The organism is Microbacterium sp. 10L49, from assembly GCF_056395125.1.
The window spans coordinates 630,484-685,104 of the sequence record NZ_JBFTIW010000002.1 but is presented as its reverse complement, the minus strand read 5'-3'; the positions used below and the strand labels follow the sequence as shown (position 1 = coordinate 685,104).

Here is a 54,621-nt window from a genome sequence, read left to right as displayed (position 1 = left end):
CGCGGGCGATGGATCCGGATACGACGCCGATCCGGATCCGGCATCCGCGGTTTCCGGCAGGTCTGCGCGGCGGTGCCCTGCCTCGGAGATAGCCTCGAATCACCGTATCCGTATGGAGGAGCTCATATGAGTGACCACGAGGTTTCGAAGCCGGCGCAGGCGCACGACGTCGACGACGCCGTGGCCGCCGCGCCCGAGGCGGACGCCCAGGGTGCCGACACCGCGGCTGTCCCCGCTGAGGGCGCCGACGTGCAGCCGGCCCCGGCCGAGGCTGCCGATGCGCATGTCCCGGCCACTGCAGCCGAGCGCACCGGCGAGGATGTCGCCGATGCCGTGCAGCCCGACCATGCCGCCGTCGCACAGAGCGCGAACGAGAGCCTCGCCGAGGCCGAGCGCGCCGCCGACGGGGCGACTGCCGCGGATGCGCGTGCCGCGGACCAGCGTGCCGCGGACGCCGATCTCGCCGCTTTCGAGGCGGCCGAGGCCGCTTACCCGGGCACGTTCGGCGGCACCTTCACTCCGCCGTCGCCCGCCGAGACCCCCGCCGTCATCGCTGCGGCGGCCGCCACGGAGACCTCGATGTTCGAGAGCCCGACCACGCGCGTCGACACCGCCGCCGAGGCGCCCACGCAGGTGCTCGCGCCGGCCGTCATCACCCCGGGGGTGACCGAGGTGCCGCCACCCATCTTCGTGCAGGCTCCCGAGCCTCCGCGCGAGCGCGGCAACCGCGGTGCGATCTTCGGCATCGGCCTGCTGGCGGCCATCGCCTTCGCGATCCTCTACCTCGGCACCGCCCTGGGCATCGCCGCGTTCGACGGCAAGGTCACCACCGACAGCATCGGCACCTACCTGCTCGACCAGCTCCGCAGCCCTGGGCTGTGGATCCCGGTCGTCGTGTTCGCGATCGGATTCTGGCTGCTCGGCGGCATCATCAACCGCGGGCGCTGGGGCTACTGGGTCGTCTTCGGGATCATCGTCGGCGGCTTCGCGTACGGCGGCCACCTGCTCGGCGCGATCGGATCCGTCGAGTTCTGGAAGCTCGGTGCGACCCAGCTGGCAGAGAACGTGAACGGTCAGCTGCTCGCCCCGCTCGCGATCGCCGCGTTCATCTTCGGCCGCGAGCTCACCATCTGGTTCGGCGCCTGGGCCGCCCGCGCCGGCGCCCGCCGCACCGCGCAGAACGACGAGGCGCAGCGCGAGTACGAGCGCGTCCTCGAAGCCGGACCCCAGCTGCCGTAGCGGCGCCGGCCTGCACCGCAGGAGAGCATCACGAACGATTTCCCGCCGAACCCCCGCGAGCCACTGCCCGCGGGGGTTCGTCCTGTCCTCGCCTGGGTGATCGGGGTCGTCTCGTTCTTCGCGCTGGCCATCATGGGGCTCGGAATGCTCAGCCTGCTCACAGAACACGACCTCATCGCGGTGCCCCGGCTCGGCCAGTTGCCCGGCATCGTCGGCATGGTGCTGGCCGTGGTGGTGTTCGCGCTGTCGCTCCGGGGCGTGCTCGCGAACCCGCATCCGTCGTTCGTCGCGACGGTCTTCCTCGCGCTCGGCGCGGCGCTCGTGCACCTGGGCGGCGTGTGGGGGGCCGCGGTGGCGGAGGGCGCGGGCGCGGTCGACGCCACGGCCGCCGCCGGGCAGCTCGTGCTGGGCGGGGCGAGCGCCGTCATCGTGATCGCCGCACTGATCGCGGCGTGGGTGGCGATCGCACTGCGTCGCACGGAGGCCCGGCCTCCCCGCTGGCCGTGGGAGAAGGACGACGACGAGCAGCCCTGACGCGATCGTCCTGCCCCGCGCGGCGGCTGACGTCGCATGCCGAGATCAGGTGAGTCGCCCGAGAACAGGGCGGATCCGATCGGGATCCTCCTGTTCTCGGTCCATCGACTGATCTCGGCCGGCACCGCGGCACTCGATCTCGCGCGCCGCGACCTCCCGGGCGTGTCCGCCCCGTACGCTGGAGGCGTGGAGCGCTCGCTGGAGACGCAGGTCGACCTGGCTGTGGAGGCCTGGCTGCGCTGGGTGCCGCGCTGGGAACCCGCCACCCACCGCGGGCGGGTGGCGCCGTGCCGCCGCTGCCTGGGCTCTCCCGTGCTCTCCGCCGCGGGCATCGGCGGGAACGTGCCGCACGGCGTGCAGCACGGACTGTCCACCCGCATCAAGACCATCGTCGACCACGCCGTCGCCGAGTACACCGCGCGGAACCTGCCGATGCTGCAGGGCGAGCTCGACCAGCAGGCCGCCCGCAATCGCGCCCGCGCCTACCGCCCGACGGAGGGCCTCGAGCCCGAGTACGAGGGCATGCCGCTGGATCCGGATCCGGTTCCCGGCGCCCCGTTCCTGTTCACGCTCGCCGGGATGGCCGACGATGATGCGGGGGAGCTGCCTCCCCTGCCGCCGCTCAGCGACGATGCGAAGGCCGCGCTGCGCCACGAGGTCGCCCTCGCCGACGACTACGCGAACGTCGTGGGCCGCGAGATCTGCGGGCTGCTGCTCCGGCACCGCCTGCGAGTGCAGGCCGCGATCAGCGAATACGTCGAGCCGCAGATCGAGGCGATGCTCGCCGAGCTGACCGAGGCGCTGGACTCGCCCTTCGACCCCGACACGCTCTGACGCGGGGACCGCGGATCGGCGCCCGGCGCGCCGTTCGTGCGCATTTGACCGGGCGTGTTACGGCGCATTACCATAGAGCGGGTATGCGTGTGTCTTGACGCGCGCGTACCGGGCACCGGCATTCGCCGGTTCCGCCCCCACGGCATACCCACCATTCAAACGCACGTCGTTCTCGGCGTGCGGGCGGGTCTGATGTGAACCCATCACGCTGTCACCGTGCAGCACAACAAGGAGAAGCAGTGCCAACTATTCAGCAGTTGGTTCGCAAGGGTCGTTCGCCGAAGGTCACCAAGACCAAGGCTCCCGCTCTGAAGTCGAACCCGCAGCAGGCCGGCGTGTGCACCCGCGTGTACACCACCACCCCGAAGAAGCCGAACTCGGCGATGCGCAAGGTCGCTCGTGTGAAGCTCCGCAACGGTACCGAGGTCACGGCCTACATCCCCGGTGAGGGCCACAACCTGCAGGAGCACTCGCTGGTGCTCGTGCGCGGTGGTCGTGTCAAGGACCTCCCCGGTGTCCGCTACAAGATCGTCCGTGGCGCCCTGGACACCCAGGCCGTCAAGAACCGTAAGCAGGCTCGTTCCCGCTACGGCGCGAAGAAGGGTTGAGTTAGATGCCTCGTAAGGGCCCCGCCCCCAAGCGCCCCGTTGTCAACGACCCGGTCTACGGTGCTCCGATCGTCACCTCGCTGGTGAACAAGATCCTGGTCGACGGCAAGAAGTCCCTCGCCGAGTCGATCGTCTACGGCGCCCTCTCGGGTGTCGAGGCGAAGAACGGTCAGGACGCTGTCGCCACCCTGAAGAAGGCGCTCGACAACGTGCGCCCGACCCTCGAGGTCCGCAGCCGCCGCGTCGGTGGCTCGACCTACCAGGTCCCGGTCGAGGTGAAGCCGCACCGCGCGAACACCCTCGCCCTCCGCTGGCTCGTCAGCTACGCCAAGAGCCGCCGTGAGAAGACCATGACCGAGCGTCTCCAGAACGAGATCCTGGACGCCTCGAACGGCCTGGGTGCCGCGGTCAAGCGCCGCGAGGACACTCACAAGATGGCCGAGTCGAACCGCGCGTTCGCGCACTACCGCTGGTAATCACCAGTCGGGCCGGGATCGGATACGGCTGCCTCGCTTGTCGAGACATCGGATCCGGTCCCGGCACCCCACACTTTTCCTTCGTCGCGTGACGACAGCAAGAAGATAAGGACACACCCCCGTGGCACAAGAAGTGCTCACCGACCTGAGCAAGGTCCGCAACATCGGCATCATGGCGCACATCGATGCCGGTAAGACCACGACGACCGAGCGCATCCTGTTCTACACGGGTGTGAACCACAAGATCGGCGAGACCCACGACGGCGCCTCGACGACCGACTGGATGGAGCAGGAGAAGGAGCGCGGCATCACGATCACGTCTGCCGCCGTGACCTGCTACTGGAACAAGAACCAGATCAACATCATCGACACCCCCGGTCACGTGGACTTCACGGTCGAGGTGGAGCGCTCGCTCCGCGTCCTCGACGGTGCGGTCGCCGTGTTCGACGGCAAGGAGGGCGTCGAGCCCCAGTCCGAGACCGTGTGGCGTCAGGCTGACAAGTACAACGTCCCCCGCATCTGCTTCGTCAACAAGATGGACAAGCTGGGCGCGGACTTCTACTACACCGTCGACACCATCGTGAACCGCCTCGGCGCCAAGCCGCTCGTCATGCAGCTGCCGATCGGCTCCGAGAGCAGCTTCGTCGGCGTCGTCGACCTCATCGAGATGCGCGCGCTCGTCTGGGCCGGTGACTCCAAGGGTGACGTGACCATGGGTGCGTCCTACGAGGTGCAGGAGATCCCCGCCGACCTCAAGGACAAGGCCGAGGAGTACCGCCAGGTGCTGCTCGAGACCGTCGCCGAGAGCGACGACGTCCTGCTCGAGAAGTTCTTCGGCGGCGAGGAGCTCACCGTCGCCGAGATCAAGGGCGCGATCCGCAAGATGACGGTCGCGTCCGAGATCTACCCGGTCCTGTGCGGCTCGGCGTTCAAGAACCGCGGCGTCCAGCCGATGCTCGACGCCGTCATCGACTACCTCCCGAACCCGCTCGACGTGGGCTCGATCGAGGCGCACGACCCCAAGGACTACGACACGATCATCGAGCGTCACCCCGACGCGAAGGACCCGTTCGCGGCCCTTGCGTTCAAGGTCGCCGTGCACCCGTTCTTCGGTCGCCTCACCTACGTGCGCGTCTACTCGGGCGAGCTCGAGTCCGGTGCCCAGGTCATCAACTCGACCAAGGGCAAGAAGGAGCGCATCGGGAAGATCTTCCAGATGCACGCCAACAAGGAGATCCCGGTTCCCGCGGTCACCGCCGGCAACATCTACGCCGTCATCGGTCTGAAGGACACCACCACCGGTGACACCCTGACCGACCCGGCGTCGCCCGTCGTTCTCGAGTCGATGACGTTCCCGGAGCCGGTCATCGAGGTCGCGATCGAGCCGAAGACCAAGGCCGACCAGGAGAAGCTGGGTGTCGCCATCCAGAAGCTCGCCGAAGAGGACCCGACCTTCCGCACGGAGCTCAATCCCGAGACCGGTCAAACGACCATCAAGGGCATGGGCGAGCTGCACCTGGACATCCTCGTGGACCGCATGAAGCGCGAGTTCAACGTCGAGGCCAACGTCGGCAAGCCGCAGGTGGCGTACCGCGAGACGATCAAGAAGGCCGTCGAGAAGTACGACTACACGCACAAGAAGCAGACGGGTGGATCGGGTCAGTTCGCGAAGATCCAGTTCACGATCGAGCCGCTCGACCTCGACTCGGAGAAGTCGTACGAGTTCGTCAACAGCGTGACCGGTGGGCGCATCCCGCGCGAGTACATCGAGCCGACCAACCAGGGCTTCCAGGACGCGATGGCGGCCGGCGCGCTGGCGGGCTTCCCGATGGTGGGCGTCAAGGCGACCCTGCTCGACGGCGCCTCGCACGACGTCGACTCCTCGGAGATGGCGTTCAAGATCGCGGGCTCGATGGGCTTCAAGGAGGCCATCAAGCGCGCGAACCCGGTGCTGCTCGAGCCGCTCATGGCCGTCGAGGTGCGTACGCCCGAGGAGTACATGGGCGACGTCATCGGCGACCTGAACTCGCGTCGTGGTCAGATCCAGTCGATGGAGGACGCCCAGGGCGTCAAGGTCGTGCGCGCGTCGGTCCCGCTGTCCGAGATGTTCGGCTACATCGGCGACCTGCGCTCGAAGACGTCCGGCCGTGCCGTCTACTCGATGGAGTTCGACAGCTACGCTGAGGTCCCGCGCGCCGTCGCCGACGAGATCGTCCAGAAGACCAAGGGCGAGTAAGCCCTAGGAGCCTGTGAGGCTCGGTCCCTGAGCCTGTCGAAGGGCCGGGCCTCACAGGCACTCAGACAACTTCACATCGTCTCTCTACTAAACTGAGAATCAAACCCGTAGGAAAGCGGTCACAATCCAGTGCCCGGTGCCCCTACATGACGTCCTGAGGAGGACCCAGTGGCTAAGGCCAAGTTCGAGCGGACCAAGCCGCACGTGAACATCGGAACGATCGGTCACGTCGACCACGGCAAGACCACGCTCACCGCTGCGATCTCGAAGGTGCTCGCCGACAAGTTCCCGTCGGCCACCAACGTTCAGCGCGACTTCGCGTCGATCGACTCCGCGCCCGAGGAGCGTCAGCGCGGTATCACGATCAACATCTCGCACGTCGAGTACGAGACCCCGAAGCGTCACTACGCTCACGTCGACGCCCCCGGTCACGCCGACTACATCAAGAACATGATCACCGGTGCGGCTCAGATGGACGGCGCGATCCTCGTGGTCGCCGCCACCGACGGCCCGATGGCGCAGACCCGTGAGCACGTGCTGCTCGCCAAGCAGGTCGGCGTGCCGTACCTGCTCGTCGCGCTGAACAAGGCCGACATGGTCGACGACGAGGAGATCCTGGAGCTCGTCGAGCTCGAGGTCTCCGAGCTGCTCGCCAGCCAGGGCTTCGCCGAGGACGCGCCCGTCGTGCGCGTCTCGGGCCTGAAGGCGCTCGAGGGTGACGAGAAGTGGACCCAGTCCATCCTCGACCTCATGGAGGCCGTCGACAACTCGATCCCCGACCCGGTGCGCGACAAGGACAAGCCGTTCCTGATGCCGATCGAGGACGTCTTCACGATCACCGGTCGTGGCACGGTCGTCACGGGCCGCGCCGAGCGTGGCACCCTCGCGATCAACTCCGAGGTCGAGATCGTCGGCATCCGCCCGACGCAGAAGACCACGGTCACGGGTATCGAGATGTTCCACAAGCAGCTCGACGAGGCATGGGCCGGCGAGAACTGTGGTCTTCTTCTTCGTGGCACCAAGCGCGAGGACGTCGAGCGCGGCCAGGTCGTGGTGAAGCCGGGTTCCATCACCCCGCACACCAACTTCGAGGGCACCGCGTACATCCTGTCCAAGGACGAGGGTGGCCGCCACAACCCCTTCTACACGAACTACCGCCCGCAGTTCTACTTCCGTACCACCGACGTCACCGGCGTCATCTCGCTGCCCGAGGGCACCGAGATGGTCATGCCCGGTGACACCACCGACATGTCGGTCGAGCTGATCCAGCCGATCGCCATGGAGGAGGGCCTCGGCTTCGCGATCCGTGAGGGTGGCCGCACCGTCGGCGCCGGCACGGTCACGAAGATCGTCAAGTAAGCATCTGCTTCCGCGCAAAGGGGTCGAGCCTTCGGGCTCGGCCCCTTTGTCGTTCCCGCGGTGCTTCGGCTTCGGGCCGGGTCTTGTCGAAGGGCAGGTCCGCCGTGCAGAATGGCGAGGTGCGAGCCGACAGCCGGCTCGATCAAGGGAGGGGAACCCCATGGGTCTCGGAGACGCCATCAACGACGCGGTGAACAAGGGCAAGGAGTTCTTCGAGGAGAACAAGGACAAGGTCGAGGAGCTGCTGCACAGCGAGCAGGCCGAGGGCGTCAGCGACACCGTGCTGGGTGGCGCTGCGGACCTCGCCAAGAAGGTCGCCCCCGGGGCTGCCGAGCAGATCGACGGCGTCCGCGACAACCTCGACAAGCAGGTCGGCAACGAGTGATCTCGAACTGAGAACTTCCAGAGGGCGGAGCGCTGCGGCGCTCCGCCCTCTGTGGTGCGTGGCGTTCCTCCCTCGCGACGAGCATTCTGCTGCGGCATCCACGCGGGCCCAGGCGAGTGGCGTCAACGCCCATGCGGTCGCGCACCCGCCTGCCGCAGCGCGGCGCGGACGCGACGAGCGGGTTCGCCGCTCTGACGGAGGTGCTTCGCGGTGATCTGCACCACACGCCATCCCGCTTCGGTGTACGCCTGGTACTTCTCGATGTCCTTCCTCCAACGCAAGCGATCGGTGCGGTGGTAGTCGCCTTCGTACTCGACGGCCACCTGGTAGTCCGGGTACGCGATCTCGCTGCAGCCGAGGAACGCGCCTCCCGCGTAGACGTCGAAGTCGAGCACCGGGGTGGGCAGCGCGACCCCTGTCGTCAGAGCGAGTCGCAGTTCGGTCTCCTTCGGGGAGGCGGATCCGATGCGGATCAAAGTACGCGCCTCGCGAAGCCGGATGATCCCGGGACGACGTCCTGCCCGGATGACCGCGTCGAGCTCCTCGAACGTGGCCAAAGGCGGGCGCAGCACCCAACCGAACGGTCCTGGGATGCGGGGGATCCGCACGATCGCATCCCCGACGGCGACGAGCTCGTCGAGGCTGAGGCGGCCGGCAAGCGATGCCCAGGTCGCTGCGGGCGTGGCCACCGGCACCCCATCGACCAGCGTCACGGCCTCGAGTTCCGGTGCGGACTGGTGACCGCGTATACGAGGGCCCCGGGGCGCTCGCCCCGGTGCCGGCATTGCGGCCTCCACCTGTACCCGATCCACCTCGGGTTGCCGAGGATTGCCATTCCTTGGGAAAGCTCGTCGCGGCAGCGGGATCCCGTGCCGCACGGCCGCGGTGGAGTGGCTGAGATGCGCGCCCGCCGGCATGGCCTGGGCGTAGGCATCCGACAGAAGTCTCACGGCATCGGACAACGCATCGGAGAGCGGATCCAGATCCTTGTCCTCGCCGAGTTCGCTTACGCTCGCAACCGTCATGCGGACCCCGTGGAACGGCGCACGCAGATCCGAACTCCGCAGGCGTGAAGGCGTGAGGCCCGCGGCAAGTCCTTGCGCCCGGGTGAACGTGTCGCCAAGAGCAGGGGGAAGGGGAGTCGGCTGTCGCATGCGGACAACGATGTCGCCCGGCTTCGCCGCATGGGGCGCACATCGCGGAAGTCGTGGACAACGGCTTCCCGGGCCCGGTTGTGCAGGGCGTTCCCTCCTCGTTCAGTGGTCGCAAACTGCGGTCAAATAGCGTGGATCCCCGCAATCTGCGACCGGTGAGCGGCACATGGCGCGGAGGCCGGAGCCGCCCCAGGCGAAGCCTCGTTCAGTGGTCGCGTAATGCGCCCATACGGCGCGGATGACCGCAATCTGCGACCAGTGAGCGACTCGGGGAGGCGGGGGCCGGAATCGCCCCCGGAGCGGAGGTCGTGCGGTGGTCGGGTATTGCGGTCATGCGGCGTGGATGACCGCAATCTGTGACGAGTGAGCGTACGGCGCGCGACCAGTAAGCGCCTGCCACCCATCCCCGTCCACGCGAGACACGCCGGACACGCCGTCGCGACACGCCCGAGTTTGCGACACGCCCGGGCTGCACGTAGACTATTGAGGTTCCACATTCCGGTGCGCGTCCCGATGCGCGCTGGATCACTGCCAGGGCAGTGCACAGACGGCGCCCTTCCACGGAGAGATCCATGGAAGCGGGTGCAGGGATCTGGGCCGCGGGCAGCAGAACAGACAACCGACACCTCCTCACCGAGGCCCTGCCATGTGCGGGGGTCGGCTTCCGCGGGTCGTGAGGCCCCGGGCTGACAGCAGAACAGTGGTGCGCCCCTTCAAGAGGTCCGATCCGCAAGGGTCAGGGCCAGGAGGAGGAGTGCGAAGGCGCAGAACGCGCCGTCGCGCGTCCAATGCCCCCGGATCATCCGATCCGGGCCGGTACGACGCTTAATGAGAGAGAGCAGACAATGGCGGGACAGAAGATCCGCATTCGCCTGAAGTCGTATGACCACGAGGTCATCGACACGTCGGCCCGCAAGATCGTCGACACCGTGACCCGTGCGGGCGCGACCGTCGTCGGCCCGGTGCCGCTTCCGACCGAGAAGAACGTCGTGTGCGTCATCCGGTCGCCCCACAAGTACAAGGACAGCCGCGAGCACTTCGAGATGCGCACCCACAAGCGTCTGATCGACATCGTCGACCCGACGCCGAAGGCCGTTGACTCGCTCATGCGTCTCGACCTTCCTGCTGACGTCAACATCGAGATCAAGCTGTAAGGGGATCACGATGGTCGACATCAACGCAAAGATTTCCAAGGGCCTGCTCGGCACCAAGCTCGGAATGACCCAGGTCTGGAACGAGAACGGCAAGCTGATCCCGGTCACCGTGATCGAGCTGGCCCCGAACGTGGTCACCCAGATCCGGACCCCCGAGAAGGACGGCTACAACGCCGTTCAGATCGCGGCCGGTCAGATCGACCCGCGCAAGGTCAACAAGCCGCTCACCGCCCACTTCGAGGCCGCCGGGGTCACCCCGCGCCGTCACGTCACCGAGATCCGCACCGCGGACGCCGGCGACTACAGCCTGGGCCAGGAGCTCACGGTTGACGGCACCTTCGAGGCCGGCCAGCTGGTCGACGTCGTCGGCACCAGCAAGGGCAAGGGCTTCGCCGGTGTCATGAAGCGCCACAACTTCAAGGGTGTTTCCGCCTCGCACGGTTCGCACCGCAACCACCGCAAGCCCGGTTCCATCGGTGCTTCCTCGACCCCGAGCCGTGTCTTCAAGGGCATGCGCATGGCCGGTCGTATGGGTGGCGAGCGCGTGACCGTCCTCAACCTCACGGTGCACGCCGTCGACGCCGAGAAGGGTCTGCTGCTCGTCAAGGGCGCCGTCCCCGGCGCGCGCGGCCGCATCGTCTACGTCCGCAACGCAGTGAAGGGTGCCTGAGTCCCATGGCTGACACCACTCTGACGCTCGACGTGTTCGCAGGCGGCAAGAAGACCGGTACGGTCGACGCCCCCGCCGCGATCTTCGACGCCAAGACCAACGTTCCGCTCATCCACCAGGTCGTCGTCGCGCAGCTCGCCGCGGCACGCCAGGGCACCCACTCGACCAAGCGTCGTGGTGAGGTCTCCGGTGCCGGTCGCAAGCCCTTCAAGCAGAAGGGCACGGGTAACGCCCGTCAGGGCTCCATCCGTGCGCCGCACATGACCGGTGGTGGCATCGTCCACGGCCCGAAGCCGCGCGACTACTCGCAGCGCACCCCCAAGAAGATGATCGCCGCCGCCCTGCTGGGTGCGCTGAGCGACCGCTTCCGCGGTGAGCGCCTGCACGTCGTCGAGTCCTTCGGCATCGAGGGCAAGCCGTCCACCAAGACGGCCGCCGCCTTCCTGAAGGCGCTCCCGGGCAAGAACCTCCTCGTGGTCATCGACCGCGAGGACGACCTCACCGCCCTGAGCGTCCGCAACCTGGCCTCTGTGCACGTGCTGTACTTCGACCAGCTGAACGCCTACGACGTGGTCAACTCCGACGACATCGTCTTCACCAAGGCGGCCTTCGACGCGTTCGTCGCGCTGAAGTCCGGCGCAACCGAGGAGGTCTCCGCATGAGCGACAACATCCTCGCCGCGGCTGCCAACAAGGACCCGCGCGACATCATCCTGAAGCCGGTCGTCTCCGAGAAGAGCTACGGCCTGATCGACGAGGGCAAGTACACCTTCCTGGTGGACCCCCGCGCCTCCAAGACCGAGATCAAGCTCGCCATCGAGAAGATCTTCGACGTCAAGGTCGCCAGCGTCAACACGATCAACCGCGTCGGCAAGGCTCGCCGCACCCGCTTCGGCACGGGCAAGCGCAAGGACACCAAGCGCGCCATCGTCGCCCTGAAGTCGGGCACCATTGACATCTTCACGGCAGTGAACTGACCGGGGGATAAGGACAGAACATGGCTATTCGCAAGTACAAGCCCACGACCCCGGGTCGCCGCGGCTCGTCGGTGGCCGACTTCGCCGAGATCACCCGATCGACGCCCGAGAAGTCGCTGCTGCGCCCGCTGAGCAAGACCGGTGGCCGCAACAACCAGGGCCGCATCACGACCCGTCACATCGGTGGTGGCCACAAGCGCCAGTACCGCGTCATCGACTTCCGTCGCAATGACAAGGACGGCATCGACGCCAAGGTCGCTCACATCGAGTACGACCCCAACCGCACCGCGCGCATCGCGCTGCTGCACTACTTCGACGGCGAGAAGCGCTACATCATCGCGCCGAACAAGCTGAAGCAGGGCGACATCGTCGAGTCGGGTGCCGGCGCTGACATCAAGCCGGGCAACAACCTTCCGCTGAAGAACATCCCGACGGGTACCGTCATCCACGCCATCGAGCTCCGCCCCGGCGGCGGCGCGAAGATGGCCCGCTCCGCCGGCGCCTCCGTGCGTCTGGTCGCGAAGGATGGCCCCTACGCCCAGCTGCGTCTGCCCTCCGGCGAGATCCGCAACGTCGACGCGCGCTGCCGTGCGACGATCGGCGAGGTCGGCAACGCCGAGCAGTCGAACATCAACTGGGGCAAGGCCGGCCGCAAGCGCTGGTTGGGCGTTCGCCCGACCGTCCGTGGTGTCGCCATGAACCCGGTCGACCACCCGCACGGTGGTGGAGAGGGCAAGACGTCCGGTGGACGTCACCCCGTCTCCCCGTGGGGCCAGGCTGAGGGACGCACCCGTCACGCCAACAAGGAAAGCGACAAGTACATCGTGCGTCGTCGCAACGCCGGCAAGAAGCGCAAGTAGGAGTAAGAGAAGATGCCTCGCAGTCTTAAGAAGGGCCCCTTCGTCGACGAGCACCTGCTTCGCAAGGTGGTCGTGCAGAACGAAGCCGGCAGCAAGAACGTCATCAAGACCTGGTCCCGCCGGTCGATGATCATCCCCGCCATGCTGGGACACACCATCGCCGTGCACGACGGACGCAAGCACATCCCCGTGTTCGTGTCCGAGAGCATGGTCGGTCACAAGCTGGGCGAGTTCGCGCCCACCCGCACCTTCCGCGGCCACGTGAAGGACGACAAGAAGGGGCGGCGCCGCTAATGGTCGAATCCATCGCACGCGTGAAGCACATCCGCGTGACCCCGCAGAAGGCTCGTCGTGTCGTCGCCCTGATCAAGGGCAAGCAGGCGCAGGAAGCCCTCGCCATCCTGAAGTTCGCGCAGCAGAGCGCCTCCGAGCCGATCTACAAGCTCGTGCACTCCGCGATCGCCAACGCCCAGGTGAAGGCCGATCGTGACGGCGAGTTCCTCGATGAGCAGGATCTCTACATCAAGAACGCCTTCGTGGACGAGGGGACGACGCTGAAGCGTTTCCAGCCCCGCGCCCAGGGCCGCGCGTTCCAGATCAAGAAGCGCACGAGCCACATCACGGTCGTGCTGGCCACCCCTGAGGTCGCCAAGAACGAGAAGGCGAGCAAGTAATGGGACAGAAGGTAAACCCGTACGGCTTCCGCCTCGGCATCACCACGGACCACGTGTCCCGGTGGTTCTCTGACTCGACCAAGCCGGGTCAGCGTTACGCCGACTACGTTGCCGAGGACATCAAGATCCGCCGGCTCCTGCAGACGCAGCTCGACCGCGCCGGCGTGAGCAACATCGAGATCGAGCGCACCCGCGACCGCGTGCGTGTGGACATCCACACCGCTCGTCCGGGCATCGTCATCGGCCGCCGCGGCGCCGAGGCGGAGCGCATCCGTGGCGACCTCGAGAAGCTCACGGGCAAGCAGATCCAGCTGAACATCCTCGAGGTGAAGAACCCCGAGGCCGACGCTCAGCTCGTCGCGCAGGGCATCGCCGAGCAGCTCTCTGCTCGTGTCGCCTTCCGTCGCGCCATGCGCAAGGGCCTCCAGGGCGCCCAGCGCGCTGGTGCCAAGGGCATCCGGATCCAGGTCTCGGGCCGCCTCGGCGGCGCGGAGATGAGCCGGTCGGAGTTCTACCGCGAGGGTCGTGTGCCGCTGCACACGCTGCGTGCGAACATCGACTACGGCTTCTACGAGGCCAAGACCACCTTCGGCCGCATCGGCGTGAAGGTCTGGATCTACAAGGGCGATCTCACCAACAAGGAGCTTGCTCGCGAGCAGGCCAACGCACCGAAGTCCCGTCGTGACGACCGTGGTGGCGACCGCCGCCGTGGCCCGCGCAACGAGGCTCCCGTCGCAGAAGGAGCGTCTGCCTGATGCTTATCCCTCGTAAGGTCAAGTACCGCAAGCAGCATCACCCCAAGCGTGATGGTGCGGCGACCGGCGGCACGAAGGTCTCCTTCGGCGAGTTCGGTATCCAGGCACTCACCCCCGCTTACGTGACCAACCGTCAGATCGAGTCCGCTCGTATCGCGATGACCCGTCACATCAAGCGTGGTGGAAAGGTGTGGATCAACATCTACCCCGACCGTCCGCTCACGAAGAAGCCTGCCGAGACCCGCATGGGTTCCGGTAAGGGTTCCCCCGAGTGGTGGGTCGCCAACGTCAAGCCGGGTCGCGTCCTCTTCGAGGTCGCGGGCGTCAGCGAGGAACTTGCTCGCGAGGCCCTGACCCGTGCCATTCACAAGCTGCCGCTCAAGGCACGCATCATCAAGCGCGAGGAGGGCGACGCGTAATGGCGATCGGCACCAAGGAGCTCGGTGTGACCGAGCTCGACACGTTCGAAGACCAGCGCCTCGTCGAGGAGCTGCGCAAGGCCAAGGAGGAGCTGTTCAACCTCCGTTTCCAGTCGGCCACCGGCCAGCTGGAGAGCCACGGCCGCATCCGCGCCGTCAAGCGCGACATCGCGCGCCTGTACACCGTGATCCGCGAGCGCGAGCTGGGCATCCGTGCGACGCCCGCTCCGGTCGAGGCTCCGGCCAAGAAGGCGTCCAAGGCAAAGGCGAAGAAGGCCGACGAGGCTGACGCGCCGAAGGAGGAGGCCGAGTAATGGCTGAGAAGAAGGCTGCTGCCGCTGAGGCAGAGGTCGTCTCGCACGATGTGCGCGACGCCGATGCTCGTGGCTACCGCAAGTCGCGCCGCGGCTACGTCGTCAGCGACAAGATGGACAAGACCATCGTCGTCGAGGTCGAGGACCGCGTGAAGCACCCGCTGTACGGCAAGGTCATCCGCCGTACGACGAAGGTCAAGGCGCACGACGAGAACAACACCGCCGGCATCGGCGACCTCGTTCTCATCAACGAGACCCGCCCGCTGAGCGCCACGAAGCGCTGGCGTCTGGTGGAGATCCTGGAGAAGGCAAAGTGATCCAGACCGAGTCCCGACTCAAGGTCGCCGACAACACCGGCGCCAAGGAGCTGCTCACCATCCGCGTGCTCGGCGGTTCCAGCCGTCGTTACGCCGGCCTGGGCGACATCATCGTCGCGACGGTCAAGGACGCGATCCCCGGTGGGAACGTGAAGAAGGGTGATGTGGTCAAGGCCGTCATCGTCCGCACCAAGAAGCAGACCCGTCGTCCCGACGGCTCGTACATCAAGTTCGACGAGAACGCCGCCGTGATCCTGAAGAACGACGGGGAGCCCCGCGGCACCCGTATCTTCGGCCCGGTCGGTCGTGAGCTTCGTGACAAGAAGTTCATGAAGATCGTCTCGCTCGCCCCGGAGGTGCTGTAACTCATGGCGAACATCAAGAAGGGTGACCTGGTTCAGGTCATCTCCGGCCGCAAGCAGGAAAAGGGCGGCGACCGCGGCAAGCAGGGCAAGGTCCTCGAGGTCCTCGTCGAGCAGAACCGCGTGATCGTGGAGGGCGTGAACTACGCCACCAAGCACACCCGCGTCGGACAGACGCAGCGCGGCACGAAGACGGGCGGCATCGAGACCATCGAGGCCCCCATTCACATCTCGAACGTCGCCCTGGTCGACCCCGAGACGAAGAAGCCGACCAAGGTCGGTCACCGCGTCGAGGAGCAGGTCAAGGACGGCGTGAAGCGCACGGTCCGCGTGCGCTACGCGAAGAAGAGCGGTAAGGACCTCTGATGGCGGCTGCTGACGCCGCGGGCGCTGTCAAGGTGCAGCCCCGCCTGAAGGCGAAGTACAACAACGAGATCAAGAAGGCTCTGCAGGACGAGTTCGGCTACGAGAACGTCATGCAGATCCCCGGCCTGGTCAAGGTCGTCGTCAACACCGGTGTCGGTGAGGCGGCTCGTGACTCCAAGGTGATCGATGGTGCGGTCGACGACCTCACCAAGATCACCGGCCAGAAGCCGATCGTCACGAAGGCCCGCAAGTCCATCGCGCAGTTCAAGCTGCGCGAGGGTCAGCCCATCGGCGCGCACGTCACCCTCCGCGGTGACCGCGCCTGGGAGTTCGTGGACCGCCTCGTGAACCTCGCACTGCCCCGTATCCGCGACTTCCGCGGTCTCTCGGACAAGCAGTTCGACGGCAACGGCAACTACACCTTCGGTCTCACGGAGCAGAGCGTGTTCCACGAGATCGATCAGGACCGCATCGATCGCGTCCGCGGTTTCGACATCACTGTCGTCACCACGGCGAAGAACGACGACGAGGGCCGGGCGCTGCTGCGTCTCCTCGGCTTCCCGTTCAAGTCGAACGACGCGCAGGCGTAAGACCATGTCTTGAAGACCGGATCCCGGGGGCTTCCTCGGGATCCGGTCTTCGGGCGTGTTGCACGTGACGTACAATTGAAAATTGCGTGCTCATCGCAGGCCGTCTGCCGTGTAACGGCAGCCGGAACCTCATGAACGAAAGAAGACAACTATGACGATGACAGACCCGGTCGCAGATCTGCTGACCCGTCTGCGCAACGCGAACTCGGCGCATCACGACTCCGTGACCCTGCCGTCGAGCAAGCTGAAGACCCACATCGCTGAGATCCTCCAGCAGGAGGGCTACATCTCGGGTTGGGAGATCTCCGACGCCCGCGTCGGTAAGAACCTCACCATCTCGCTGAAGTACGGCCCGAACCGCGAGCGGTCGATCGCCGGCATCAAGCGCGTCTCCAAGCCCGGCCTCCGCGTGTACGCGAAGTCGACGGAGCTGCCCAAGGTGCTCGGTGGCCTCGGCGTCGCGATCCTGTCCACCTCCTCGGGGCTCCTCACGGACCGCCAGGCTGAGCAGAAGGGCGTGGGCGGAGAAGTTCTCGCCTACGTGTGGTGATCTGAAATGTCGCGTATTGGACGACTTCCCATCGAGATCCCCGCGGGCGTGACCGTTTCGGTCGACGGCCGTGCGGTGTCGGTGAAGGGCCCGAAGGGCGAGCTCTCGCTCACCGTGGCCTCCCCCATCGAGGTGTCGGTCGAGGAGAACCAGGTTCTCGTCACCCGTCCGGACGACGAGCGCGCCTCGCGTTCGCTGCACGGTCTGACCCGCACGCTCATCAGCAACGACATCATCGGCGTGACCCAGGGCTACTCCAAGGGCCTTGAGGTCGTCGGCACCGGTTACCGCGTGCAGCAGAAGGGCAACTCGGTCGAGTTCGCCCTCGGCTTCTCGCACCCGGTTCTGATCGACCCGCCCGCCGGCATCACCCTGACGGTGGAGGGCAACAACAAGCTCACCGTCAGCGGCATCAGCAAGCAGGCCGTCGGCGAGGCGGCTGCGAACATCCGCAAGATCCGCAAGCCCGAGCCGTACAAGGGCAAGGGTGTGCGCTACGCCGGCGAGGTCGTGCGTCGCAAGGCCGGAAAGAGTGGTAAGTAACCATGGCTATCAAGACGAAGTCCGACGCCCGCTCGCGTCGTCACGCCCGCCTTCGCAAGAAGATCCAGGGCACCGAGGCGCGTCCGCGCCTGGTCGTCACCCGTTCGGCCCGCCACGTCTTCGTGCAGCTGGTCGACGACAGCAAGGGCCACACCGTGGCCAGTGCCTCCACCCTCGAGACCGACCTGCGCGGCTTCGACGGTGACAAGACCGCCAAGGCCCGCAAGGTCGGCGAGCTCGTCGCCGAGCGCGCGAAGGCCGCCGGTGTCTCGGAGGCCGTGTTCGACCGCGGTGGCAACCGGTACGCCGGTCGTGTCGCGGCCATCGCCGACGGCGCCCGCGAAGGGGGTCTGGCACTGTGAGTGACAACAAGGAGAACGAAGTGACCGAGACGGCTACGGCTCCCGCCGAGACGGCGGCCGGCACCGAGGCTCCGCAGCGCGATGAGCGCCGCGGCGGCCGTGGTGGCCGCGACCGCGGTCAGGGCGGTCGCGACCGCAACTCGCGCGACCGCGGGGACAACCAGTTCCTCGAGCGCGTCGTGACCATCAACCGCGTGTCGAAGGTCGTCAAGGGCGGCCGTCGCTTCAGCTTCACCGCGCTCGTCGTGGTGGGTGACGGCAACGGTCTCGTGGGTGTCGGCTACGGCAAGGCCCGCGAGGTTCCCCTCGCCATCTCGAAGGGTGTCGAGGAGGCCAAGCGCAACTTCTTCCGCGTGCCGCGCTCCGCATCGACCATCCCGCACCCGGTGCAGGGCGAGGCCGCGGCCGGCGTCGTGCTGCTCCGCCCGGCTGCCGCCGGTACCGGTGTTATCGCCGGTGGTCCGGTCCGCGCCGTGCTCGAGTGCGCCGGTATCCACGACGTGCTGTCGAAGTCGCTCGGTTCGTCGAACACGATCAACATCGTGCACGCGACGGTGGCCGCCCTGAAGCAGCTCGAGGAGCCCCGTGCGGTCGCCGCGCGTCGTGGCCTCGAGTTCGACCAGGTCGCCCCGGCGCGTCTCGTCCGCGCAGAGGCTGAGGCCATCGCTGCGCAGAAGGCAGGTGCCTGATGGCTGCGCGCCTCAAGGTCACGCAGGTCAAGTCCAAGGTGAGTGAGAAGCAGAACCAGCGCGACACGCTGCGTTCGCTCGGCCTCAAGCGGATCGGCGACTCGGTCGTCCGTCCCGACGATGCCCAGACCCGCGGCTACGTCCGCACGGTCGCTCACCTCGTCAAGGTTGAGGAGATCGACTAATGGCTGAGAAGAAGGAAGCGGCCACCAAGACCGCCGCCAAGAAGCCGGCCGCCAAGAAGGCCGAGGAGACCACGGTCTCCCGTCCCGGCGTCCTGAAGGTGCACCACCTGCGTCCGGTCCCCGGCGCCAACACCGCGAAGACCCGTGTCGGTCGCGGTGAGGGCTCCAAGGGCAAGACCGCCGGTCGCGGCACCAAGGGCACCAAGGCCCGCAACACCGTTCGCGTCGGTTTCGAGGGTGGGCAGATGCCGCTGCACATGCGCACCCCGAAGCTGCGCGGGTTCAAGAACCCGTTCCGCGTGGAGTACCAGGTCGTGAACCTGGAGAAGCTCGCCGAGCTCTACCCGAAGGGCGGAGACGTCACCGTCGCCGACCTCGTGGCCAAGGGCGCGGTTCGCAAGAACGAGAAGGTCAAGGTCCTGGGCAACGGCGACATCGCCGTGGCTCTGACCGTGTCGGTCGACAAGGTCTCCAGCTCCGCAGAGCAGAAGATCGTCGCCGCCGGCGGATCCGTCAAGTAACACTCGTCGAGAGGGGCCGGAGATTTCTCCGGCCCCTCTTGCGTTACCCTGGGTAATCGACTGTCCCTCATCGGGCGTCATTCCCTTTGCAGGAAGGCAAGCTTTTGTTCAGCGCCATCGCGCGGATCTTCCGCACGCCTGATCTTCGACGCAAGATCGGCTTCACGATCGCGATCATCGCGATCTACCGCCTCGGATCCACCGTGCCCGCTCCGTTCGTGAGCTTCCCGAACGTCTCCGAGTGCCTCGCTCAGAACAGCGGCACCGAGGGCCTGCTCGGGCTCGTCAACCTCTTCTCCGGCGGCGCGCTGCTGAAGCTGTCGATCTTCGCACTCGGCGTGATGCCCTACATCACGGCCTCGATCATCACCCAGCTGCTGCGCGTCGTCATCCCGCACTTCGAAGCGCTGCACAAGGAGGGCCAGGCCGGTCAGGCCAAGCTCACCCAGTACACGCGATACGTCACCATCGCTCTGGCGCTGCTGCAGTCCACGACTCTCGTCACCGTCGCGCGCACCGGCCAGTTGTTCGGCCAGACCGGCGTCGCCGCGTGCAACCAGCTGCTCACCAACGACGTGTGGTGGGCGCAGCTGCTGCTCATCATCACGCTGACGGCCGGCACCGGCCTCATCATGTGGTTCGCCGAGCTCGTCACCGAGAAGGGCATCGGCAACGGCATGTCGCTGCTGATCTTCACCTCGATCGCCGCGACCTTCCCCGGCGCCATGTGGGCCATCATGCAGACGAAGGGCTTCGAGGTCTTCCTGCTCGTGCTGCTCGTCGGCATCGTCGTGATGACTCTGGTCGTCTTCATCGAGCAGTCGCAGCGACGCATCCCGGTGCAGTACGCCAAGCGCATGGTCGGTCGTCGCACCTACGGCGGCACCAACACCTACATCCCGATCAAGGTGAACATGGCGGGCGTGATCCCGGTCATCTTCGCCTCGTCGCTGCTGTACATCCCGATGCTGGTCGCGCAGTTCAACATCCCGCAGGACGGCAAGACGCCGCCGGCGTGGGCGACCTGGATCATGACGTACTTCGTCAAGGGTGACCACCCGATCTACATGATCACGTACTTCCTGCTGATCATCGGTTTCACGTACTTCTACGTCGCGATCACGTTCAACCCGACCGAGGTCGCGGACAACATGAAGAAGTACGGTGGCTTCATCCCCGGCATCCGGGCGGGTCGCCCCACGGCCGAGTACCTCGACTACGTCCTCACCCGCATCACGCTGCCCGGATCCCTCTACCTCGGCATCATCGCGCTGATCCCGCTGATCGCGCTGGCCACGGTCGGCGCGAACCAGAACTTCCCGTTCGGCGGCGCGTCGATCCTGATCATCGTCGGCGTCGGCCTGGAGACGGTGAAGCAGATCGACGCACAGCTGCAGCAGCGCCACTACGAAGGGCTTCTCCGATGACGGCATCCGCAACCTCCACCGCACGCCTGCTGATCGTGGGCCCGCAGGGCTCCGGCAAGGGCACGCAGGGAGTGCGGATCGCCGAGGCCTACGGTGTTCCGGTGGTCTCCACCGGCGACATCTTCCGCGCCAACATCAAGGACGGCACCCCGCTCGGCAAGCAGGTCACCGCGATCCTCGACGCGGGGGACCTCGTCTCGGATGAGTTGACGGGTGCGCTCGTGCGGGACCGCCTGTCCCAGCCCGATGCCGAGGCCGGCTTCCTCCTCGACGGCTACCCCCGCAACGCCGCGCAGGTCGAAGACCTCGACGCGTTCCTGGCCGAGTCGGACGCCGCACTCGACGCAGTGATCCTGCTCGACGTGCCGCGCGAGGAGAGCATCGCCCGGATCACCGTGCGCGCGGTGGAGCAGGGCCGCGGGGACGACACCCCCGAGGCCATCGCGAAGCGTCTGGACATCTACGAGGCGCAGACCGCCCCGATCCTCGGCGTGTACGGCGCGCGTGGCATCGTGGACAGGATCGACGGCGTCGGCAGCCTGGACGAGATCACCGAGCGCGTCTTCGCGGCGCTGAACGCCCGCGGGCTCGTGCGCACGGCTGCGGTCTGACGTGGCGTTCCGCCGCTCCATCTACAAGAGCCGCGCCCAGCTCGAGGCGATGGTCGAGCCCGGTCTGATCACCGGTGCGGCGCTCACCGCGGTGCGCGCCGCCGTGCGCCCCGGCATCACGACGGGCGAGCTCGACGCGATCGCGGAGCGCGTGATCCTGGATCGCGGCGCCGAGTCGAACTTCAAGCTCGTGCGCGGCTACCGGCACACCACCTGCATCTCGGTCAATGACCAGGTCGTGCACGGGATCCCCGGATCTCGCGTGCTGCAGCCCGGCGACATCGTCTCGATCGACTGCGGCGCCCAGTTCCGCGGCTGGAACGGCGACAGCGCGATCACGGTCGTCGTGCCGGATCCGTCGGCGTCGTTCGGCGCACGGCAGACGCTTTCGGACGTGACCGAGGGATCCATGTGGGCCGGCATCGCCGCGATGGCGTCGGCGAGGCACCTGGGGGACATCTCCGCGGCCATCGAGGACCACATCCTCGCCGCGGGTCCCTCGGCGGTCTCGGGGAAGCCCTACGGCATCCTGCGCGAGTACGTCGGACACGGCATCGGCCGCAAGATGCACGAGGCGCCGAGTCTGTTCAACTACCGGACCCCGGACCGCGGCGCCGAGGTGCGCCCCGGCCTCGTGCTCGCGATCGAGCCCATGGTCACCGCGGGTTCCGAGCAGACCTACGTCGAGGACGACGACTGGACCGTCACCACGACCGACGGATCCGACGGCTCGCACTGGGAGCACAGCGTCGCTCTGCATGACGACGGCATCTGGGTGCTGACCGCCGCCGACGGGGGAGCGGCAGGCCTCGCCGCCTTCGGGATCACCCCCGCGCCGATCGCGTAGCACCGAGCGTCGACCTGCCCCGCGCGCCCCGCGGAGTGCTCCCACGGACCTCAAAGGCTTCGCACGGCACAATGGGAAGACATAGCTGAGCGGATCCGCCGGGCGGGTCTGGACAAGGAGACACAGACATGGCCACTGCCAAGGGCAGGACCAACGGGTTCGCCATCGGAATCACCGCGGCGGTCGTCGCCGTGCTCATCGCACTTGTCGGCGTCGTCGTGTACCTGAACAACAAGGCCACGGACCCGGGTGCCGCGCCGAAGAGCGCGATCGTCAACTCCGACACCGGCGCCGTCACCACCGGCAAGGGCAAGGACAAGGTCGCGCTGTACGTCGACTTCCAGTGCCCCATCTGCAAGCAGTTCGAGACCCAGTACGGGTCGCAGCTGCAGGCGCTCGCGAAGGAGGACAAGATCACGCTCGAGTACCACCCGATCGCGATCCTGGACCGCTTCTCGCAGGGCACCAACTACTCCTCGCGTGCGGCTTCCGCAGCGTACGCCGTCGCGCAGGAGAACCCGGACAAGTTCCTGGACTACCTGAACATCCTGTTCGAGAACCAGCCGACCGAGAACACCCCCGGCCTCACCGATCAGCAGCTGATCGACTACGCGAAGCAGGTCGGCGCCGACAAGGCCGAGGCGGTCATCAAGGCGAACACGTTCTTCAAGTTCCCGACGGCGCAGGCCACCGCGCACAAGATCCAGGGGACGCCGACGATCGAGATCAACGGCGAGCGTCTCGACACGAGCAAGCAGGCCGACGTCGCCAAGCTGCAGAAGATCGTCGACCAGAAGTAACAGCTCCGCATTTTGCGGATCCGCGGATCCGGACTACCATAGATCTTTGGTGCTTTGCGCCTTGGTCCGGCGTGTCCGGATCCGCACGGTTCCACCACCACCCACCCACCGCAGATCGACCGGTCTGCAGAAGCGTCAGCGAGGCTATGGCTAAGAAAGACGGTGTCATCGAGATCGAGGGCGTGATTTCCGAGGCTCTCCCCAACGCGATGTTCCGCGTTGAGCTGAGCAACGGACACAAGGTCCTCGCCACGATCTCCGGCAAGATGCGGCAGAACTACATCCGCATCATCCCCGAGGACCGCGTCGTCGTGGAGCTCTCTCCCTACGACCTCACGCGCGGCCGCATCGTCTACCGCTACCGCTAGACCGGTCGAGAAGTAACACCCCAGGCGCTCGCGCCTGCCCGGTGAAGACAGCGATAAGGAAACAACATGAAGGTCAACCCCAGCGTCAAGCCCATCTGCGACCACTGCAAGGTGATCCGTCGTCACGGCCGCGTCATGGTGATCTGCAAGAGCAACCCGCGCCACAAGCAGCGCCAGGGCTGATCGCCGGGCTCCGTCCCGTCGCTCTCGCAATCCACAACTCAATATCTGAAACAGGCAGGATCAGACGCTTCGACAGGCTCAGCGACCGGGGAACCGGCCGGCGGCCGCGAGAAGCTGACACCTCGGGCGGAGGCCCGGGCACCGATCCTGCTCCACACCTCCACAACACTCCAGGAGTTACCGCATGGCACGTCTTGCCGGCGTCGACATCCCGCGCGACAAGCGCGTGGTGATCGCCCTCACGTACATCTACGGCATCGGCCGTACCCGCTCGGTCGAGATCCTCAAGGCCACCGAGATCGACGAGTCGATCCGCGTCAAGGACCTCTCCGACGACCAGCTCGTCGCCCTCCGCGACCACATCGAAGGCACCTACAAGGTGGAGGGTGACCTCCGCCGTGAGGTCGCCGCCGACATCCGCCGCAAGGTCGAGATCGGCTCCTACGAGGGCATCCGTCACCGTCGCGGCCTGCCGGTCCGCGGTCAGCGCACCAAGACCAACGCGCGTACCCGCAAGGGCCCCAAGCGCACCGTCGCCGGCAAGAAGAAGGCCCGCTAAGCGGCCAGGGAATAGGAGAACACTTTCATGGCTGCACCCAAGGCCGCCGCGCGCAAGCCGCGCCGCAAGGAAAAGAAGAACATCGCGCTGGGCCAGGCCCACATCAAGTCGACGTTCAACAACACCATCGTCTCGATCACCGACCCGTCCGGCGCCGTCATCGCCTGGGCTTCGTCCGGTGGCGTGGGCTTCAAGGGCTCCCGCAAGTCCACCCCGTACGCCGCCGGCATGGCCGCGGAGTCGGCCGCCCGTCAGGCTGCCGAGCACGGTGTGAAGAAGGTCGACGTCCTCGTCAAGGGTCCGGGCTCCGGCCGCGAGACCGCGATCCGCTCGCTGCAGGCCGCAGGCCTCGAGGTGGGTTCGATCCAGGATGTGACGCCTCAGGCGCACAACGGCTGCCGTCCGCCGAAGCGCCGTCGCGTCTGACGCGTTCTGAGGATCCTCGGATCTCGATCCTGTCGAGACCGGGGATCCTCACCCGCGTTTCCTCCACAACTCAAGACCTCACCCACACGTGTCATATAGCGGGCACGTGATCGAAAGGAACACACAGTGCTCATCGCACAGCGTCCCACTCTCACCGAGGAAAAGATCTCCGAGAACCGCAGCCGGTTCGTCATCGAGCCGCTTGAGCCCGGCTTCGGTTACACGATCGGCAACGCGCTGCGTCGCAGCCTGCTCTCCTCGATCCCCGGCGCGGCCGTCACGAGCGTCCGCATCGACGGCGTCCTCCACGAGTTCAGCACCATCCCCGGTGTGAAGGAGGATGTCACCGAGATCATCCTCAACATCAAGCAGCTGGTCGTCTCCTCGGAGCGCGACGAGCCCATCACCGCCTACCTGCGCAAGACGGGTGCCGGCGAGGTCACCGCGGCGGACATCTCGGCTCCGGCCGGTGTCGAGGTGCACAACCCCGAGCTGGTCATCGCGACCCTCAACGACACCGCCAAGTTCGAGCTCGAGCTCACCATCGAGCGCGGCCGTGGCTATGTCTCCGCGGCGCAGAACCGCAGCGAGTACGCCGAGGCGGGCCAGATCCCGATCGACTCGATCTACTCGCCCGTGCTCAAGGTCAGCTACCGCGTCGACGCCACCCGCGCCGGCGAGCGCACCGACTTCGACAAGCTCGTGCTGGACGTCGAGACCAAGAACTCGATCATCCCGCGCGACTCCGTGGCCTCGGCCGGCCGCACGCTGACCGAGCTGTTCGGCCTCGCCCGCGAGCTGAACGTCGAGGCCGAGGGCATCGAGATCGGCCCCGCGCCGGTCGAGGCCGTGCTCTCGAACGAGCTGTCGATGCCGATCGAGGATCTCGATCTGTCGGTCCGCTCGTACAACTGCCTCAAGCGTGAAGGCATCAACACGGTGTCCGAGCTCGTCGCCCTCTCGGAGACGCAGCTCATGAACATCCGCAATTTCGGACAGAAGTCGGTGGACGAGGTGCGCGACAAGCTCGTCTCGCTCGGCCTGTCGCTGAAGGATTCGGTGCCCGGTTTCGACGGCGCCCACTTCTACGGCGGCTCCGAAGACGAGTCCTTCTGACCTACCCGTTCTGTCATCTGGCAGTGGCCAGCTGACTCGAACCTTTCCGATCCAGGAGTAAGAACAATGCCTAAGCCCACCAAGGGTCCCCGCCTCGGAGGCGGCCCGGCCCACGAGCGTCTGCTGCTCGCGAACCTCGCCGCACAGCTGTTCCTTCACAAGTCGATCAAGACCACCGAGACCAAGGCCAAGCGCCTGCGTCCGCTGGCCGAGCGTCTCGTCACCTTCGCCAAGCGCGGCGACCTGCACGCGCGCCGTCGCGTGCTGACGGTGCTGCGCAGCAACAAGGAGGCGACGCACATCCTGTTCGCCGAGATCGCGCCGCTCGTCGCCGAGCGTGAGGGCGGCTACACCCGCATCACCAAGGTCGGCAACCGCAAGGGTGACAACGCGCCCATGGCCGTCATCGAGCTCGTGCTCGAGCCCGTCACCCCCAAGGTGAAGAAGGCCGCTGCGAAGCCGGCTGCCGCCAAGAAGGCTGCTGAGCCCGTCGCCGAGGCTCCGGCCGAGGTCGTCGAGGCCGAGGTCGAGGAGACCGCCGCTCCGGCTGCGCTCGTCGACGGCGGCTTCGGTGAGGACTCCGCTGCTCCGCTCGAGGACGGCTCCGCCCCCGAAGGCTTCGACATCAAGGGCAACAAGGACTCGATGAAGTTCCACCGCCCCGATGGCCAGTGGTACGACGCCACCGTCGCCGAGGTGTACTTCCGCACCGCCGAGGCTGCTGAGGCCGCCGGTTTCGTGGAGGCCGGCAAGTAAGCCAGCTCGCGTTCTGAAGCCCGTCGCCCCCTTGTGGGGCGGCGGGCTTCGTCGTTGTCTGGGGTGGGGCGTGCTGTTCAGCGGTCGCTCGTGCTGCTCGGTGGTTGCCCGTGGCGCTCGCTGGTCGCGTATTGCGGTTATGGCGAGCGCGAAGCCGCAATCTGCGACCAGTGAGCGGAAGTGGAGCGCGTGTGGGAGGCGTGGGCCGGCGAAGCCCGGTGGCGCGGATTCGGATGCGGTCAGGGCGCGGGGCAGATGTTCGCGCCGGCCGATGCGACGAGGGGAGACCCACCGGCGCAGGGTTCGGGCGTGAGCGTGCGGATGTGCTGCATCGCGGGAGCGTCGAACAGGCCGACGTGCGCCCCGGTCAGCACCACCGACGACACCGGCCAGCCCCAGGGCTTCGCGGCGAGCCATTGCACGTCGTTCTCGCGCACCCATGCGGCGAGCGGGGCGACTTCGGCGCGCTGCTGAGCCAGGGTCTGGGTGGTCGGCGGCTGCGCGGTGCGCACCGTGTCGCTGCCGACGCCTCCGGCCACCACCACGGCCAGAACGGCCGCCACGGCGACAGCGACGACCCGCGTGAGGGCTGGTGTGACCATGTTCTCGTGCCGCCGCCACAGCGCCCCCACGGCGCGGACAGCGATCGCGGCGAGGATCGGGGCGAACGCGAATACGCCGACTGCGGGGTGGCGCACCCACAGCGGCAGCTGCGCCGCCTGCGCCCACCAGCCGACGAAGGCGAGCAGGCCCACGGCGGATCCGAACCCGAGCGCGAGAAGCTGCGGATCCCGCCCCCACCAGTGGGGGCGCTGCGGATCCGGCACGACTGCGACCGGGGCGGACGACGCGCGGCCGAGTTCCGAGCCCTTCGACAGGCTCAGGGGCCGGATGTCGACGGCATCGCCCCGGGCGGGCACCGCGGCCCACACCACCGCGACGGCCGCGAGCACCACGGCGACCGCGACGAGCCACCACGGCACGAACCAGGATCCGGCCAGCGTTCCGAGCTTCTGCGGCACCGTGGTCGGCTCGATGTGCTGTCCGCCGCTGAGCAGGAACCCGCCCAGCGCGCGCACGTGCCGCACGTAGCCCGCGAGACCCATCGAGGCGAGCGCGATCAGCTCCATGAGCACCGTGGGCGCGGCCACGAAGACCAGCGGCACCACGCTGCGGCGCAGGGCCGCGACCAGGCGCGGCCAGAACGGCGCGGCGGGCGTGAGCAGGAACAGCGCCACGGCGAATGCGGGCAGCGCGAGCAGTGCGATGAGCTTCGCCTGCACGGCGAGTCCCAGCAGCAGTCCCGCGAGCCACGCACGGCGCGGCAGCACGATCAGCGCCCACACGATGAGCGCGGCCGCGGCGATCTCGCCGAGCAGGTCCGCTGGGCCCTGGATCGGGGAGACGCTGTCCGCCGTGTTGAACGCGAGCGGCAGCGCCACGGCGATCAGCGCGCCGAAGCGGCCGGCGATGCGCCGTCCCAGCACCGCGAGCCCGGCGAGCAGCAGCACCCAGTACGCGAGCGGCACGAGCCGCGCGCCGATCACCGGATCCACACCGAACGCGAGCACGCCGGCGACCGGCAGCAGCACGACCGGACCGGTGGAGATCCGCGGATCGAACGGCGTCAGGGTCGAGCCCGACAGCGTGCCGTCGCTGGTGTAGCCGAGGCCGGCCAGCAGGTTCCGCGGAACGGTGAGGTTGAACGCCTCGTCCTCCCAGAATCGCAGCGCGGTCAGGCTGTGCCACATCACGATCGCGTTCGCGACGAGGAGCAGCCCGAGCAGGATCCAGAATGCGATTCTGGAGAGGCGACGAGTCATGCGGATCCGGAACCCTCGTCGGGACCAGCCTCGTCGGGAGCTGCGGATCCCTCATCGGCTGCGACGCTGCGCGGGGCACGGACCGTCGAGAGCCGCTCGAACTCGAGCGCCCGCAGCGGGGCGCCGGGGCGCAGCGACCACATCCACGCCTCGCGCAGGGCGCTGAGCGCGAAGAGCACGAGCTTCTTGGGAGGCAGCGACGGACGTGCGACCTTGCCCCACATCGTGCCCGTGCTGGAGCTGCCCCGGCGCGGGATGCTGCGCACGCGCAGGTAGCGCACCGCGAATCCGGCGCGTACCTCGGCGAGCGAGAAGTGCACGTGCGGCACGAGCGCATCGGACGGCACGGCGTTCACGAGGAGCTGCAGCGCCTCGGGGCGGTACACGCGCAGGGGGGTGTTCACATCGGGCACACCGCGTCCGACGACCGCGGCGGTGAGCAGGCGCACACCGGCGGTGAGCAGACGGCGGTACCAGGCGTCGGTGCGGGAATGGCGCACGCCGTGCACGACGTCCGCACCGGTGCGATCGAGCGCGCGCACGGCGGACGCGATCTCGGATCCGAGGAACTGCCCGTCGCCATCGACGTGCACGAGCGCGTCGGGGGAGAGCGTGAGGCCGGCGCGATACGCGGCGAGAGCGGTGGGGCCGTGGCCGCGATTGGCCGGCTGAGTCTGCACGTCGACGTCGTCGATGCCGGCCAGGGCGGCGGCGGTGCCGTCGGTGGAGCGGTCGTCGGCGACGACGAAACTCACGCGCTCGGCCAGCGGGGCGACGGCGGTGCGGATCTCGTCGATGAAGCCGCCGATGCCCTCGGCCTCGTTGTAGGCCGGCATCACGACGGCCAGGTGGGCGTACTGCACTCGAACCTCGAGCCTTCTCCTGGAGGGCCCGCAGTGGGCCGGGGCGGGACCCGTCAGCGCCACGGCAGCACCGGCGGAGTCTTCGCGAGGGAGGAGCGGGGATCCGCCCCGTTCATGCCAGGCGTCCTGGGCCGCACCGTCCCCCGGGTATTCTAGTAGGGCTATGGATCGCCGCTCCCGGTTGCGCCGTCTGGCGGGAGTCGGCACCCGCTTCCTGATCGTCGGCGGCATCAGCACACTCATCGAGGTCGGGGCGTTCAATCTCTTCGTCTTCGTCTTCGGGTGGGACCTCGTCGTCGGCAAGATCGCCGCGAGCCTGGTCGCCCTGATCAACGCCTACATCGGCAACCGCGAGTGGGCGTTCCGCGGACGCGACCGGCGCGGACGTGTCGCCGAGATCGTGCTCTTCCTCGCCGTCAACCTGGTCTGCACCCTGCTCGGCGCGGGCATCGTGTGGCTCGGCGCTGAGGTGGTCCAGGGCGCGACCGGCCACACCCCGAGCCTGCCGGTCGTCAACCTGATCAACCTCGGCAGCATCGCCGTGATCGTGCTGGTGCGCTTCGTGCTGTACCACTACATCGTGTTCCGGCACACTCCCAAGGACGCGACGGCCGAGACTGCGGGATCCGATGACCGTTCCGGGGCTGTCTCGAGCGACTGAGCAGGCTGGCGTTCGCTGGTCGCAGATTGTCGTCATGCGGCGCTGAAGACCGCAATTCGCGACCAGTCAGCGAGGGGGATCCGGTTCCGTCGTCGTAGGGGCGCGGATCCGAGGCTCAGGCCCGGGCGCGGAGGTCCTTGCGCAGGATCTTGCCCGATGCGGACTTCGGGATCGCGTCGATGAACTCCACCATGCGCACCTTCTCGTGCGGGGCGACGTGTGCGGCGACGTGCGCCTTCACGCCTTCCTCATCGAGCTCGGCGCCTGGCTGCAGCACCACGAACGCCTTCGGCACCTCCTGGCCGTCCTCGTCCGCGGCGCCGATCACGGCGGCGTCGGCGATCGCGGTGTGCTCGAGCAGCACGGCCTCCAGCACGGCGGGCGCGACCTGGTAGCCCTTGTACTTGATGAGCTCCTTCAGGCGATCCACGATCCGGAACACCCCGCCGGCGGTCACCGTGGCGACGTCGCCGGTGTGCAGCCAGCCGTCCGCATCCAGCATGTCGGCGGTCGCGTCGGGGCGGTTGAGGTAGCCCTTCATGACCTGCGGTCCGCGGATGAGCAGCTCACCGGGCTCGCTCGTACCCTCGGCCGGCACGACTACGTCGGATCCGTCCTCGCCGAGCAGGCGCGCTTCGGTGTTCGGGATCAGCAGCCCGACCGAGGAGAGGTCGATGTCGTCGCGCTCGACCGGGATCGTGTGCGTGACCGGGCTGGTCTCGGTCATGCCGTAGCCCTGCCGCACGGTGCAGTCCAGCCGCTCGGCGACCGCGTGCGCGAGAGCGCCGTCCAGCGGAGCGGCGCCCGAGAACACGACCTTGACCGCGCTCATGTCGTATTGCGCGACGAGCGGATGCTTGGCGAGCGCGACGGCGATCGGCGGTGCGATGAACAGCCAGCTCGTGCGCTGCTCCGCGATGATGCGCAGGAATTCGACCAGGTCGAACTTCGGCATCGTGACGAGCGTGGCGCGCAGCCGCACGGCGAGGTTGAGCAGCACGGTCATGCCGTAGATGTGGAAGAAGGGCAGCACGGCGAGGATCCGGTCCTCGTCGTTCAGCTCGATCGAGACCGTGCTCTGCGCGACGTTGGCGACGAGGTTGCGGTGCGTGAGCATCACGCCCTTGGGGCGCCCGGTGGTTCCGGAGGAGTACGGCAGCACGGCGACGTGCGTGGCCGGGTCGAACGTGATCGCCGGGGCGTGGTGGCCCTCGGAGAGCAGGTCGCGCAGCGAGGGGTGGCCCTCGGCGCCGTCGAGGACTATGAGCTGGTCAGCGGGCAGACCGAGCTGCGCGGCGGCGGCCTCGGCCTGCGGCAGCAGCGGGCTGACCGTGATGAGCCAGAACGCGGACGCGTCGCGCAGCTGGTTCGCGATCTCGTCGGCCGTGTAGAGCGCGTTGATCGTGGTGGCCGTCGCGCCGGAACGAAGGATCCCGTGGAACACGGTCGCGAACGCCGGCACATTCGGGCAGAGCAGGCCCACCGCGTCGCCCACGCCGATGCCGCGTGCGGCGAGGGCTCCGGCGAAGAGGTCGATCTGCCCGATGAGCTGGCGGTAGGTGGTCTCCGCTCCGGACATGCCGTCGACCAGCGCGACACGGTCGAGGTCGTGCTCGGAGATGTCGCCGAAGAGATACTCGTGGATCGGGACCGCGGGGATCTCGACGTCGGGGAGGATGCTGCTGACCATGGGATCTCCTTCGATCTCGGTCGCGTGCGGTCGGGCACCGCCGTCGCTTGCGATTCAGTGTCGCACAATATGGGACTGAGTGTCAGGGTCCTTTTGGGGTGACGATGAAGCCGGGCTGATCCGTCCCGTCCTGCCGGTGTGGTGCGTTCCTGCGAGCCCGCCTCTGCGGTTCGCTGGTCGCGAAGTGCGGTCAAGCGGGCGTGACAACGACACTATGCGACCAGTGAGCAGAACGGCACTGGGTACCCTTGATCCGTGCGCATCCGTCTCGACATCGCCTATGACGGCACCCACTTCCGGGGCTGGGCGAAGCAGCCGGGTCTGCGGACCGTGCAGGGCACGATCGAGGACGCGCTCGCCCGCATCGTCGGGCCCGCGGCGGCCATCGAGCGCGGGAACGGATCCGACTCCGCGACCAGCGGCGGATCGGCGACGCCGGGGGAGAAGACGGGCCTCGGCCCGCGGCTCGTCGTCGCCGGACGCACCGACGCCGGCGTGCACGCCACGGGGCAGGTCGCGCATGTCGACCTCGACGAGCAGCAGTGGGCCCGCGTGGCCACGCGCAACGGGCGGGGAGCGTCGGATCCGGCCGGGTCGCTCGCGGCGCGGATCCGCGGGGTGCTCGGGCACTACCCCGACGTCACTGTGTCGCGCACCGCGCTTGTGCCGGAGGGCTTCGACGCGCGCTTCTCGGCGGTGTGGCGCCGCTACCGCTATCGCCTCGCCGACGCCAGGGCCGGCTACGACCCGCTGCTGCGCCACGACACCACGACGATCAAGGGCACCCTCGACGAGGGCGCCATGGACGCCGCCGCACAGACCCTGATCGGCCTGCACGACTTCGCCGCGTACTGCAAGCCGCGCGACGAGGGCACCACGATCCGCACGCTGCTCGACTACCGCTGGACGCGCGATGCGACCGGCGTGCTCGTGGCCGAGGTGAAGGCCGACGCGTTCTGCCACAGCATGGTGCGCGCGCTGGTCGGCGCGTGCGCGGCCGTGGGGGAGGGGCGCCTCGAGATCGCCGACCTCGCCCGCCTGCGCGACGAGCTCACCCGCACCAGCGCGTTCAAGGTGCTCGCCGCGCGCGGCCTCACGCTGACCGAGGTCGGCTACCCCGCCGACGAGTTGCTCGCCGCTCGCGCCGCGCAGACCCGCAACCGCCGCGACCAGGACGACTGAACCGGATCCGGATCCGTAACACCCTGTGAATACTGCGCGCCCGCCCAGCGAGTCAGGAGCGCGCGCGGGTAGCGTGGAGGCGTGCGGATCATCTCCTACAACCTGCGCAAGCATCGCGCCGCGCATGAGCTCGACGATCTCGTCGACGCCCATGACCCCGACGTGCTGTGCCTGCAGGAGGGCGACACCGCGTCGCTGCCGGAGCGGGCCGGGGGACTGGTGCTCGCGCACACCACGCAGCGCAACCGGCTGGGCCTTGCGATCTACTACCGCTCCAGCGCGTTCCGTCTCGTCGACATGGCGGCGGTCTCCGTGAAGAAGTCGCTGCACGATCACGTGCTCCGCCCCGCGCACGAGCGCCTGCTGGGCGTACGGCTGCGTGACATCGACGCCGGCCGGGACTTCCTGGTCGCATCGCTGCACGCCGCCCCGCTCACCGCGCGCAACGCGCTGCGACGGGACCAGATCCGCGCCGCGCTGTCGGAGCTCTCGGAACTCGGCTGGGGCCTGCCGCAGCTCATCGTCGGCGACTTCAACTACCCCGTGTTCAAGGAGCGGCTCAGCGAGCACATGCGCGATGTCGGGTACGAGCTGGTCATGAGCGACCAGCACACGTACACGCGGTACCGGGTGTTCCGCGGGTTCTACGACTTCGCCGCGGCGTCGGGGTTCGTCGTGGAGTCGGTGCGCACTCTGCCGCAGGGGGAGTCGGACCACCTGCCGATCCTGGTGACGGCGACCCCGAAGTAGGGGCCTCGCCGGGCGCGCGGGCCCGTTCAGTGGTCGCGTATTGCGGCATTGACGCGATCTAAACCGCAATCTGCGACCAGTGAACGCAAGGTGAGGGGATCCACGGGCGGCAGCGCACGACACGGATCCCCGCGATCTACTGGGCCAGACCCAACCGTTCACCGGTTCGTCGCCGACGCGTCGTCCGGATGCAGGGTGCCGGAGAGGCGGATCCGGTGATGTGGCCTCATGCGGATGTCTGTGATCGGCTGCGGGTATCTCGGGGCCGTGCACGCGGCGGCCATGGCGTCGATCGGCCATGAGGTGATCGGCATCGACACGGATCCGACCAAGATCGCCGCGCTCGCCGCAGGACGCGCCCCCTTCTTCGAACCGGGGCTGGACGAGCTACTGGCGAGCAGCGTGGCGAGCGGGCGGCTGAGGTTCTCGGCCGACATCGCCGATGCGCGTGACGCGCAGGTGCACTTCCTCGCCGTGGGCACCCCGCAGCAGCCGGACTCCTCCGCCGCAGACCTGCGCTTCGTGCACGCGGCGCTCGATGCGCTGCTTCCGCACCTGCAGCCCGGCGACGTGGTGGCAGGCAAGTCCACGGTGCCCGTCGGCACCGCCGCGTTGCTCGCCAGGCGCGTGGCCGAGACCGGTGCGACCCTGGTCTGGAACCCGGAGTTCCTGCGCGAGGGCTGGGCGGTGCACGACACACTGCGCCCCGACCGGCTCGTGGTCGGCGCTGCGGCGGACGCCGACGGGGCGCGCGCCACCGACATGCTCCGCGAGGCATATGCGGATGCGATCGCGAGTGGCAGCCCGTTCCTGGCCACCGACCTGGCCACCGCCGAGCTCGTGAAGGGCGCGGCCAACGCCTTTCTCGCCACGAAGATCTCGTTCATCAACGCGATGGCGGAGATCGCCGAGGCGTCCGGCGCCGACGTCACGCTGCTCGCTGACGCGATCGGCCACGATGAGCGGATCGGCCGGCGCTTCCTCGGCGCGGGGATCGGATTCGGCGGCGGCTGCCTGCCGAAGGACATCCGCGCGTTCGCGGCGCGCGCGGAGGAACTGGGACGCGGGGCGTCGGTGGGTTTCCTCCGCGAGGTCGACGCGATCAATCTGCGTCGCCGAGAGCACGCCGTGCGCCTCGTGATCGACGCGTTCGGCGGCAGCGTGGTGGGGCGGCGCATCACGATGCTGGGCGCCGCGTTCAAACCGCACAGCGATGACGTGCGCGACTCGCCGGCGCTCGACGTCGCCACGCGGTTGCGCGGGCTGGGTGCGAAGGTGACGGTGACGGATCCGGAGGCGATCCCGAACGCGAAGCGCCTGCATCCGCAGCTGAAGTACAAGCGCGACCGCGACGAGGCGATCCGCAAGGCGGAGGCTCTCGTGCTCGTCACGGAGTGGGACCTGTACCGCCGCGAGCTGACCCCCGCGCACGCCGCGTCGCTGACCCCGGGACGCATCGTCGTCGACGGACGCAACTGCCTGGATCCGGCCGCGTGGCGCGCCGAGGGGTGGACGTACCTGGGCATGGGGCGCCCGTAGCCCGCGCGCAACGAAGATGGCAGGGCCGCCGGATCCGCCGCACCTGTCGCACGCGCCGCAACCGCGGCCTCGTGAGGCCAGTACCGCTTTGTCGATAGAGTCGAGTACCGCGTCGACGTGGGAAAGGCGGGGACAGATGCCCGACGATGACCTGCCCCCGAACGGGGTCGGCACCGCAGGAGCTGCGAACGGCGAACGCCTGCAGCCCGGCGACGGAGGTGCCTTCGATCTCTCTGCGCTCTTCTCGCATGAGCACGACGACGAGCGGGCCGCCGGCGAAGGCCATCACGACGACGTGGGGATCCTGTTCGCGGATCCGACGCCGGCGCAGCCGCGTCCGATGGCCCCGCAGAGTGAGGTCGACGACCTGCACCTGACGCCCGCGACCGCTCTCATCGACACCGCCGAGGGACACCTCTTCGACGAGGCTGAGATCGAGGCGCATCCTTACACGCACGCGTTCCCCGCGCCTCTGCCCGCGCGTCCCGAGCCGCAGCACGCCCAGAGCTACGGGTTCGCCCGTCCCCAGGCGATCGCGATGGCGGTGGGACTCGTGATCACGGCCGCCGGCGCCGGCTGGGCCCTCGCGACTCCGGCCGCGTCCTCGCCCGTGACCGTGCAGGCGTCTCCGAGCGCGACGGTCGATCCTGAGCGCGTGGCGAAGGTCAACGATTCGGTCGACGCGCTGGCTGGAGCGGTGGCGGCCGCACAGACCCGCGCCGATTCGTTCACGGGGCCGCTGGCGGCCATGGCCGGATCCAGTGACGAGTCCGCACGGCTCGCCGCCGAAGCCGCGCGTCAGGCCTATGTCGCCGCCATCGCCGCGGTGAAGGCGCCGAAGCCGGCCGGCAAGAGCGCGACCAACACGTCGCTGGACCAGCTCGAGCGCGACGTCGCGGCAGCGAACGCGTCCCTCACCGCCGCGAATGCAGGGTTCCGCGGAGCGATCACCACGTTCCGACAGTCGATCCCGCCGTTCGCCGCGGCGGCCGTGGCCGACAACCCCGACGCCGCGGAGCCGTTCCGCATCGCGGTGACCGATACCGCGGCAGCCGCGGCGGCTTCGGATCCGTTCGGCCCGACGCCGTTCGCCGCCATGGAGGCCTGGCGCAACGCGCTCGCCGCCCTCATCGCCGACCAGGCGCGCGCCGTCGCGGAGGCGGAGTCGAACGGATCCGGCGGATCTGGCGGATCCGGCGGCACCGGAGGTACGGGCACGGACGGCGGAACCACGACGGAGCCGACCACGCCGCCGACGGAGCCGTCCTCGCCGCCGCCGACCACCGATCCTCAGCCCACCGGTCCGCCGATCATCCTGCCGACGCCGTGAGCCTCAGCCGCCGATCGCCGCACCGGAACGGAGGTTGGAGACGAACCTCCGGACGTCTTCGTGCAGAGCGGGGCGGGCTCCTTCGAGCGGATGCTCGTCGTCGATGATCTCGCCTAGGCGCTCCAGATCCGCGCGGATGACGTGCTCGGCCCGGCGAAGACCCCACGACTCGAACTCCGCCTGGAGGTCTTGCAGCGTGATCGCCGAATGCCGATACTCGCCGTTCACGGCGAGGGCGAGCCGCCCGGATGTTCCCTGGACAGCATGCGGGACCATGTCGTACGCCGGTGCCAGTCGGGTCTCGCCGTCCTCGAGATGCAGCAGGCCAAGATTCTTGGCGTGCATGTCGAGGTTGCCGATCGCCACGGCCAGCGTCGTCATCGTCGCGAGCCGGCGCAGGTCGCGGGCGGACGTGTGGCGTTGGAGGGTCGTGGCGACACGGGCAAGACTGACAAGGCCGCCGAACTCCTGATACTTCTGATTCGCTCCGGCGCCCAGCGCCTGGTTGAAGTCCTCCTGGTGGATCCGTCTTCCGCCCTGACGATCGAAGCGCTCGATCACGAGGGTGTTGATCCCCGCGAAGTCCATGATCCGGGTATCGAACGAGGCGACGTCGAGTCGGCGCGCGAGCCGCGATCCATACTCTTCATCGAAGACGACTGTCGGGTGCGCGTCGAGTTGCGGCTTGAGGATATGGGTGGTGGGGTGTCCGCCGAGTGCTTGGGCCCAGCCCTCGGCGGTCCTGGTCAGGGCGATCTTGGGTTGCACTCCGCCGAGAGACGTCCGGCCTTGTTGCACGGCGTTGCCGAGAGGTGCTCCCATCGGATCTTGGAGAAGAGCACGGATCTGCTCTGCGTCGACCTCTCGCAGGGACGGCCTGCGAGGTTCCGACGGATCGTCGAGATCCCAGATCTGCAGAGCACCGGCGACATCGCGGCCGAAACGCGCGAGGAAGGCCGGTGTGTCCCCGCGACGGAGCCCGGCTTGCCCGAGCATGAAGTCGTACTGGTCTCCCTCAGGCAGCAACTCGGCGAACCAGTTGCGTCGGCGGGACGCATGGTCGCGTCGCTGGGCGGAGACGAGAGGGATCGCGACGGAGAGCGCGGTGCTGTTGCTGCCGAAGTGCTCCAGGGCCGTAGCTGAGGCGTGGAAGTCGAAGGTGCGGGCGCTGCCCTCGAGCGTTCCGATCATCGTGTCGTAGAGTTCAACCGCGAGGCGCATCGTCGTCCCAGCTCGCGGTGAATTCGAGGCCTGTCGTGCGTGCCATCTCGAGCAGCCGTCGGAGCAGGATCGTGGATTGACCGCTTTCGATCGCGCTGATGGTGCTCTGCGGCACGTCGAGTTCGGCGGCCATCTGGGTCTGCGTGAGTCCTCGTGCGAGACGCGCCTGCTGGAGTGCGAGTCCGAAGTCGGCGGGCGCTCGCAGGCGGGCGCTGTGCCGTGTCATAGGGGCTCCTCGTGTCCGCGGATCGTGAAAACACGATACACCCGCGGTATCGCAATTTCTAGATATGGCTGCCTTATCGCGAAATCACGATAGGGTAGTCCGGGCCCGCCGATCGCGGATGGCGTTTCGGGGCACGGGGAATCGCATTTCGGGATCGATGAACGGACCTGGGTCCGCCTGAGGCGGACGCCCCTCGCGGGTCTACTCCTTCGCGGGCGTGCACCCCGGGGCGTCGATCGTGACGGGCGTGGCCTTCACCATCGGGGTGTGGCGCACCTCGAGCGGGCCGTACGCGCCGGCCGGAGCGCTGAACGTCGCCACGACGGTCGCGGTCTGCCCGGGTGCCATGAGCACGTTGACCTTCGCCACGGTGCGGCCCAGATGCGGCTGCCCGGATACGCCCACGGGCTGGCCATCGACGGTGACGCCCGTGAGAGTGGATCCGACCGGTCCGTACAGGTACACGTCCGTGGAGGCGTGCCCCTTGGGGAAGAAGAGGCCGGGGTCGACGTACGCCGGCAGACCGGGGACCGCGGCCGGATCGAGCGTGTTCTGCAGCGTGACCGTGCTGGAGAACGTCGGTGCATCGGGCTTCTGGCATTGCGTGCTCGACACGGCGACGCCCATCTGCATGTAGTAGTCGAGTTTGCTCGCCGTGAGGTCGTCGACGTAGACGCCGAGGTCGGTGGTCTTGGTGTTGTCGCTGGGCATGTTGCCGCCCACCGGGGTGCCCGCCAGCATCTTCGCCTGCGCCTCGTCGCCGGGGGAGTACATCAGGCGCCCCTCGTTCGAGGCCTGCACCAGTGCGGTCAGCAGTGTCTTGGGGTCGGCGTGCGTGGTGAGGAGCGCGTCGAACACGCTCCTGGCGGCGGCCGCGAAGAAGGCGTCCTGCGTGGCGGGGTCCGGATACTTCGCGTACACCTCGTTCAGCAATAGCGGCACGGCGTTGTCAGCCGTGATGGTCTCGCCGAACGGAGTGGGCATCGTCACCGGACCGATGGCGCGCAGCAGGTAGCCGAGGGCGACCGGATCCATCGACGCGACGGCATCGACGGGGGTGCCGTATGTTTCCGCCCACCAGGCGCGCACGATCTGCGCGGTCTCGCTGAAGTCGGGGGAGAGCGTGGCGTCCTGGATGTAGCGGCCGATCTTGTTGCCGTAGAGGGCCTCGGTCTCGGGGTTCAGCGGGATGATCGGATCCGGCCGGCCGTTCTGAAAGTCCGTGGAGTTGGCCTGCTGCGTCACGGAGATCTTGCCGTTCTCCGCCGTCAGCATCGTGATCGCGGCGGGGTTGCCGCCGGTGCCGCGCGACTCGGCGTTGTTCTGGAAGATCAACAGGTAGTGCTGCGGGCCGTCGGCGCCCAGGGCCTTCGGCAGGATCGTGAGCGCGTTGTGGATCGGGGTCACGGCGGGCTCGATCTTCGCTATTGCGGCGTCGAGCTGGGCGACGCCCGAGGCGACCTGGGGTAGGAGGGCGGAGCGGTCGAGCGTGTCGAGGGCCGTCCGGATCCGTGTGACGCTCTTGTTCGCCGTCTCGATCGTGGCGGCGAGTTTGGAGAGGTTGGCGACGTCGATGCCGCCGTCTTTCGGCATCAGCGCCTTCAGGTCGATCGCCGTGAGCGGCGTGATCGCGTTGGTGACGAGGTCGTTGACGGATCCGGCGACCACGCGTGCGGCCACGAGGTTCGGCCCGGCCACCGGCACCCACTCCGCGCTCTTCCACAGTCGGCCGGTGGTCTCCTTCTCCGCGGCGGCGGTCAGCTGGGAGATCTGAGCGATCGTGGTCTTGGCGCCGGCGGTGTTGCCGTCGAGCATCTGCTGCTGCACGGTGTCGACGAGCGGGATCGCCTTCTCGAGGTCGGCCTTCGCCGCCATCGCGTGCCCGTACAGCTGCTTCGCCGCGAGGAATCCGCCGATCGCGAGCCCGATGAGCACGAGCAGGATCGCGATCGGCACCCAGAACCGCGCGCTCTTCAGGAGAGGGCGACGGTATCTCTTCTTGGATTTCTCGTGCTCGGGATCCGCGTCGACGAGAAGACGTGCGAGTGTGCCGTCCGATTCGGGTGAAGAGTTCTCGGGAGCCGGGCGCGCCCCACGTTCTTCGTGTCGGGATGGCACGGTGCGAGTCTAGGGATCCGGCGGGCTGCAAGCCATGGTCGCGCGGCGTCGATTTGGCCACAGTCGCAAACGCAGGCGGCGACTCCGCGTTGCACCGGCTGGGCCTGCAGGCAGCCGCGTGATCGTACGAAATGCGAACGAAAAAAGTACACGAGGCGTCACTTTCCGGACAATGTCACTCGGCGTTCTCACAGGTATGGGATCCTGGAGACACAGGGGGAGTGGTTCGGGGCCCTGCTCCGCGCCTCGGGATGGCTGACGACGAGCGTCCGCGCATGGACGCGTCGCAGAGACGATGAGGGGGGATCTGCGGTGCAAAGCGGTATCCGAGAGGCACCTGTCGCAAGGGCGACCCGCGAGATGGTGACCCGGCAGCGGCGCCGACGCTGGGTGGCCGCGCTGGACGCCTGCGCGTGGGTGCTCGGAACGTTGCTCGCCGTCGGCCTGCGCCTCGACTTCGGCATGCCCTTGTCGGGGTGGATCGCCACGCTTGCGCTGGGCGCCGTCGCCGCTGCGCTCCAGCTGATCGTCGGTTATGCGCTCGCGTTGTACCGAGGCCGCTATCCCTATGGTTCTTTCAGCGAGGTGTGGACGATCGCTCTCATCGTGGGCGGGATCACCCTGATTCTCTCCTCGGTCGTCATCCCGTCCGGGAACATGGTCGGCCTTCCTCGCGCAACGGTCCTGCTGGCCGGGCCGTTCGTGCTGCTCCTCATGTTCGGGGTGCGCTACCTCGCCCGCCTGACCGTCGAGCGTTCCAGGAAGCCCTCGAGCAGTGCTGAGCGAACCCTTGTGCTCGGTGCGGGGTATCTCGGAGACCGCCTGTTGCACACGATCACCACCGACCCCGGTTCGCCGATCCTCCCCGTCGGGCTGATCGACGATGACCCTGCCAAGAAGAACCTGCGGCTGCGCGGGGTGCCGGTGCTCGGTCGCCGCAGCCAGCTCGCCGAGATCGCGGAACGGACCGGCGCCACGAGGTTGGTGATCGCGCTCGGCAACGCCGACAGCGTGCTGATGCGCGAGCTCAGTGACGCAGCGGACGCGGCCGGCATGAGCGTGTCGGTCACGCCCACCATCACCGACTACATGCTCGACGGGCATGCCACGGTCGACGTGCGCGACATCGAGATCGAAGACCTCATCGGTCGCCACCCGGTCGACACCAACGTCGAACTCATCGCCGGCTACATCACCGGCAAGCGTGTGCTCGTGACGGGCGCGGGCGGATCGATCGGATCCGAACTTTGCCGTCAGCTCGCGAAGTTCGGTCCCCGTGAGCTGATCATGCTCGACCGGGACGAGACGGGCCTGCAGACGGCTCAGCTCGGCACGGCCGGCAACGGCCTGCTCGACAGCAAGGACGTCGTGCTGGCCGACATCCGCGACGAGGCGGTGCTGAACGCGATCTTCGACGAGCGTCGGCCCGAGGTGGTCTTCCACGCGGCGGCCCTGAAGCACCTGCCGATGCTCGAGCAGTATCCGGACGAGGCCTGGAAGACGAATGTCATCGGTTCTCTGAACGTGCTGCAGGCGGCACGCCGGGTCGGCGTGAGCCACTTCGTCAACATCTCCACCGACAAGGCCGCGAACCCGACCAGCGTGCTCGGGCACTCCAAGCGGGTCGCCGAGAAGCTCACCGCCTGGGCGGGCGAGCAGACCGGCATGCAGTATCTATCGGTGCGCTTCGGCAACGTGATCGGCAGCCGCGGATCCATGCTTCCGACGTTCCAGCGTCTGATCGCCGACGACAAGCCGATCACGGTCACGCATCCAGACGCGACCCGGTACTTCATGACGATCCCCGAGGCATGTCAGCTCGTGATCCAGGCGGGCGGCATCGGCCGTGCCGGCGAAGTGCTCATCCTCGACATGGGCGAGCCCGTCTCGATCCTCGAGGTCGCCAAGCGCATGATCTCGATGTCGGGCAAGGACATCGACATCGTCTTCACGGGCCTCCGGCACGGAGAGAAGCTGCATGAGGACCTGGTCGGAGCTCGAGAGAACCTCGAACGGCCCTTCCACCCGCAGATCTCGCACGCGCACGCCGACACGATCAGCCCTGAGCGGCTCGACAAGGCAGGCTGGGAAGCGCGGATGAAGGCGGTGCCCCGTATCAACGACACGGCGATCGTCGACCGCATCGTCGTGGAACACGCTGTCAACGACTCGACGCGCATCGCGCAGGAGGCCTCCTCGAATGGCTGAACGGATCTACATGTCCTCCCCGGATGTCACGGAACTGGAGGAGCAGTCGATCATCTCCGCGATCCGTTCGGGCTGGATCGCTCCTCTCGGCCCTGATGTCGATGCGTTCGAGTCGGAGCTCGCGGCGCGACTCGATGTCGCGCACGGTGTCGCCCTGAGCTCGGGAACCGCTGCGCTGCACCTGGGGCTGCTGACCCTGGGAATCAAGCCCGGAGACATCGTCGTGACGTCGACCATGACGTTCGCCGCGACGACCAACGCGATCGTCTACACGGGTGCCGAGCCCTACTTCGTCGATGCTGATCCGCAGACGGGGAACATGGATCCCGCGCTGTTGCGAGAAGCCCTGACAACCCTGCGCGACGCGGGTGAGCACGTCGGGGCGGTCGTCCCCGTCGATCTGCTCGGCAAGGCGGTGGACTACACGGCGATCCTGGCGATCGCGGATGAGTTCGGCGTTCCCGTTCTCGCCGACGCGGCGGAGTCACTGGGTGCATCCCACGCGGGACAGGCCGCGGGCAGTTTCGGGCGAGCGTCGATCGTCTCGTTCAACGGGAACAAGATCATGACGACCTCGGGCGGCGGGATGCTGCTCACTGACGACGCTGACTTCGCGCACCACGTGCGATATCTCGCGACGCAGGCGCGACAGCCCGTCGTGCACTACGAGCACGTCGATGTCGGCTACAACTACCGCATGAGCAACCTGCTCGCGGCGCTGGGCCGTGCACAGCTCTCACGGCTCGATGCCATGATCGCGCGTCGTCGTGAGATGCGGGAGCTCTACAAAGAGCTCTTCGCGACCGTCGATGGGGTCGAGGTCTTCGGCGCGGATGGTGACGAGTGCGACAACGTGTGGCTCACGTCGATCCTGGTCGACGAGAAGCGCACCGGCTGGGCTCCGTCTGACCTCTCTGCGGCGCTCGCAGCGGATGACATCGAGAGCCGGCCGCTCTGGAAGCCGATGCACAAGCAGCCGGTGTTCGCCCACCTTCGCGGCAGCATCAACGGCACCTCGGAGAAGCTGTTCGAATCGGGCCTCACCCTGCCCAGCGGGTCCGCGTTGACCGAGCCGCAGCGGGCTCGTGTGGTCGAAGGCATCAACGCCTTCGTCGGAGGGCGCTGAGGCGTGGCACGCGGCAGCCGAACCTACGACGTCCTCAAGCGCTTCCTCGACATCGTGGCGTCCGTCGTGGCGCTCGTCCTACTGTCTCCCGTGCTGGCGATCGTCGCCATGATGGTGGCTATCCGCCTGGGCAGGCCGGTGCTGTTCGTGCAGCCGAGACCGGGCAAGGACGGCCGCATCTTCCGGCTGCGCAAGTTCCGGTCGATGCGCGACATCGACGAATCCAAGGGGCTCGTCAGTGACGCGGATCGGCTGACGGCCTTCGGTCGCAAGCTGCGCTCTACCAGCCTCGACGAGCTGCCTTCGCTGTGGAACGTGCTCCGCGGCGATATGAGCGTTGTCGGACCACGCCCCCTGCTGGTCGAGTACCTTCCGAAATACACCCCCGAGCAGGCGCGACGGCACGAAGTCCGTCCCGGAATCACCGGTCTGGCCCAGGCCAGCGGCCGCAACGCTCTCAGCTGGGAGGACAAGTTCGCCCTCGATGTCGAGTACGTCGATCACCGTAGTCTGGAGTTGGATGCCCGCATCATCCTCGCGACCTTCCGCTCCGTGATCGCGCGAGACGGCATCTCGGCGGAAGGGCAGGCGACGATGTCGAAGTTCGGGGAAGCGGATGGCTGACGGCATCATCGTCATCGGAGCCGGCGGATTCGGTCGAGAGACGCTTGACGTCATCGAGGCGATCAACGCCGTCACCCGGGACTCCGTCTGGGATGTCATCGGAGTGGTGGACGACGCGCCCGCCGAGATCCAGATCGAGCGGCTGCGTGACCGCGAGATCCGTCTCCTCGGAGAGATCGAGGCGAATCGCGAGCTTTTCGACGGCACGCACTACGTCGTGGGCATCGGTTCACCCAGCGTCCGGACTCGTATCGCGGAGAAGGTGGAAGCGTGGGGGGCAAAGCCTGCAACACTGGTGCACCCGGGCGCGGTGGTCGGGACGCGCGTAGTGATTGCGGCGGGCTCGGTGGTGTGCGGAGGTGTGCAGATCTCGACGAATGTGCGCTTGGGTAGTCATGCGCACGTCAATCCAGGGGCGGTCATCGGACATGACACCGCGCTCGACGAGTTCGTCTCGGTCAACCCGGGCGCGGTCGTCTCGGGAGAGGTTCTGGTGGGAGCTCGCGTATTGATCGGAGCCGGCGCAGTCGTGCTCCAAGGGCTCGCTATCGGCGACGATTCAGTCATTGGCGCTGCCGCGTGCGTGACGAAGGGCGTGCCTGCCGGTGTCGTGGTCGTGGGAGTCCCTGCTCGACCCGTAGAGCGCGAGGGCGTCTCGTGAGAGTGCTCGTTCTGTCGCAGTACTTCACTCCGGAGCCGGTGCCGATCCCCGCGGAAGTCGCTGAGTCACTCAGCAGCAGGGGCCATTCGGTGCGCGTGCTGACCGGATTCCCAAACTATCCGGCCGGAGCCCTCTACGAGGGCTACCACCAGAAGCGTGGTCACCGGGAACAGCACGGAACGTTCGAGGTACTCCGGGTCCCGATGATCATCGACCATTCGCAGAATGTCCTGAAGCGAATGACCAACTATGCGTCGTTCGCGTTGTCGGCGCTCAGCGTCCGTCGGTTCTCCAAGGACGCCGACGTCGTCTATGTCTATGCCACCCCGATGACGGCCGCTATCCCCGCATGGGTCTGGCGGCTCACCTTCCGAGTGCCCTTTGTGCTCCATGTTCAGGACTTGTGGCCCGACTCCGTTCTGGGCTCCTCGATGGTGGGAGAAAGAGGGGCTCGGCTGATCAGTCGAGTGCTCTCGCCTTGGCTGCGCAGCATGTATCGCAAAGCCGCCGCGGTCATCGGGATTGCTCCGACGATGGTGTCGACGTTGATTGAACGAGGGTCGCCTGCTGCGACGACGACCCTCATCTACAACTGGGCCGGTGACGCCGGTGACGCCGGCGACGTCGTCGACCGACCCGTTCGGGATGGTGCCCCAGTCCGAGTGGTCTATGCGGGCAACGTCGGCGCGATGCAGGACCTCGGGACCGCGATCAGGGCCGCGCATGCCGCGAAGGATGCCGGCGTTCACCTTGAGATCGTCGGGGACGGCGTCGCGCGTGAGGGCCTGCAAACGTTGGCAAGGGAACTGGGCGCGGAGAACGTCTCGTTCCACGAACCTGTACCGCGTGATCGGATGCCGGAGATCTACGACCGCACCGATGTGGCGTTGGTTTCCCTCAAGGACCTGCCCGTGTTCCGTGGCACGATCCCTTCCAAGTTCCAGGGAGTGCTCGCAGCGGGTCTGCCTGTCCTCACGACGGTGCAGGGCGATGTCCGGGACTTCGTTGAAAGGCACGGTCTCGGGTTCACGGCTGACGCGGAAGACGTCAGCGCGCTCGAGTCGTCAATGCGTGCTGTCGCGGCGAGCTCCGCAGAGGAACGCGGACAGATGGCGGCGAGTGCAGTGCGCGCATACCGCGAGAGCTTCACCCGAGAATCGGGCATGGACAGAATCGAAAATGTGCTCCTTGAGTCAGCACGAAGAAAGGGCGGGCGGAGATGACCGGGTCGTACGACGGAGCGAAGATTCTCGTGACGGGTGGAACGGGGTCATTCGGGCACACAGTCGCCCGGAAGCTGCTCGAGAGCGATGTTGCTGAGATCCGGATCTTCAGCCGCGACGAAGCCAAGCAGGATCTGATGCGGCACGAGGTCCGTGACACTCGGCTTCGCTTCTACGTCGGTGACGTGCGCGACTTCGACAGTGTCGAGCGGGCGACCCGGGACGTTGACTTCATCTTCCATGCAGCTGCGCTCAAGCAAGTGCCGTCCTGTGAGTTCTTCCCGATGGAAGCTGTGCGCACAAACGTGCACGGCAGTGAAAACGTCGTGCGCGCCGCAGATCGCAATGGCGTCAAGTCCGTTGTCTGCCTCAGCACCGACAAAGCGGTCTACCCGGTGAATGCCATGGGGATGTCCAAGGCGATGATGGAGAAGGTCGCCCAGTCGTACGGGCTGAACAATCCGCACGCCGCTACCACGGTCTCTTGCGTGCGGTACGGCAACGTCATGTACTCGCGCGGCTCGGTGATTCCGCTCTTCATCAATCAGCTGAAGTCCGGCAAGAACATCACCGTGACCAATCCGGAAATGACGCGATTCATGATGTCTCTGGCGCACTCGGTGGACTTGGTCGAGTTCGCGTTCCACAACGCACACCAGGGCGATCTGTTCGTGCGTAAGGCCCGAGCGACCTCCATCGCGACGCTCGCACAAGCCGTGCTGAATCTCTTCCGCTCGTCCGCCCGCATCGAAGTCATCGGCACCCGGCACGCCGAGAAGCTCTCAGAGGCGCTCGCCACCAGGGAGGAGCTCTCCCGCGCGCACGACATGGGGGACTACTTCCGTGTCGCCGCCGACAATCGGGATCTCAACTACAACCTCTACTTCGAGGAGGGCAACGTTGAGCAGCACAGCTTCGAGGATTACGACTCGCACACCGTTGAGCAGATGGAGGTCGAAGCAGTCGAACAGTTGCTGTTGACCCTGCCTGAGGTGCGCCGTGAGCTGGCGCTTGCGGGTATCGATGCGGAGACGGAGCACAACGCGTGAGCAAGATCGCTCTCACAGGCGCCAATGGCTTCCTAGGGTGGCACACGCGAGCCGCTGCGCACGCGGTCGGCGATGAGTTCGAGTCGATCCAGGTCGGCAATGACTTCGACGTGGCTGAGGCTGCGGCAGCTATCGATAGCAGCGAACGCGCGCTCCACATCGCGGGCATCAATCGTGGGTCCGATGAGGAGGTCTCGTCAGGGAACATTCAGTTCGCTGAGCAGTTCGCCGCAGCATTGCGTGCCGCAACGCAGCCGCCGTCGGTCGTCGCCTTCGCGAACTCGACTCAGGCGGACAATGGCTCCGTCTATGGCGACGCGAAGAGCCGTGCGGCCGGCATCATCGCCGCGGCAGCTGATGACATCGGCGCCGAGTTCCAGGACCTGTGGTTGCCGAATCTCTTCGGCGAGCATGGGCAGCCCTTCTACAACGCCGTGACTTCCACGTTCTGTCACCTCCTCGCTCACGGCGAGGAGCCGATCGTGCAGCAGGACCGTGAGCTGACGCTGCTGCACGCGCAGGACGCGGCTGACCTTCTCCTTGGCGCCATCTCGCGGGAGGAGAGCAGAACGAAAGAGCGACGAGAGTTCGTCTCTGGACTGCTGCACCGCCTGAAGGAGATCTCCGTGCTCTACGCCGCTGGGGAGATCTCCGACGTCAGCACCGATTTCGGACGAGATCTCTTCAACACCTACCGGTCGTTCACGTTCCCTCAGCATGCGCCGGTTCGGTTGCAGCGCCATGCAGATGCACGAGGCTCCTTCTTCGAGATCATTCGCTCTCATGGTGGCGACGGGCAATCCTCGTTCTCGACAACCGTCCCGGGTATCACCCGAGGCGATCACTATCACCGTCGGAAGATCGAACGGTTCACCGTCCTGTCGGGAGTCGGTCGGATCTCTTTGCGCCGGCTGTTCACGAGCGAGGTGATCTCGTTTGACGTCTCCGGAGACGAGCCCGCGGCGGTCGACATGCCGACAATGTGGGCGCACAACATCACGAACATCGGATCCGAGACGTTGTACACGTCCTTCTGGACCGACGACATCTTCGACCCTCAGAACCCCGACACGATCGCCGAGGTGGTATGACAATGACCGAAAAGCTGAAAGTGCTGACCGTCGTCGGCACGCGTCCGGAGATCATCCGGCTGTCTGCCACGATCAAGCTCCTGGATGAGCACACCGAGCATGTCCTTGTGCACACCGGGCAGAACTACGACTACGAGCTCAATGAGGTCTTCTTCGAAGATCTTGGTCTGCGTAGGCCGGACCACTTCCTGGAGGCAGACACATCGTCACTCGGGGCGGCTCTTGGATCGATTCTGACCAAGATCGAGAAGGTACTGATCGAGGAGCGGCCGGACGCCTTCCTCGTACTCGGGGACACCAACAGCTGCATCTCTGCTGTCATGGCCAAGCGCATGCGTATCCCGGTCTTCCACATGGAGGCAGGGAATCGCTCGTTCGACGAGAACGTTCCTGAAGAGACCAATCGGCGCCTTGTGGACCATGTCTCGGACTACAACCTCGTCTACACCGAGCACGCTCGCCGAAACCTTCTCGCCGAAGGGATCCATCCTGCTCGGATTCTGTTGACGGGCTCTCCGATGCGTGAGGTCCTGGAGCAGAACCGCGCACAGATCGATGCGAGTGACGTGCTCGAGAGGCAAGGACTCACCGCCGGCGGGTACTTCCTGGTCAGCCTGCACCGGGAGGAGAACGTGGACAACCCGGTGCGACTGAGTGCGGCGCTGGACGCCCTCCAGGCACTTCGCTCGGAGTATGGACTGCCCATTCTCGTGTCGACTCATCCGCGCACGCGGAATCGCCTCGAATCGTTGCCGGAGACTTCGAAAGACGGCATCGTCTTCCATCCTCCCTTCGGGTTCCACGACTACTGCAAGCTGCAGCTGGAAGCGCGTCTCGTTCTATCGGACAGCGGCACCATTAGTGAGGAAGCCAGCATGCTCGGTTTTCCTGCAATCACGATGCGGGACTTCATCGAGCGGCCTGAGGCGCAGGACGCGGGAGTGATCATCACCGCCGGCGTGACTCCGGGCAGCGTGCTTCAGGCGGTTGCGCTGCGGCTGGCTGGCCAGGCAACGGACTCTCGGGCAATTCCCGTCGGGTACGAGGTTGGCGACACCTCGTGGCGGGCTACGTCGTTCATCGTCTCGTCGGCGCACTCGCATCGAGCGCGTCTGGGGCTTCATGCTTGACGAGGGTGGGCAGCTGGTCTCGATCCTGTCTCCGATCTTCAATGAATCTGCCCATCTCGAGGAGATGATCGAAAGCGTCCTGTCACAGTCGTACACGCAAATCGAGTTGATCCTCGTCGATGACGGATCTACCGATGACACCGTCGAAAAGGCTAACGCGGCCAGCCGCCGTGACCAGCGGGTGCGTGTCATCAGTGAGGGTAAGCTCGGTAAGGTCGAAGCCTTCAACCGCGCGTTCGAGGCATCGCGGGGCACTGTGATCCTGCTCCTGGGCGGCGATGACGTCCTGCCGCCCCGTTCGATCGAAGTCCGGGCGAAAGCGGTTCTCTCAGCGCGGTCGGTGGACACTCCTCGCGTGGCCGCCTATGCCCGATTGAGGACCTTCTCTGACGATCCGAAGTTTGATGGACAGATCATCCCCCGCGACTCGCGACGAGGCTCGCGATCTGGCGGGACGATTGCAATGTCGCGAGAGCTGGCTCAGAACGCATTCCCGATCCCAGCCGCCTTGGTCGCAGAGGACCTGTGGATCGGCGGCATCGCGGGATCCGTGTCGGACGTACAGCTCGACATTCCGGAGATCGTCCTGAACTACCGCATCCATGCCGGGAACTCGAACCCGCGCGGACAGGACTTCGCCCGAATGACGGAATCGATGCACGCCCGCATGCGCGCCTACCACCTCCTTTCGGAAGTCACCGACCTGCCCGTCGCGCCCGCGGATCGACGGCGGTTCGCGATCCTTGCCGCGGTCGAGGACGAGCGATATGCGGGTCGGACTCTGCGAGTCCTGATCCACAGAGGTGCGTCATGGAGCGTCCGGCTACGAGCGGCATCGATGGCTTCATCGCCGCTCTTTGCCTTGCGTACCCGCCTCTTCAAGCTCTTCTCAGGATGGTGAGCCCCGAGCACGGCTGGCCGGGCACAGCGAGTCCCCACGCCGTCGGGCATGAGTCCTGTCTGTTGATGGAAGCGACGCCGGGCAATGCACGAGAGAGAGGCGAAACAGGCGCTGAGCTAGACTGGAAAGAACGTCCCTCGGAACAACGAAGGAGCGGGCACCGTTGATGAGCGCGGGAGTCATGCGAGTGCTCGAAGCAGGCAGTCAAGCAGGTGCCGTGAAGGAGACCTCATGACTTCGCCCGGCGGATTCGCGCAGACGCGTAGGGAGTCTGTCGAAACCAGCCGCACGAGTCCGGTCAATCGTCTGATTCTTTTTGTCATTCCGATCACTGGCATTCTTGCGGGAGCTTTTTCAATTCAGGGTGTATCGCCACATGCGGTTGTAAGCGCATTGGCTGGCATCGCTGGTATGGCTGCGGTGGTGTCGTCGCGGGCACCGATTAGTCCTGTGGCCCGCATGGTTCTGTGGGTCAGTATCGCTTGGGCGATCGTCACGGCGATCCACGTTGTCCTTCGAGGCGTCCAGATCGACAATGAGGTGACGATCACTTTGTCAGGACTCGCGATCCTCATCGGCGTCTCATCGATGCGGACGAGTCGCACGGCACTGCAGTCTTTCACTATAGGGTGGACGTTCGCCTACATGATCGCCGTCGCGGGAGCCCTGGCAGAGAAATTCCTGGGCTTCCTGCCGAGGAACAACTATCTTGTGCTGCAGGGGGGCCGCTCGCTCGAGGTCGTCGGGCTTTCGAGCTTCTTTGGGAACCCGAACGGCTTCGCACTGTTCTTGCTAGCAACGAGCATCGTCTTCGCCCCCCGTGTGATCAGTGCCGCCAGGCCTAGCACCCGGCTTCTCTATTGGCTGCTTGAGTTCTCCATTGTCTACTTCATGATTCAAACCAACAGCCGGACGGGGGTGACGCTCCTCCTCCTCGCCCTGATAGTTGTGGTCTGGGTGGTGTTGTCAGGTCATCCGGTCCTGCGCGTGATGGCTGCTCTCGTCTCGGTGTGCGCGATCATTGCTCTTTCTCTGGGTGTGGGAAACGTGAATCTCTCTGACGAACTTCAACGAGTCTCCCTCCTCTCCGATACCACGGTGGACGACAGCTCGTTCGTGGTCAGATACAACCTCTTCCTCAGCGGACTCGACTTCTTCGGGGAGAGTCCCATCATCGGCATCGGTCCGAGCATGTTCCAGCAATACATGTTGGCGGGACGCAGCACCTATCCGACGATGGGCATCATCAACCCGCATGGAGGCACGATCCAGCTGCTGAGCGAATTCGGAATTATTGTCTTCGCATTGTTCATCGTGCTTCTTATAAGGCTCTGGGGCCGCGCATTCCGGCATCTGAGAACCGCGCCATCGGCACGGACGAGCCAGTTCGCAACCGCCATTTCAGTATTGATGTTGATCGCGGCGTTGCCTTTTGCGTCAACAATGCACAGTACATTCTTGGCGGATCCATCAGCCTGGCTCTTCCTGAGCGCGATCGTCGTGTTGGACCGGATGAGCGACGCTGACTCGAAAGCGGTTGAATCCACCTTGGTCGACAAAGCGGATCTGCGGTGACATGCTCGAGCGCCTGAAGCGAAGCGAGGTGGCCCGCAACGTGATGACCCTGGGCGCCGGGAACTTCGTCGGTCAGGTCATCACTGTCGCCGGCCTGCCCATCCTGAGTCGAGTCTATGGCCCTGCGGCGTATGGCCTTCTCGCGATCTATGTTTCGATCTCGATGCTGGTCTCTGTCGCGGGAACAGGGCGGTACGAATTCGCCATCGTTCTCCCTACAAGTGAGCGCAGTGCCCTCGCAGTTCGAATGCTAGCGCACCGACTGCTTTGCACCGTGTCAACTCTGTCGTTCCTGGTGCTTCTCGTCTTTCTCGACCCCATAGCCGAAATGTTGAATGCCGTCCCGTTCAAGTTCTGGCTCTTGACGATTCCTCTGAACGTCCTTCTTATGGGTGAACTTTCTATTTTGAACCTCTGGCATACACGGGCGAAGTCGTTTCGAGCTCAAGGCCTCGCTAGAATCTTGCTTAGCGTGGGGACTGTCGGTTTTCAGTTAGTTCTTGGCCTTTGGGTCTTCCCGGACATACGCGGCCTCGTCCTCGGGTTGATGATCGCGCAACTGGGGTCTTGCCTGTATCTCGAGCTAAGCGACGTCGCCGCCAAACGGAAAGTGCGAGGGGTCCAACGGACGAGATTGTTCGTCATCCTGCGCCGCTATCGGAAGATGCCCTTGCTTAATGCGCCGACGGCTCTCCTGGACAGCGTGCGCACCAACGGCGTCAATCTGCTTGTGGGCAGCCAGTCGATGTCGGCTCTTGGCCAATACTCTATGGCGTGGCGAAGCGTGCAGGTTCCTTTGGGGCTGATTGGTGCCGCTCTGAGCCAGGTCTTCTTCCAGAAAATGTCCAGCGACGGCCGGGGGGCGCTATTTACGACGGTATGGAATTCCGTAGTGCGATCGCTCCTTGTCAGTCTTCCGATCTTCATCCCGATCTTCGTCTTTGCACCACAATTGCTGCCGTTGTTTCTGGGTCATGAGTGGGAAGATGCGGGGCTCTACGCGCAAGCCCTGACGCCCTGGCTCTACTTGAATCTCGCAACTGCTCCCATTGCGACGGTGTTCGTCGTCGCGGAGGCCCAAGGGCGACAGGCCATGTTCGGACTGCTCTATACATTCTGCGCTTTGATGCCACTGCTGATAATCAGGGAAAACTTGCTCATGGCCGTATGGGTGATGAGTATGGCAATGTCGGCTTGCCTATTGGGATTCATTTTCCTTGCATTGCTCACGGCGCGGGAGTATGACTCACAGCATCCGTTGCTAAGGTCTTCAGCAGTAGACGGTGAACGTCGATGAAGCGAACGATGCTGAATGTAAGAAAGAATCTGCAGAAGCGAGATAGGCTTGGCTGGCGCGTCAATTTAGTTCTCGATGCCGTCTTTGACTTTTCGATGGCAGTTGCCTTCGAGCCCTGGATGTCTTTACGGATGTGGTGGCAACGCCCGACGCTTCCCCCTTTGGTGCGGTTGCCTGATGCAAAGACACGAGTGCTGGTGGCCCCTCTGAATTTTGCGGGACAGGGGTACGCGTGGGCGCGTGCGATTGAGCAATTCATACCGAGCGCCGGAGCCACCAATCTCGATATTCAACATCCTGGAGACTTTGGTTTCGCAAGCGATACATCGATCCCGATGGGAATTCAACGTTACGATCGACGATGGCAGCTCCGGGAATCGCGCGCCATTTCCCAAGCCTTTACTCACGTGTTGGTGGAGTCGGAGGCCGCCATATTTGGGCTTCTCTTTGGTGATGATGTGGAGCGTGAGCAACGCTTTTTGAATGCGAATGGCGTTTCAACGGCTTACGTATGTCATGGCTCGGACATTAGATCGCCGGAGAAACACAAGCTAACGACTCGATTCTCGCCCTTTTTTGATGCTGGGGTCTACTTCGGGCGGACTCAGCGGCGGGTGGACCACAATCGCGCATTTCTGCAATCTTCGAACGCTCCAGTCTTTGTTTCCACCCCTGATCTACTTAATGATTATCCCGCCGGTATTTGGTTGCCGGTGGTCGTTGACGTGGCGGAATGGACTCTCGGGACGGGTCCAATCCTGGGAGGCGCTGATGGTGATGTTCATGGGGCACCACTCGTCGTTCACCTTCCTAGCAGGGAACTGGTGAAAGGTTCTCACCTCATAAAGGCGCCGCTTGAAGACATGGACCGAAACCGAGAGATCCGCTTTAGGGCGGTAAGCGGGGTGCGTGCTTCAGAAGCGCGGCAGATGATCGCGACAGCAGACATCGTGTTAGACCAATTCCGCATCGGCTCCTATGGAGTTGCTGCGTGCGAGGCGATGGCGGCAGGGCGCGTGGTCGTCGGTCACGTGACCCAAACGGTTCGAGACGTGATTCTCCAGCAGACCGGCATGGCGCTTCCTATTGTCGAGGCCGATCCGGAAAATATCGGATCTGTGATCAGGGGTTTGGTTGGGGATAGGGAGAGAATGTTCGCAATCGCTCGGGAAGGGCAGAGATACGTCTCGATGGTACATTCTGGTCGATTGAGTGCAGACATCCTCTCTCGACACTGGCTCAACGGTTGAGTATCGCTTTAGATGCCTCGATCCTCACTTAGATGCGTCGAACGCCGCCAGATCGCCGGGAAGCACTTAAGATTGCGGGCGCCTTACGATCTTCTGGATAAGCCCCATCAGATGACGTCTACGCAGCGCAACGTCGCCGAGGGTCGGGATTCCTTCGCTCCCGTTCGTGGCTGCCCACCGAAGTGCCTCGATACGCGGCCAGATAATGCGAAAGATGACGAGAGGCCGTTCGGATGGGGGGATCAGTTTGAGCGCTTCACGATAGACGCCGAACTGTGACGATTCAGAACGCCAGGCCCAATCGGGCGGAACCGCTGCAGAGTCGAAGTCGAAGTCATGTTCTGGGAAGGCAAGGCGTAGCGCGTCCTTCAAGGCGTACGCGGCCCCCACCTCGCGAACGGCCTGGATGGCAACTGGGCCGGCGTCGCGAAGCATTTCGGAAACCGCGGTGAGTTGGGCCGTTGTGGCCGTGCGACCTTCTAGTGGGCGCAGATCGTGTAATGCGGCCATCACGGCGTGTAACCCGAGGGGAGGCGTCTTCACGGCCTGGCCAGCGAAGCTTCGGAATTCGGCGACTCGGCTGGCCATCGCGAATGCTTGATCAGGTTCAATGGTCATTCCGGGGAACCATGAATGCACATCGATCGCGCAGCCCCATCCTCCCGCGCGAAGCGTCAATGAGTGGAGAACTCGGGTTCCGGTGAACGGGGAGAAGGCGGGGGTCCAACCCCATGGGATCATGGCGAAAGCTAGGCGCGCTTCGTCCCCGGGTGAAACCCAGCAATCGACATCGCCGGAATGGGCTCGGGTCCGGAGGCCTTGCGCATGCAGGGTGGGCCCCTTAATGAACACGATGTC

General features: G+C 66.3%; 63 protein-coding genes (1 of these 63 only partly in view). 55 read left to right on the top strand and 8 right to left on the bottom strand.

Translation table 11 applies throughout. The annotated features are described in order from the left end of the window. Window positions 1–126: 126 nt before the first annotated feature. From AC1DCT_RS07730 to AC1DCT_RS07695, 8 genes are all read left to right on the top strand, one after another. Complete coding sequence (locus AC1DCT_RS07730) at window positions 127–1,239, top strand: ABC transporter (RefSeq protein ID WP_477428376.1); 1,113 nt, start codon at window positions 127–129, stop codon at window positions 1,237–1,239. A 96-nt stretch (window positions 1,240–1,335) separates the two neighbouring features. Beyond that, window positions 1,336–1,773, top strand: a complete 438-nt coding sequence (locus AC1DCT_RS07725) for a hypothetical protein (RefSeq protein WP_440734038.1) — start codon at window positions 1,336–1,338, stop codon at window positions 1,771–1,773. A gap of 186 nt (window positions 1,774–1,959) precedes the next feature. After that, entirely contained in the window at window positions 1,960–2,607 is a 648-nt protein-coding gene (locus AC1DCT_RS07720) for a spermidine/putrescine ABC transporter substrate-binding protein (RefSeq protein ID WP_477428449.1), read from the top strand. A gap of 239 nt (window positions 2,608–2,846) precedes the next feature. Beyond that, complete coding sequence (gene rpsL, locus AC1DCT_RS07715) at window positions 2,847–3,215, top strand: 30S ribosomal protein S12 (RefSeq protein WP_017201609.1); 369 nt, start codon at window positions 2,847–2,849, stop codon at window positions 3,213–3,215. A gap of 5 nt (window positions 3,216–3,220) precedes the next feature. Next, window positions 3,221–3,691: a 30S ribosomal protein S7 gene (gene rpsG, locus AC1DCT_RS07710; protein WP_045271034.1), complete on the top strand. Its 471-nt coding sequence runs from the start codon at window positions 3,221–3,223 to the stop codon at window positions 3,689–3,691. Window positions 3,692–3,812: 121 nt separating this feature from the next. Continuing rightward, window positions 3,813–5,927: an elongation factor G gene (gene fusA / locus AC1DCT_RS07705; protein WP_440734036.1), complete on the top strand. Its 2,115-nt coding sequence runs from the start codon at window positions 3,813–3,815 to the stop codon at window positions 5,925–5,927. A gap of 168 nt (window positions 5,928–6,095) precedes the next feature. Then, window positions 6,096–7,286 (top strand): elongation factor Tu, encoded by a 1,191-nt coding sequence (gene tuf / locus AC1DCT_RS07700; RefSeq protein ID WP_105686027.1) that lies wholly within the window; start codon window positions 6,096–6,098, stop codon window positions 7,284–7,286. 160 nt (window positions 7,287–7,446) lie between these two features. Then, window positions 7,447–7,671, top strand: coding sequence for a hypothetical protein (locus tag AC1DCT_RS07695; protein ID WP_440734035.1), 225 nt, complete (start codon window positions 7,447–7,449; stop codon window positions 7,669–7,671). A 122-nt stretch (window positions 7,672–7,793) separates the two neighbouring features. Here the strand turns inward: AC1DCT_RS07695 and AC1DCT_RS07690 are convergent, their stop codons facing one another. Further along, complete coding sequence (locus tag AC1DCT_RS07690) at window positions 7,794–8,696, bottom strand: hypothetical protein (RefSeq protein ID WP_477428374.1); 903 nt, start codon at window positions 8,694–8,696, stop codon at window positions 7,794–7,796. 974 nt (window positions 8,697–9,670) lie between these two features. Here AC1DCT_RS07690 and rpsJ point away from each other — a divergent pair. The 30 genes from rpsJ to rplQ all read left to right on the top strand — a co-directional run bounded on the left by rpsJ (window position 9,671) and on the right by rplQ (window position 26,225). Beyond that, window positions 9,671–9,979, top strand: coding sequence for a 30S ribosomal protein S10 (gene rpsJ / locus AC1DCT_RS07685; RefSeq protein WP_017201594.1), 309 nt, complete (start codon window positions 9,671–9,673; stop codon window positions 9,977–9,979). A 10-nt stretch (window positions 9,980–9,989) separates the two neighbouring features. Continuing rightward, complete coding sequence (gene rplC, locus AC1DCT_RS07680) at window positions 9,990–10,649, top strand: 50S ribosomal protein L3 (RefSeq protein WP_233312367.1); 660 nt, start codon at window positions 9,990–9,992, stop codon at window positions 10,647–10,649. Between the two features lie 5 nt (window positions 10,650–10,654). Further along, window positions 10,655–11,311: a 50S ribosomal protein L4 gene (gene rplD, locus AC1DCT_RS07675; protein WP_440734030.1), complete on the top strand. Its 657-nt coding sequence runs from the start codon at window positions 10,655–10,657 to the stop codon at window positions 11,309–11,311. Then, window positions 11,308–11,625: a 50S ribosomal protein L23 gene (rplW, locus tag AC1DCT_RS07670; protein ID WP_045249924.1), complete on the top strand. Its 318-nt coding sequence runs from the start codon at window positions 11,308–11,310 to the stop codon at window positions 11,623–11,625. The genes rplD and rplW overlap by 4 nt, the downstream gene beginning before the upstream one ends. 20 nt (window positions 11,626–11,645) lie before the next feature. Continuing rightward, window positions 11,646–12,485 (top strand): 50S ribosomal protein L2, encoded by an 840-nt coding sequence (gene rplB / locus AC1DCT_RS07665; RefSeq protein WP_233312365.1) that lies wholly within the window; start codon window positions 11,646–11,648, stop codon window positions 12,483–12,485. Between the two features lie 12 nt (window positions 12,486–12,497). Next, on the top strand, window positions 12,498–12,779 hold the full coding sequence (gene rpsS, locus AC1DCT_RS07660; protein ID WP_233312364.1) for a 30S ribosomal protein S19: 282 nt from the start codon (window positions 12,498–12,500) through the stop codon (window positions 12,777–12,779). Then, window positions 12,779–13,159 (top strand): 50S ribosomal protein L22, encoded by a 381-nt coding sequence (rplV, locus tag AC1DCT_RS07655; RefSeq protein WP_292718963.1) that lies wholly within the window; start codon window positions 12,779–12,781, stop codon window positions 13,157–13,159. The genes rpsS and rplV overlap by 1 nt, the downstream gene beginning before the upstream one ends. Then, the gene (gene rpsC, locus AC1DCT_RS07650) at window positions 13,159–13,914 is read left to right on the top strand and encodes a 30S ribosomal protein S3 (protein ID WP_440734029.1); all 756 of its coding nucleotides are present in this window, start codon (window positions 13,159–13,161) and stop codon (window positions 13,912–13,914) included. The genes rplV and rpsC overlap by 1 nt, the downstream gene beginning before the upstream one ends. Further along, a complete protein-coding gene (gene rplP, locus AC1DCT_RS07645) occupies window positions 13,914–14,333 on the top strand; it encodes a 50S ribosomal protein L16 (RefSeq protein WP_045271046.1) in 420 nt (139 codons plus the stop codon). Before rpsC ends, rplP begins: the two co-directional genes overlap by 1 nt. Further along, window positions 14,333–14,647, top strand: coding sequence for a 50S ribosomal protein L29 (gene rpmC, locus AC1DCT_RS07640; protein ID WP_045271047.1), 315 nt, complete (start codon window positions 14,333–14,335; stop codon window positions 14,645–14,647). Before rplP ends, rpmC begins: the two co-directional genes overlap by 1 nt. Continuing rightward, window positions 14,647–14,964 (top strand): 30S ribosomal protein S17, encoded by a 318-nt coding sequence (gene rpsQ, locus AC1DCT_RS07635; protein WP_052674221.1) that lies wholly within the window; start codon window positions 14,647–14,649, stop codon window positions 14,962–14,964. Before rpmC ends, rpsQ begins: the two co-directional genes overlap by 1 nt. Next, a complete protein-coding gene (gene rplN, locus AC1DCT_RS07630) occupies window positions 14,961–15,329 on the top strand; it encodes a 50S ribosomal protein L14 (RefSeq protein ID WP_045271048.1) in 369 nt (122 codons plus the stop codon). The genes rpsQ and rplN overlap by 4 nt, the downstream gene beginning before the upstream one ends. Before the next feature lie 3 nt (window positions 15,330–15,332). Further along, a complete protein-coding gene (gene rplX / locus AC1DCT_RS07625; RefSeq protein ID WP_045249916.1) occupies window positions 15,333–15,692 on the top strand; it encodes a 50S ribosomal protein L24 in 360 nt (119 codons plus the stop codon). Continuing rightward, window positions 15,692–16,282 (top strand): 50S ribosomal protein L5, encoded by a 591-nt coding sequence (gene rplE, locus AC1DCT_RS07620; RefSeq protein ID WP_440734028.1) that lies wholly within the window; start codon window positions 15,692–15,694, stop codon window positions 16,280–16,282. Before rplX ends, rplE begins: the two co-directional genes overlap by 1 nt. Before the next feature lie 151 nt (window positions 16,283–16,433). Next, window positions 16,434–16,832, top strand: coding sequence for a 30S ribosomal protein S8 (rpsH, locus tag AC1DCT_RS07615; protein ID WP_233312358.1), 399 nt, complete (start codon window positions 16,434–16,436; stop codon window positions 16,830–16,832). Between the two features lie 6 nt (window positions 16,833–16,838). After that, a complete protein-coding gene (gene rplF / locus AC1DCT_RS07610; RefSeq protein ID WP_440734027.1) occupies window positions 16,839–17,375 on the top strand; it encodes a 50S ribosomal protein L6 in 537 nt (178 codons plus the stop codon). Between the two features lie 2 nt (window positions 17,376–17,377). Continuing rightward, a complete protein-coding gene (gene rplR / locus AC1DCT_RS07605; protein WP_267920971.1) occupies window positions 17,378–17,737 on the top strand; it encodes a 50S ribosomal protein L18 in 360 nt (119 codons plus the stop codon). Continuing rightward, complete coding sequence (gene rpsE, locus AC1DCT_RS07600) at window positions 17,734–18,426, top strand: 30S ribosomal protein S5 (RefSeq protein ID WP_440734026.1); 693 nt, start codon at window positions 17,734–17,736, stop codon at window positions 18,424–18,426. The genes rplR and rpsE overlap by 4 nt, the downstream gene beginning before the upstream one ends. After that, window positions 18,426–18,611, top strand: a complete 186-nt coding sequence (gene rpmD / locus AC1DCT_RS07595; RefSeq protein WP_018171461.1) for a 50S ribosomal protein L30 — start codon at window positions 18,426–18,428, stop codon at window positions 18,609–18,611. Before rpsE ends, rpmD begins: the two co-directional genes overlap by 1 nt. After that, window positions 18,611–19,132 (top strand): 50S ribosomal protein L15, encoded by a 522-nt coding sequence (gene rplO / locus AC1DCT_RS07590; protein WP_082072167.1) that lies wholly within the window; start codon window positions 18,611–18,613, stop codon window positions 19,130–19,132. Before rpmD ends, rplO begins: the two co-directional genes overlap by 1 nt. A 104-nt stretch (window positions 19,133–19,236) precedes the next feature. Continuing rightward, window positions 19,237–20,559 (top strand): preprotein translocase subunit SecY, encoded by a 1,323-nt coding sequence (gene secY / locus AC1DCT_RS07585; RefSeq protein WP_233312356.1) that lies wholly within the window; start codon window positions 19,237–19,239, stop codon window positions 20,557–20,559. After that, window positions 20,556–21,170, top strand: a complete 615-nt coding sequence (locus tag AC1DCT_RS07580) for an adenylate kinase (protein WP_477428371.1) — start codon at window positions 20,556–20,558, stop codon at window positions 21,168–21,170. Before secY ends, AC1DCT_RS07580 begins: the two co-directional genes overlap by 4 nt. 1 nt (window position 21,171) lies before the next feature. Continuing rightward, on the top strand, window positions 21,172–22,017 hold the full coding sequence (gene map / locus AC1DCT_RS07575) for a type I methionyl aminopeptidase (protein ID WP_477428369.1): 846 nt from the start codon (window positions 21,172–21,174) through the stop codon (window positions 22,015–22,017). Window positions 22,018–22,145: 128 nt separating this feature from the next. Next, window positions 22,146–22,817: a DsbA family protein gene (locus AC1DCT_RS07570; protein ID WP_440734022.1), complete on the top strand. Its 672-nt coding sequence runs from the start codon at window positions 22,146–22,148 to the stop codon at window positions 22,815–22,817. 146 nt (window positions 22,818–22,963) lie between these two features. Further along, entirely contained in the window at window positions 22,964–23,185 is a 222-nt protein-coding gene (gene infA, locus AC1DCT_RS07565) for a translation initiation factor IF-1 (protein WP_017201569.1), read from the top strand. Between the two features lie 66 nt (window positions 23,186–23,251). Further along, on the top strand, window positions 23,252–23,368 hold the full coding sequence (gene rpmJ / locus AC1DCT_RS07560; protein ID WP_005050492.1) for a 50S ribosomal protein L36: 117 nt from the start codon (window positions 23,252–23,254) through the stop codon (window positions 23,366–23,368). Between the two features lie 184 nt (window positions 23,369–23,552). Next, on the top strand, window positions 23,553–23,927 hold the full coding sequence (gene rpsM, locus AC1DCT_RS07555) for a 30S ribosomal protein S13 (protein ID WP_440734021.1): 375 nt from the start codon (window positions 23,553–23,555) through the stop codon (window positions 23,925–23,927). A 27-nt stretch (window positions 23,928–23,954) separates the two neighbouring features. Next, window positions 23,955–24,353, top strand: coding sequence for a 30S ribosomal protein S11 (gene rpsK / locus AC1DCT_RS07550; protein WP_017829189.1), 399 nt, complete (start codon window positions 23,955–23,957; stop codon window positions 24,351–24,353). Window positions 24,354–24,479: 126 nt separating this feature from the next. Then, window positions 24,480–25,469, top strand: coding sequence for a DNA-directed RNA polymerase subunit alpha (locus tag AC1DCT_RS07545; protein WP_477428367.1), 990 nt, complete (start codon window positions 24,480–24,482; stop codon window positions 25,467–25,469). Between the two features lie 66 nt (window positions 25,470–25,535). Then, window positions 25,536–26,225 (top strand): 50S ribosomal protein L17, sunset domain variant, encoded by a 690-nt coding sequence (gene rplQ, locus AC1DCT_RS07540; protein ID WP_440734020.1) that lies wholly within the window; start codon window positions 25,536–25,538, stop codon window positions 26,223–26,225. 239 nt (window positions 26,226–26,464) lie between these two features. On the opposite strand, the gene AC1DCT_RS07535 is transcribed toward rplQ, so the two are convergent. Beyond that, complete coding sequence (locus AC1DCT_RS07535) at window positions 26,465–28,048, bottom strand: hypothetical protein (protein WP_477428366.1); 1,584 nt, start codon at window positions 28,046–28,048, stop codon at window positions 26,465–26,467. Beyond that, complete coding sequence (locus tag AC1DCT_RS07530) at window positions 28,045–28,911, bottom strand: glycosyltransferase family 2 protein (protein WP_477428364.1); 867 nt, start codon at window positions 28,909–28,911, stop codon at window positions 28,045–28,047. The genes AC1DCT_RS07535 and AC1DCT_RS07530 overlap by 4 nt, the downstream gene beginning before the upstream one ends. Window positions 28,912–29,074: 163 nt before the next feature. Between AC1DCT_RS07530 and AC1DCT_RS07525 the strand changes: the two genes are divergently transcribed. Next, window positions 29,075–29,572: a GtrA family protein gene (locus AC1DCT_RS07525; RefSeq protein ID WP_477428362.1), complete on the top strand. Its 498-nt coding sequence runs from the start codon at window positions 29,075–29,077 to the stop codon at window positions 29,570–29,572. Between the two features lie 115 nt (window positions 29,573–29,687). On the opposite strand, the gene AC1DCT_RS07520 is transcribed toward AC1DCT_RS07525, so the two are convergent. Further along, window positions 29,688–31,262, bottom strand: a complete 1,575-nt coding sequence (locus tag AC1DCT_RS07520; protein ID WP_477428361.1) for an AMP-binding protein — start codon at window positions 31,260–31,262, stop codon at window positions 29,688–29,690. A 255-nt stretch (window positions 31,263–31,517) separates the two neighbouring features. Here AC1DCT_RS07520 and truA point away from each other — a divergent pair, with 255 nt between their 5' ends. From truA to AC1DCT_RS07500, 4 genes are all read left to right on the top strand, one after another. Next, window positions 31,518–32,444: a tRNA pseudouridine(38-40) synthase TruA gene (gene truA, locus AC1DCT_RS07515; protein WP_477428359.1), complete on the top strand. Its 927-nt coding sequence runs from the start codon at window positions 31,518–31,520 to the stop codon at window positions 32,442–32,444. 81 nt (window positions 32,445–32,525) lie between these two features. Beyond that, window positions 32,526–33,194, top strand: coding sequence for an endonuclease/exonuclease/phosphatase family protein (locus tag AC1DCT_RS07510; RefSeq protein WP_233312345.1), 669 nt, complete (start codon window positions 32,526–32,528; stop codon window positions 33,192–33,194). Between the two features lie 228 nt (window positions 33,195–33,422). Next, complete coding sequence (locus tag AC1DCT_RS07505) at window positions 33,423–34,733, top strand: UDP-glucose dehydrogenase family protein (RefSeq protein ID WP_477428358.1); 1,311 nt, start codon at window positions 33,423–33,425, stop codon at window positions 34,731–34,733. A 136-nt stretch (window positions 34,734–34,869) separates the two neighbouring features. Then, the gene (locus AC1DCT_RS07500) at window positions 34,870–36,063 is read left to right on the top strand and encodes a hypothetical protein (RefSeq protein WP_477428356.1); all 1,194 of its coding nucleotides are present in this window, start codon (window positions 34,870–34,872) and stop codon (window positions 36,061–36,063) included. A 3-nt stretch (window positions 36,064–36,066) separates the two neighbouring features. On the opposite strand, the gene AC1DCT_RS07495 is transcribed toward AC1DCT_RS07500, so the two are convergent. From AC1DCT_RS07495 to AC1DCT_RS07485, 3 genes are all read right to left on the bottom strand, one after another. Then, the gene (locus AC1DCT_RS07495; RefSeq protein WP_477428354.1) at window positions 36,067–37,284 is read right to left on the bottom strand and encodes a type II toxin-antitoxin system HipA family toxin; all 1,218 of its coding nucleotides are present in this window, start codon (window positions 37,282–37,284) and stop codon (window positions 36,067–36,069) included. Beyond that, window positions 37,268–37,510, bottom strand: coding sequence for a helix-turn-helix domain-containing protein (locus tag AC1DCT_RS07490; protein WP_477428352.1), 243 nt, complete (start codon window positions 37,508–37,510; stop codon window positions 37,268–37,270). Before AC1DCT_RS07490 ends, AC1DCT_RS07495 begins: the two co-directional genes overlap by 17 nt. A 201-nt stretch (window positions 37,511–37,711) precedes the next feature. Then, window positions 37,712–39,628, bottom strand: a complete 1,917-nt coding sequence (locus tag AC1DCT_RS07485; protein ID WP_477428350.1) for a DUF4012 domain-containing protein — start codon at window positions 39,626–39,628, stop codon at window positions 37,712–37,714. Between the two features lie 360 nt (window positions 39,629–39,988). Between AC1DCT_RS07485 and AC1DCT_RS07480 the strand changes: the two genes are divergently transcribed. From AC1DCT_RS07480 to AC1DCT_RS07425, 12 genes are all read left to right on the top strand, one after another. Continuing rightward, window positions 39,989–41,836: a polysaccharide biosynthesis protein gene (locus AC1DCT_RS07480; protein WP_477428348.1), complete on the top strand. Its 1,848-nt coding sequence runs from the start codon at window positions 39,989–39,991 to the stop codon at window positions 41,834–41,836. Beyond that, window positions 41,829–42,962, top strand: a complete 1,134-nt coding sequence (locus AC1DCT_RS07475; protein ID WP_477229663.1) for a DegT/DnrJ/EryC1/StrS family aminotransferase — start codon at window positions 41,829–41,831, stop codon at window positions 42,960–42,962. Before AC1DCT_RS07480 ends, AC1DCT_RS07475 begins: the two co-directional genes overlap by 8 nt. A gap of 3 nt (window positions 42,963–42,965) precedes the next feature. Continuing rightward, window positions 42,966–43,586 carry a sugar transferase gene (locus AC1DCT_RS07470; RefSeq protein WP_477229662.1) on the top strand — a complete coding sequence of 207 codons (621 nt, stop codon included), beginning with the start codon at window positions 42,966–42,968 and terminating at the stop codon, window positions 43,584–43,586. Continuing rightward, entirely contained in the window at window positions 43,579–44,247 is a 669-nt protein-coding gene (locus AC1DCT_RS07465; RefSeq protein WP_477428346.1) for a NeuD/PglB/VioB family sugar acetyltransferase, read from the top strand. The genes AC1DCT_RS07470 and AC1DCT_RS07465 overlap by 8 nt, the downstream gene beginning before the upstream one ends. Beyond that, the gene (locus AC1DCT_RS07460; RefSeq protein ID WP_477428344.1) at window positions 44,166–45,470 is read left to right on the top strand and encodes a glycosyltransferase family 4 protein; all 1,305 of its coding nucleotides are present in this window, start codon (window positions 44,166–44,168) and stop codon (window positions 45,468–45,470) included. The genes AC1DCT_RS07465 and AC1DCT_RS07460 overlap by 82 nt, the downstream gene beginning before the upstream one ends. Further along, a complete protein-coding gene (locus AC1DCT_RS07455) occupies window positions 45,467–46,519 on the top strand; it encodes a polysaccharide biosynthesis protein (protein WP_477428342.1) in 1,053 nt (350 codons plus the stop codon). The genes AC1DCT_RS07460 and AC1DCT_RS07455 overlap by 4 nt, the downstream gene beginning before the upstream one ends. Beyond that, window positions 46,516–47,610 carry a polysaccharide biosynthesis C-terminal domain-containing protein gene (locus tag AC1DCT_RS07450; protein WP_477229658.1) on the top strand — a complete coding sequence of 365 codons (1,095 nt, stop codon included), beginning with the start codon at window positions 46,516–46,518 and terminating at the stop codon, window positions 47,608–47,610. Before AC1DCT_RS07455 ends, AC1DCT_RS07450 begins: the two co-directional genes overlap by 4 nt. Continuing rightward, entirely contained in the window at window positions 47,607–48,740 is a 1,134-nt protein-coding gene (gene wecB, locus AC1DCT_RS07445; RefSeq protein WP_477428340.1) for a non-hydrolyzing UDP-N-acetylglucosamine 2-epimerase, read from the top strand. The genes AC1DCT_RS07450 and wecB overlap by 4 nt, the downstream gene beginning before the upstream one ends. Then, window positions 48,733–49,641: a glycosyltransferase family 2 protein gene (locus AC1DCT_RS07440; protein WP_477428338.1), complete on the top strand. Its 909-nt coding sequence runs from the start codon at window positions 48,733–48,735 to the stop codon at window positions 49,639–49,641. Before wecB ends, AC1DCT_RS07440 begins: the two co-directional genes overlap by 8 nt. Before the next feature lie 231 nt (window positions 49,642–49,872). Continuing rightward, a complete protein-coding gene (locus tag AC1DCT_RS07435; protein ID WP_477428337.1) occupies window positions 49,873–51,216 on the top strand; it encodes an O-antigen ligase family protein in 1,344 nt (447 codons plus the stop codon). Window position 51,217: 1 nt separating this feature from the next. Further along, window positions 51,218–52,513, top strand: coding sequence for a lipopolysaccharide biosynthesis protein (locus tag AC1DCT_RS07430; protein ID WP_477428335.1), 1,296 nt, complete (start codon window positions 51,218–51,220; stop codon window positions 52,511–52,513). Then, window positions 52,510–53,763, top strand: a complete 1,254-nt coding sequence (locus AC1DCT_RS07425; RefSeq protein WP_477428333.1) for a glycosyltransferase family protein — start codon at window positions 52,510–52,512, stop codon at window positions 53,761–53,763. The genes AC1DCT_RS07430 and AC1DCT_RS07425 overlap by 4 nt, the downstream gene beginning before the upstream one ends. Before the next feature lie 66 nt (window positions 53,764–53,829). Here the strand turns inward: AC1DCT_RS07425 and AC1DCT_RS07420 are convergent, their stop codons facing one another. Continuing rightward, window positions 53,830–54,621 carry the 3' portion of a hypothetical protein gene (locus AC1DCT_RS07420; RefSeq protein WP_477428332.1) on the bottom strand. Its footprint extends 348 nt past the window's final position, so the window shows 792 of its 1,140 coding nt (coding positions 349–1,140); its start codon lies beyond the right edge, outside the window; it ends in the stop codon at window positions 53,830–53,832.

Excerpts from the sequence above, each read along its gene's own strand:
- AC1DCT_RS07730 (WP_477428376.1), top strand. The coding sequence starts at position 127 with ATGAGTGACCACGAGGTTTCGAAGCCGGCGCAGGCGCACGACGTCGAC.
- rpsG (WP_045271034.1), top strand. The coding sequence starts at position 3,221 with ATGCCTCGTAAGGGCCCCGCCCCCAAGCGCCCCGTTGTCAACGACCCG.
- AC1DCT_RS07695 (WP_440734035.1), top strand. The coding sequence starts at position 7,447 with ATGGGTCTCGGAGACGCCATCAACGACGCGGTGAACAAGGGCAAGGAG.
- AC1DCT_RS07690 (WP_477428374.1), bottom strand. The coding sequence starts at position 8,696 with ATGACGGTTGCGAGCGTAAGCGAACTCGGCGAGGACAAGGATCTGGAT.
- rpsJ (WP_017201594.1), top strand. The coding sequence starts at position 9,671 with ATGGCGGGACAGAAGATCCGCATTCGCCTGAAGTCGTATGACCACGAG.
- rplC (WP_233312367.1), top strand. The coding sequence starts at position 9,990 with ATGGTCGACATCAACGCAAAGATTTCCAAGGGCCTGCTCGGCACCAAG.
- rplD (WP_440734030.1), top strand. The coding sequence starts at position 10,655 with ATGGCTGACACCACTCTGACGCTCGACGTGTTCGCAGGCGGCAAGAAG.
- rplW (WP_045249924.1), top strand. The coding sequence starts at position 11,308 with ATGAGCGACAACATCCTCGCCGCGGCTGCCAACAAGGACCCGCGCGAC.
- rplB (WP_233312365.1), top strand. The coding sequence starts at position 11,646 with ATGGCTATTCGCAAGTACAAGCCCACGACCCCGGGTCGCCGCGGCTCG.
- rpsS (WP_233312364.1), top strand. The coding sequence starts at position 12,498 with ATGCCTCGCAGTCTTAAGAAGGGCCCCTTCGTCGACGAGCACCTGCTT.
- rplV (WP_292718963.1), top strand. The coding sequence starts at position 12,779 with ATGGTCGAATCCATCGCACGCGTGAAGCACATCCGCGTGACCCCGCAG.
- rpsC (WP_440734029.1), top strand. The coding sequence starts at position 13,159 with ATGGGACAGAAGGTAAACCCGTACGGCTTCCGCCTCGGCATCACCACG.
- rplP (WP_045271046.1), top strand. The coding sequence starts at position 13,914 with ATGCTTATCCCTCGTAAGGTCAAGTACCGCAAGCAGCATCACCCCAAG.
- rpmC (WP_045271047.1), top strand. The coding sequence starts at position 14,333 with ATGGCGATCGGCACCAAGGAGCTCGGTGTGACCGAGCTCGACACGTTC.
- rpsQ (WP_052674221.1), top strand. The coding sequence starts at position 14,647 with ATGGCTGAGAAGAAGGCTGCTGCCGCTGAGGCAGAGGTCGTCTCGCAC.
- rplX (WP_045249916.1), top strand. The coding sequence starts at position 15,333 with ATGGCGAACATCAAGAAGGGTGACCTGGTTCAGGTCATCTCCGGCCGC.
- rplE (WP_440734028.1), top strand. The coding sequence starts at position 15,692 with ATGGCGGCTGCTGACGCCGCGGGCGCTGTCAAGGTGCAGCCCCGCCTG.
- rpsH (WP_233312358.1), top strand. The coding sequence starts at position 16,434 with ATGACGATGACAGACCCGGTCGCAGATCTGCTGACCCGTCTGCGCAAC.
- rplF (WP_440734027.1), top strand. The coding sequence starts at position 16,839 with ATGTCGCGTATTGGACGACTTCCCATCGAGATCCCCGCGGGCGTGACC.
- rplR (WP_267920971.1), top strand. The coding sequence starts at position 17,378 with ATGGCTATCAAGACGAAGTCCGACGCCCGCTCGCGTCGTCACGCCCGC.
- rpmD (WP_018171461.1), top strand. The coding sequence starts at position 18,426 with ATGGCTGCGCGCCTCAAGGTCACGCAGGTCAAGTCCAAGGTGAGTGAG.
- rplO (WP_082072167.1), top strand. The coding sequence starts at position 18,611 with ATGGCTGAGAAGAAGGAAGCGGCCACCAAGACCGCCGCCAAGAAGCCG.
- AC1DCT_RS07580 (WP_477428371.1), top strand. The coding sequence starts at position 20,556 with ATGACGGCATCCGCAACCTCCACCGCACGCCTGCTGATCGTGGGCCCG.
- AC1DCT_RS07570 (WP_440734022.1), top strand. The coding sequence starts at position 22,146 with ATGGCCACTGCCAAGGGCAGGACCAACGGGTTCGCCATCGGAATCACC.
- infA (WP_017201569.1), top strand. The coding sequence starts at position 22,964 with ATGGCTAAGAAAGACGGTGTCATCGAGATCGAGGGCGTGATTTCCGAG.
- rpmJ (WP_005050492.1), top strand. The coding sequence starts at position 23,252 with ATGAAGGTCAACCCCAGCGTCAAGCCCATCTGCGACCACTGCAAGGTG.
- rpsM (WP_440734021.1), top strand. The coding sequence starts at position 23,553 with ATGGCACGTCTTGCCGGCGTCGACATCCCGCGCGACAAGCGCGTGGTG.
- rpsK (WP_017829189.1), top strand. The coding sequence starts at position 23,955 with ATGGCTGCACCCAAGGCCGCCGCGCGCAAGCCGCGCCGCAAGGAAAAG.
- rplQ (WP_440734020.1), top strand. The coding sequence starts at position 25,536 with ATGCCTAAGCCCACCAAGGGTCCCCGCCTCGGAGGCGGCCCGGCCCAC.
- AC1DCT_RS07535 (WP_477428366.1), bottom strand. The coding sequence starts at position 28,048 with ATGACTCGTCGCCTCTCCAGAATCGCATTCTGGATCCTGCTCGGGCTG.
- AC1DCT_RS07525 (WP_477428362.1), top strand. The coding sequence starts at position 29,075 with ATGGATCGCCGCTCCCGGTTGCGCCGTCTGGCGGGAGTCGGCACCCGC.
- AC1DCT_RS07520 (WP_477428361.1), bottom strand. The coding sequence starts at position 31,262 with ATGGTCAGCAGCATCCTCCCCGACGTCGAGATCCCCGCGGTCCCGATC.
- AC1DCT_RS07505 (WP_477428358.1), top strand. The coding sequence starts at position 33,423 with ATGCGGATGTCTGTGATCGGCTGCGGGTATCTCGGGGCCGTGCACGCG.
- AC1DCT_RS07500 (WP_477428356.1), top strand. The coding sequence starts at position 34,870 with ATGCCCGACGATGACCTGCCCCCGAACGGGGTCGGCACCGCAGGAGCT.
- AC1DCT_RS07495 (WP_477428354.1), bottom strand. The coding sequence starts at position 37,284 with ATGCGCCTCGCGGTTGAACTCTACGACACGATGATCGGAACGCTCGAG.
- AC1DCT_RS07490 (WP_477428352.1), bottom strand. The coding sequence starts at position 37,510 with ATGACACGGCACAGCGCCCGCCTGCGAGCGCCCGCCGACTTCGGACTC.
- AC1DCT_RS07480 (WP_477428348.1), top strand. The coding sequence starts at position 39,989 with ATGGTGACCCGGCAGCGGCGCCGACGCTGGGTGGCCGCGCTGGACGCC.
- AC1DCT_RS07475 (WP_477229663.1), top strand. The coding sequence starts at position 41,829 with ATGGCTGAACGGATCTACATGTCCTCCCCGGATGTCACGGAACTGGAG.
- AC1DCT_RS07465 (WP_477428346.1), top strand. The coding sequence starts at position 43,579 with ATGGCTGACGGCATCATCGTCATCGGAGCCGGCGGATTCGGTCGAGAG.
- AC1DCT_RS07455 (WP_477428342.1), top strand. The coding sequence starts at position 45,467 with ATGACCGGGTCGTACGACGGAGCGAAGATTCTCGTGACGGGTGGAACG.
- wecB (WP_477428340.1), top strand. The coding sequence starts at position 47,607 with ATGACAATGACCGAAAAGCTGAAAGTGCTGACCGTCGTCGGCACGCGT.
- AC1DCT_RS07440 (WP_477428338.1), top strand. The coding sequence starts at position 48,733 with ATGCTTGACGAGGGTGGGCAGCTGGTCTCGATCCTGTCTCCGATCTTC.
- AC1DCT_RS07435 (WP_477428337.1), top strand. The coding sequence starts at position 49,873 with ATGACTTCGCCCGGCGGATTCGCGCAGACGCGTAGGGAGTCTGTCGAA.
- AC1DCT_RS07430 (WP_477428335.1), top strand. The coding sequence starts at position 51,218 with ATGCTCGAGCGCCTGAAGCGAAGCGAGGTGGCCCGCAACGTGATGACC.
- AC1DCT_RS07425 (WP_477428333.1), top strand. The coding sequence starts at position 52,510 with ATGAAGCGAACGATGCTGAATGTAAGAAAGAATCTGCAGAAGCGAGAT.